At 59.1% G+C, this 55,934-nt stretch carries 55 protein-coding genes and 1 tRNA gene (2 of these 56 only partly in view); 15 read left to right on the forward strand and 41 right to left on the reverse strand.

Annotated features, from left to right (window positions below; all coding sequences use genetic code 11):
* From CHEJ32_RS0111840 to CHEJ32_RS0111865, 6 genes are all read left to right on the forward strand, one after another.
* Positions 1-541, forward strand: partial view of an ABC transporter substrate-binding protein gene (locus tag CHEJ32_RS0111840; RefSeq protein ID WP_028034067.1) — the final stretch only. The gene continues 977 nt to the left of window position 1, outside the view; 541 of the gene's 1,518 nt are visible here — the last part of the coding sequence; its start codon lies beyond the left edge, outside the window; it ends in the stop codon at positions 539-541.
* Between the two features lie 44 nt (positions 542-585).
* On the forward strand, positions 586-1,539 hold the full coding sequence (locus CHEJ32_RS0111845) for an ABC transporter permease (RefSeq protein WP_028034068.1): 954 nt from the start codon (positions 586-588) through the stop codon (positions 1,537-1,539).
* Positions 1,536-2,393 (forward strand): ABC transporter permease, encoded by an 858-nt coding sequence (locus tag CHEJ32_RS0111850; RefSeq protein WP_028034069.1) that lies wholly within the window; start codon positions 1,536-1,538, stop codon positions 2,391-2,393. Before CHEJ32_RS0111845 ends, CHEJ32_RS0111850 begins: the two co-directional genes overlap by 4 nt.
* Entirely contained in the window at positions 2,390-3,196 is an 807-nt protein-coding gene (locus CHEJ32_RS0111855; RefSeq protein ID WP_028034070.1) for an ABC transporter ATP-binding protein, read from the forward strand. The genes CHEJ32_RS0111850 and CHEJ32_RS0111855 overlap by 4 nt, the downstream gene beginning before the upstream one ends.
* Entirely contained in the window at positions 3,193-3,939 is a 747-nt protein-coding gene (locus tag CHEJ32_RS0111860) for an ABC transporter ATP-binding protein (RefSeq protein WP_028034071.1), read from the forward strand. The genes CHEJ32_RS0111855 and CHEJ32_RS0111860 overlap by 4 nt, the downstream gene beginning before the upstream one ends.
* A gap of 166 nt (positions 3,940-4,105) precedes the next feature.
* Positions 4,106-5,206 (forward strand): glycosyltransferase, encoded by a 1,101-nt coding sequence (locus CHEJ32_RS0111865; RefSeq protein ID WP_028034072.1) that lies wholly within the window; start codon positions 4,106-4,108, stop codon positions 5,204-5,206.
* 120 nt (positions 5,207-5,326) lie between these two features.
* Here the strand turns inward: CHEJ32_RS0111865 and CHEJ32_RS26735 are convergent, their stop codons facing one another.
* From CHEJ32_RS26735 to mtnK, 10 genes are all read right to left on the reverse strand, one after another.
* Positions 5,327-6,541, reverse strand: a complete 1,215-nt coding sequence (locus CHEJ32_RS26735) for a glycosyltransferase family 4 protein (RefSeq protein ID WP_084032781.1) — start codon at positions 6,539-6,541, stop codon at positions 5,327-5,329.
* Positions 6,542-6,546: 5 nt separating this feature from the next.
* Positions 6,547-8,028 (reverse strand): glycosyltransferase family 1 protein, encoded by a 1,482-nt coding sequence (locus CHEJ32_RS26740; RefSeq protein ID WP_198023854.1) that lies wholly within the window; start codon positions 8,026-8,028, stop codon positions 6,547-6,549.
* The gene (locus CHEJ32_RS27130) at positions 8,025-9,260 is read right to left on the reverse strand and encodes a hypothetical protein (RefSeq protein ID WP_156936681.1); all 1,236 of its coding nucleotides are present in this window, start codon (positions 9,258-9,260) and stop codon (positions 8,025-8,027) included. Before CHEJ32_RS27130 ends, CHEJ32_RS26740 begins: the two co-directional genes overlap by 4 nt.
* Positions 9,260-10,291 carry a bifunctional 2-polyprenyl-6-hydroxyphenol methylase/3-demethylubiquinol 3-O-methyltransferase UbiG gene (locus CHEJ32_RS24560; RefSeq protein ID WP_051469621.1) on the reverse strand — a complete coding sequence of 344 codons (1,032 nt, stop codon included), beginning with the start codon at positions 10,289-10,291 and terminating at the stop codon, positions 9,260-9,262. Before CHEJ32_RS24560 ends, CHEJ32_RS27130 begins: the two co-directional genes overlap by 1 nt.
* On the reverse strand, positions 10,291-11,529 hold the full coding sequence (locus CHEJ32_RS0111890) for an ABC transporter ATP-binding protein (protein WP_028034075.1): 1,239 nt from the start codon (positions 11,527-11,529) through the stop codon (positions 10,291-10,293). The genes CHEJ32_RS24560 and CHEJ32_RS0111890 overlap by 1 nt, the downstream gene beginning before the upstream one ends.
* Complete coding sequence (locus CHEJ32_RS0111895) at positions 11,526-12,311, reverse strand: ABC transporter permease (RefSeq protein WP_198023855.1); 786 nt, start codon at positions 12,309-12,311, stop codon at positions 11,526-11,528. The genes CHEJ32_RS0111890 and CHEJ32_RS0111895 overlap by 4 nt, the downstream gene beginning before the upstream one ends.
* A gap of 15 nt (positions 12,312-12,326) precedes the next feature.
* Positions 12,327-13,286 (reverse strand): GDP-mannose 4,6-dehydratase, encoded by a 960-nt coding sequence (locus tag CHEJ32_RS0111900; RefSeq protein ID WP_028034077.1) that lies wholly within the window; start codon positions 13,284-13,286, stop codon positions 12,327-12,329.
* A 15-nt stretch (positions 13,287-13,301) separates the two neighbouring features.
* A complete protein-coding gene (gene gmd / locus CHEJ32_RS0111905) occupies positions 13,302-14,291 on the reverse strand; it encodes a GDP-mannose 4,6-dehydratase (RefSeq protein WP_028034078.1) in 990 nt (329 codons plus the stop codon).
* A gap of 589 nt (positions 14,292-14,880) precedes the next feature.
* Positions 14,881-15,987, reverse strand: coding sequence for an S-methyl-5-thioribose-1-phosphate isomerase (mtnA, locus tag CHEJ32_RS0111910; RefSeq protein ID WP_028034079.1), 1,107 nt, complete (start codon positions 15,985-15,987; stop codon positions 14,881-14,883).
* A 16-nt stretch (positions 15,988-16,003) separates the two neighbouring features.
* Positions 16,004-17,263, reverse strand: coding sequence for an S-methyl-5-thioribose kinase (gene mtnK / locus CHEJ32_RS0111915; protein WP_028034080.1), 1,260 nt, complete (start codon positions 17,261-17,263; stop codon positions 16,004-16,006).
* Positions 17,264-17,377: 114 nt separating this feature from the next.
* Between mtnK and CHEJ32_RS0111920 the strand changes: the two genes are divergently transcribed.
* The 3 genes from CHEJ32_RS0111920 to CHEJ32_RS0111930 all read left to right on the forward strand — a co-directional run bounded on the left by CHEJ32_RS0111920 (position 17,378) and on the right by CHEJ32_RS0111930 (position 21,093).
* The gene (locus CHEJ32_RS0111920) at positions 17,378-18,889 is read left to right on the forward strand and encodes a sugar ABC transporter ATP-binding protein (protein WP_028034081.1); all 1,512 of its coding nucleotides are present in this window, start codon (positions 17,378-17,380) and stop codon (positions 18,887-18,889) included.
* Between the two features lie 62 nt (positions 18,890-18,951).
* The gene (locus CHEJ32_RS0111925; protein ID WP_051469622.1) at positions 18,952-20,007 is read left to right on the forward strand and encodes an ABC transporter permease; all 1,056 of its coding nucleotides are present in this window, start codon (positions 18,952-18,954) and stop codon (positions 20,005-20,007) included.
* Positions 20,008-20,037: 30 nt separating this feature from the next.
* Entirely contained in the window at positions 20,038-21,093 is a 1,056-nt protein-coding gene (locus CHEJ32_RS0111930) for a substrate-binding domain-containing protein (protein WP_028034083.1), read from the forward strand.
* Between the two features lie 241 nt (positions 21,094-21,334).
* Here CHEJ32_RS0111930 and CHEJ32_RS0111935 read toward each other — a convergent pair whose 3' ends face one another.
* The 6 genes from CHEJ32_RS0111935 to katA all read right to left on the reverse strand — a co-directional run bounded on the left by CHEJ32_RS0111935 (position 21,335) and on the right by katA (position 29,277).
* On the reverse strand, positions 21,335-23,389 hold the full coding sequence (locus tag CHEJ32_RS0111935) for a bifunctional aldolase/short-chain dehydrogenase (RefSeq protein ID WP_028034084.1): 2,055 nt from the start codon (positions 23,387-23,389) through the stop codon (positions 21,335-21,337).
* Between the two features lie 30 nt (positions 23,390-23,419).
* Positions 23,420-24,403 (reverse strand): sugar-binding transcriptional regulator, encoded by a 984-nt coding sequence (locus tag CHEJ32_RS0111940; RefSeq protein ID WP_028034085.1) that lies wholly within the window; start codon positions 24,401-24,403, stop codon positions 23,420-23,422.
* 177 nt (positions 24,404-24,580) lie between these two features.
* Positions 24,581-25,867 carry an RsmB/NOP family class I SAM-dependent RNA methyltransferase gene (locus CHEJ32_RS0111945; RefSeq protein ID WP_028034086.1) on the reverse strand — a complete coding sequence of 429 codons (1,287 nt, stop codon included), beginning with the start codon at positions 25,865-25,867 and terminating at the stop codon, positions 24,581-24,583.
* 163 nt (positions 25,868-26,030) lie between these two features.
* A complete protein-coding gene (locus CHEJ32_RS0111950; RefSeq protein WP_028034087.1) occupies positions 26,031-26,669 on the reverse strand; it encodes an acyl-homoserine-lactone synthase in 639 nt (212 codons plus the stop codon).
* Positions 26,670-26,758: 89 nt separating this feature from the next.
* On the reverse strand, positions 26,759-27,493 hold the full coding sequence (locus CHEJ32_RS0111955) for a LuxR family transcriptional regulator (protein ID WP_028034088.1): 735 nt from the start codon (positions 27,491-27,493) through the stop codon (positions 26,759-26,761).
* Between the two features lie 278 nt (positions 27,494-27,771).
* Entirely contained in the window at positions 27,772-29,277 is a 1,506-nt protein-coding gene (gene katA / locus CHEJ32_RS0111960) for a catalase KatA (RefSeq protein WP_028034089.1), read from the reverse strand.
* Between the two features lie 130 nt (positions 29,278-29,407).
* Between katA and CHEJ32_RS0111965 the strand changes: the two genes are divergently transcribed.
* Both CHEJ32_RS0111965 and CHEJ32_RS0111970 read left to right on the forward strand, forming a co-directional pair.
* Positions 29,408-30,328 carry a hydrogen peroxide-inducible genes activator gene (locus CHEJ32_RS0111965; protein WP_028034090.1) on the forward strand — a complete coding sequence of 307 codons (921 nt, stop codon included), beginning with the start codon at positions 29,408-29,410 and terminating at the stop codon, positions 30,326-30,328.
* A 75-nt stretch (positions 30,329-30,403) separates the two neighbouring features.
* Complete coding sequence (locus CHEJ32_RS0111970; RefSeq protein ID WP_028034091.1) at positions 30,404-31,108, forward strand: MIP family channel protein; 705 nt, start codon at positions 30,404-30,406, stop codon at positions 31,106-31,108.
* 177 nt (positions 31,109-31,285) lie between these two features.
* Here the strand turns inward: CHEJ32_RS0111970 and guaB are convergent, their stop codons facing one another.
* On the reverse strand, positions 31,286-32,788 hold the full coding sequence (guaB, locus tag CHEJ32_RS0111975; protein ID WP_028034092.1) for an IMP dehydrogenase: 1,503 nt from the start codon (positions 32,786-32,788) through the stop codon (positions 31,286-31,288).
* Between the two features lie 163 nt (positions 32,789-32,951).
* A complete protein-coding gene (locus tag CHEJ32_RS0111980) occupies positions 32,952-33,767 on the reverse strand; it encodes a DUF2243 domain-containing protein (protein WP_028034093.1) in 816 nt (271 codons plus the stop codon).
* A gap of 180 nt (positions 33,768-33,947) precedes the next feature.
* Here CHEJ32_RS0111980 and CHEJ32_RS0111985 point away from each other — a divergent pair, with 180 nt between their 5' ends.
* Positions 33,948-35,387, forward strand: coding sequence for a DHA2 family efflux MFS transporter permease subunit (locus CHEJ32_RS0111985; protein WP_028034094.1), 1,440 nt, complete (start codon positions 33,948-33,950; stop codon positions 35,385-35,387).
* Here the strand turns inward: CHEJ32_RS0111985 and CHEJ32_RS0111990 are convergent.
* Together CHEJ32_RS0111990 and CHEJ32_RS24565 are read right to left on the reverse strand one after the other, a co-directional pair.
* The gene (locus CHEJ32_RS0111990) at positions 35,369-36,076 is read right to left on the reverse strand and encodes an RlmE family RNA methyltransferase (protein ID WP_028034095.1); all 708 of its coding nucleotides are present in this window, start codon (positions 36,074-36,076) and stop codon (positions 35,369-35,371) included. The genes CHEJ32_RS0111985 and CHEJ32_RS0111990 overlap by 19 nt on opposite strands.
* On the reverse strand, positions 36,073-37,386 hold the full coding sequence (locus tag CHEJ32_RS24565; protein WP_034658293.1) for a Ppx/GppA phosphatase family protein: 1,314 nt from the start codon (positions 37,384-37,386) through the stop codon (positions 36,073-36,075). The genes CHEJ32_RS0111990 and CHEJ32_RS24565 overlap by 4 nt, the downstream gene beginning before the upstream one ends.
* Before the next feature lie 286 nt (positions 37,387-37,672).
* On the opposite strand from CHEJ32_RS24565, the gene CHEJ32_RS0112000 reads away from it, so the two are divergent.
* Both CHEJ32_RS0112000 and CHEJ32_RS0112005 read left to right on the forward strand, forming a co-directional pair.
* A tRNA-Gln gene (locus tag CHEJ32_RS0112000) sits at positions 37,673-37,746 on the forward strand.
* 205 nt (positions 37,747-37,951) lie between these two features.
* The gene (locus CHEJ32_RS0112005; RefSeq protein ID WP_028034096.1) at positions 37,952-38,713 is read left to right on the forward strand and encodes a DUF4145 domain-containing protein; all 762 of its coding nucleotides are present in this window, start codon (positions 37,952-37,954) and stop codon (positions 38,711-38,713) included.
* A gap of 192 nt (positions 38,714-38,905) precedes the next feature.
* Here CHEJ32_RS0112005 and CHEJ32_RS24570 read toward each other — a convergent pair whose 3' ends face one another.
* From CHEJ32_RS24570 to CHEJ32_RS0112030, 5 genes are all read right to left on the reverse strand, one after another.
* Complete coding sequence (locus tag CHEJ32_RS24570; RefSeq protein WP_051469623.1) at positions 38,906-39,517, reverse strand: DUF3800 domain-containing protein; 612 nt, start codon at positions 39,515-39,517, stop codon at positions 38,906-38,908.
* 252 nt (positions 39,518-39,769) lie between these two features.
* Positions 39,770-40,126 (reverse strand): hypothetical protein, encoded by a 357-nt coding sequence (locus tag CHEJ32_RS0112015; protein ID WP_245261072.1) that lies wholly within the window; start codon positions 40,124-40,126, stop codon positions 39,770-39,772.
* 295 nt (positions 40,127-40,421) lie between these two features.
* Positions 40,422-40,670: a hypothetical protein gene (locus tag CHEJ32_RS27135; protein ID WP_034658294.1), complete on the reverse strand. Its 249-nt coding sequence runs from the start codon at positions 40,668-40,670 to the stop codon at positions 40,422-40,424.
* Positions 40,670-40,879, reverse strand: coding sequence for a hypothetical protein (locus CHEJ32_RS0112025; RefSeq protein ID WP_028034098.1), 210 nt, complete (start codon positions 40,877-40,879; stop codon positions 40,670-40,672). Before CHEJ32_RS0112025 ends, CHEJ32_RS27135 begins: the two co-directional genes overlap by 1 nt.
* Positions 40,880-40,881: 2 nt before the next feature.
* Positions 40,882-41,565 (reverse strand): glycoside hydrolase family 108 protein, encoded by a 684-nt coding sequence (locus tag CHEJ32_RS0112030; RefSeq protein WP_028034099.1) that lies wholly within the window; start codon positions 41,563-41,565, stop codon positions 40,882-40,884.
* A 224-nt stretch (positions 41,566-41,789) separates the two neighbouring features.
* On the opposite strand from CHEJ32_RS0112030, the gene CHEJ32_RS26245 reads away from it, so the two are divergent.
* The gene (locus CHEJ32_RS26245; protein ID WP_051469624.1) at positions 41,790-42,575 is read left to right on the forward strand and encodes a methyltransferase domain-containing protein; all 786 of its coding nucleotides are present in this window, start codon (positions 41,790-41,792) and stop codon (positions 42,573-42,575) included.
* A 3-nt stretch (positions 42,576-42,578) separates the two neighbouring features.
* Here CHEJ32_RS26245 and CHEJ32_RS0112040 read toward each other — a convergent pair whose 3' ends face one another.
* The 16 genes from CHEJ32_RS0112040 to CHEJ32_RS0112120 form a co-directional block, all read right to left on the reverse strand.
* Positions 42,579-45,266, reverse strand: a complete 2,688-nt coding sequence (locus CHEJ32_RS0112040; RefSeq protein ID WP_028034100.1) for a hypothetical protein — start codon at positions 45,264-45,266, stop codon at positions 42,579-42,581.
* Between the two features lie 70 nt (positions 45,267-45,336).
* Entirely contained in the window at positions 45,337-47,094 is a 1,758-nt protein-coding gene (locus tag CHEJ32_RS27140) for a fibronectin type III domain-containing protein (RefSeq protein ID WP_156936682.1), read from the reverse strand.
* Positions 47,094-47,474 carry a hypothetical protein gene (locus CHEJ32_RS0112050; protein WP_028034101.1) on the reverse strand — a complete coding sequence of 127 codons (381 nt, stop codon included), beginning with the start codon at positions 47,472-47,474 and terminating at the stop codon, positions 47,094-47,096. The genes CHEJ32_RS27140 and CHEJ32_RS0112050 overlap by 1 nt, the downstream gene beginning before the upstream one ends.
* Positions 47,475-47,477: 3 nt before the next feature.
* Positions 47,478-48,068, reverse strand: coding sequence for a hypothetical protein (locus CHEJ32_RS0112055; RefSeq protein ID WP_245261073.1), 591 nt, complete (start codon positions 48,066-48,068; stop codon positions 47,478-47,480).
* Positions 48,068-48,748, reverse strand: a complete 681-nt coding sequence (locus CHEJ32_RS0112060; RefSeq protein WP_028034103.1) for a hypothetical protein — start codon at positions 48,746-48,748, stop codon at positions 48,068-48,070. The genes CHEJ32_RS0112055 and CHEJ32_RS0112060 overlap by 1 nt, the downstream gene beginning before the upstream one ends.
* Entirely contained in the window at positions 48,748-50,931 is a 2,184-nt protein-coding gene (locus CHEJ32_RS0112065; protein ID WP_028034104.1) for a phage tail tape measure protein, read from the reverse strand. The genes CHEJ32_RS0112060 and CHEJ32_RS0112065 overlap by 1 nt, the downstream gene beginning before the upstream one ends.
* 299 nt (positions 50,932-51,230) lie before the next feature.
* Positions 51,231-51,581 carry a GTA-gp10 family protein gene (locus CHEJ32_RS24590; RefSeq protein WP_051469625.1) on the reverse strand — a complete coding sequence of 117 codons (351 nt, stop codon included), beginning with the start codon at positions 51,579-51,581 and terminating at the stop codon, positions 51,231-51,233.
* A 2-nt stretch (positions 51,582-51,583) separates the two neighbouring features.
* The gene (locus tag CHEJ32_RS0112080; protein WP_028034106.1) at positions 51,584-52,015 is read right to left on the reverse strand and encodes a phage tail tube protein; all 432 of its coding nucleotides are present in this window, start codon (positions 52,013-52,015) and stop codon (positions 51,584-51,586) included.
* 14 nt (positions 52,016-52,029) lie between these two features.
* Entirely contained in the window at positions 52,030-52,425 is a 396-nt protein-coding gene (locus CHEJ32_RS0112085) for a DUF3168 domain-containing protein (protein WP_028034107.1), read from the reverse strand.
* A 3-nt stretch (positions 52,426-52,428) separates the two neighbouring features.
* Complete coding sequence (locus CHEJ32_RS0112090; protein WP_034658295.1) at positions 52,429-52,887, reverse strand: HK97-gp10 family putative phage morphogenesis protein; 459 nt, start codon at positions 52,885-52,887, stop codon at positions 52,429-52,431.
* Positions 52,887-53,132 (reverse strand): hypothetical protein, encoded by a 246-nt coding sequence (locus CHEJ32_RS0112095; RefSeq protein WP_028034109.1) that lies wholly within the window; start codon positions 53,130-53,132, stop codon positions 52,887-52,889. The genes CHEJ32_RS0112090 and CHEJ32_RS0112095 overlap by 1 nt, the downstream gene beginning before the upstream one ends.
* Positions 53,132-53,467: a phage head closure protein gene (locus tag CHEJ32_RS0112100; protein ID WP_051469635.1), complete on the reverse strand. Its 336-nt coding sequence runs from the start codon at positions 53,465-53,467 to the stop codon at positions 53,132-53,134. The genes CHEJ32_RS0112095 and CHEJ32_RS0112100 overlap by 1 nt, the downstream gene beginning before the upstream one ends.
* A complete protein-coding gene (locus CHEJ32_RS24595; RefSeq protein WP_051469626.1) occupies positions 53,467-53,775 on the reverse strand; it encodes a head-tail connector protein in 309 nt (102 codons plus the stop codon). Before CHEJ32_RS24595 ends, CHEJ32_RS0112100 begins: the two co-directional genes overlap by 1 nt.
* Positions 53,776-53,777: 2 nt before the next feature.
* Complete coding sequence (locus CHEJ32_RS27400; protein ID WP_051469627.1) at positions 53,778-54,377, reverse strand: hypothetical protein; 600 nt, start codon at positions 54,375-54,377, stop codon at positions 53,778-53,780.
* Positions 54,378-54,391: 14 nt separating this feature from the next.
* Positions 54,392-55,735, reverse strand: coding sequence for a phage portal protein (locus CHEJ32_RS0112115; RefSeq protein WP_028034111.1), 1,344 nt, complete (start codon positions 55,733-55,735; stop codon positions 54,392-54,394).
* 2 nt (positions 55,736-55,737) lie between these two features.
* On the reverse strand, positions 55,738-55,934 hold the 3' portion of the coding sequence (locus tag CHEJ32_RS0112120; RefSeq protein WP_028034112.1) for a hypothetical protein. The gene runs 40 nt beyond the window's last position; the window shows 197 of its 237 coding nt (coding positions 41-237); its start codon lies beyond the right edge, outside the window; its stop codon occupies positions 55,738-55,740.

A 55,934-nucleotide genomic window follows, 5' to 3' on the forward strand; every position in this document is an offset into this window, starting at 1 on the left:
GTATGTCGACCTCACCAATGTCGACCCCTATGATCCGGAAAGCGCGAAGCAGCTCCTCGCGGAAGCCGGCTATGCCGACGGTTTCACCTTCACCCTCGAAACGCCGAACTATGATCCCCACCCGATCGTCGCGCAATTCGTACAGAGCGAGCTTGCGAAGGTGGGCATCAAAGTGAACATCAACATCATCACCGCCAATGAATGGTACACGAAGATCTATCAGGCACACGACTTCCAGGCGACGCTGCAGGAGCATGTGAACCATCGCGACATCGTGTTCTATGGCAATCCGGACTTCTACTGGGGCTATAACAATCCAAAGGTCGTGGAGCTGATCGCCTCGTCTGAAACCAGTGCCAGCGAGGCCGAACAGGTCGAAAAACTCAAGGAGGCGAACCGCATTATTGCGGAGGATGCCGCCAGTGGCTGGCTTTATCTCTATCCGCAGATCGTGGTATCGAGCGCGGGAGTGAGCGGTTATCCCGTGAATGGGCTAAACTCGCAGTTCTTCGCATACGGCATCACCAAGCGCGCGGAGTAGTCGTTCGAGGCGAGCCGCGGAAGGAGGGGCCAATCCTCGCTTATATAGTCCGCCGGCTCGCCATTCTCGTCTTCTCGCTCTTTGTGGCGAGCGTCGTCCTTTTCGTCCTTCTGCGGCTCTTGCCGGGGGATCCCGCGAATGCTCTCGTCTCGGTCGGCGCCGACCAGGCACAGATCGAGGCGGCGCGCCGTGAGGTGGGGTCGGACCTGCCGTTGCCGCAGCAATTCGCTCATTTCATCTCCAGCCTCGCGCGCTTCGACCTAGGCACCTCCTTCGTCAGCCGAACGCCGGTTCTGGACGACATCATCGCGCGTCTTTCGGTCACTGTCCCGCTCACCCTGCTTTCCTTCCTTCTCGCAGTCGTGATCGCAGTCCCCTTCGGCATCCTCTCCGCGGTGAAGGCCGATCGCTGGTATGGCGGTGCGATCTCCGTCGTCTCCCAGCTCGGCATCGCCATTCCCGTCTTCTGGGTGGGAATCCTCCTGGTGACGCTCTTTGCGGTCAATCTGCGCCTCTTCCCATCGGGCGGCTTTCCTCCTCGCGGATGGGGAGCGCCATTCGAAGCGCTTCGCGCGCTCTTTCTTCCGATCATAACCATCGCCCTCGTCATGTCCGCGTCGCTGTTGCGTTATGTCCGGTCGGCGACGCAGGACGTGCTGGGCAGCGATTACCTGCGCACGGCGCGGGCACTCGGCTCCGGCTTCTCGGAGGCGCTCGTTCGGCACGGCATCCGCAACGGCGCGGTGCCGGTCGTTTCCATTCTGGGCATCGAGCTTGCGACGACGCTCCTGGGCGCGGTGGTGGTGGAGCGTGTGTTCACGTTGCCTGGCCTGGGCTCTATGCTGCTTCTGGCGATTGAACAGCGCGATTATCCCAACATTCAGGGTGTGCTCTTCATTTCCACCCTGCTCGTCCTCCTGATCGGCTTCTTTGCCGATCTTGCCCAACGGTGGATTGACCCGCGCCTGCGCGAAAAAGCGGGGAGCGTAAGGCGATGACCGTCCTCGCCGAACAACAAGAGGATTCTGCGCGTCGCACCCGGCGGTCACTCACCTTGAGCATCGGCCTCCTGCTGGTTGGCCTTCATCTGGCGGTGGCTCTGCTGACCCTTGTCTGGATCCCCTATGACCCGACCGGCATGACGGGCGGGCGGCTGGAGGCTCCTTCCTGGGCCCACTGGGCGGGAACCGACCGGCTCGGCCGCGATCTCTTCACGCAAATCATGATCGGCTCGCGCATCGCGCTTATCGTCGGGGCCGGCGCAGTGGCGATCGCTGCCGCGATCGGCGTGACGCTTGGCGTTCTTGCGGCCTTTGCTACCCGCTATCTCGATGATGCGCTGGCGGCCACTTTCGACATCCTCATCGCCTTTCCCACCCTCCTCCTTGCCATGCTTGTCGTGGCGGCCACCGGAACCGCAAGCCTCCTTTCCGCTATCCTGGCGCTCGGCATCGCGATCTCGGCCATCGTTGCGCGGCTCACGCGAATCCTCGCCAAGCGGGTGCTCGCAATGGACTATATTACCGCCGCTCGCACCGCGGGCTCATCCTGGCCGAGCATCGTCTTCAGACATCTCCTGCCAAATATCTGGCCGACGCTTTCGGTCAATTTCGCGCTTCAGTTCGGCTTGGCGGTGATCGCGGAAGCTTCGCTCTCCTATCTAGGTCTCGGTGCGCCGCCACCCAATGCCTCCTGGGGGCGCCTGCTCCAGGAAGCGCAGGGCACGGTCTACACGGCGCCCTTCGGCGCTGTCGCGCCCGGACTTGCGCTGGTTTCGCTGGTCATCGGTATGAACCTGCTTGCCGACGGACTGCGCGACATCGGCGATCCTACGCGGAGGCGTTCGCGATGACCCTGCTTGCCATCGACGGCCTGACGCTGAGCATTGGTGACCAGGCGCTGGTGCGCGATCTTTCGCTTTCCATCGCGGGGGGCGAACGTCTCGGGCTGATCGGCGAATCCGGCTCCGGCAAATCGCTGACGGCACTTGCAGCGATCGGCCTTCTGCCGCCCGATATTCGCGCCGAAGGCTCCATTCTGCTCGACGGCAGACAGGTGATCGGCGCGCGCGAGGAGGATCTTCTGCCGCTGCGTGGTGCAGCTGTCGCAACCGTGTTTCAGGAGCCGCTCACGGCACTCGACCCGCTGATGAAGGTGGGACGACAGGTTGCCGAGCCGCTCGCCCGCCGCTATCGCCGGGAGGGAAAAAAACTAGACCGGAAAGCGCTCGCGCGCGAAGTTCGGGATCTTCTCGAGCGTGTCTCGCTGCCGGACATCGACCGTATCGTGAATGCCTATCCCTATGAGATTTCGGGTGGCCAGCGGCAGCGCATTGCTATCGCAATGGCGCTTGCCTGCCGGCCCAAGCTTCTTATTGCCGACGAACCGACCACCGCGCTCGACGTCACCACCCAAGCCGAAATCCTCGACCTCCTGTCTGATCTCGTGCGCGAGAACGGTATGGCTCTCCTCTTCATCAGTCACGATCTTCCGGTCGTGGCCCGCGTGGCCGAGAAAGTGGCGGTGCTGCGCCGGGGAGAAGTGGTCGAGCAGGGCCCGGTGACATCCGTCTTCGGCGCGCCGGCGCATGAATATACCCGCACCCTGGTTTCTGCTGCCGCCGCATTCGACAAAGCGTTGGAGCCCGCGCAATGAGCATGATCGCGGTAGAAGAGGTCTCCTTCGGCTATTCGCGCGAGCAGCGGGTGCTGCACGATGTCTCGTTCGCGATCAGGAGCGGCGTGAATGTCGGGCTGGTTGGTGAATCAGGCTCGGGCAAGTCGACGATCCTGAAACTTCTACTCGGTCTTGCGCGGCCCAGTGCGGGGAAGATCCGCTTCAACGGGGAGGCTCTGGAACCCGGCGACCGTGCGTTCATGCGCCGCTACCGGCGTGCCGTCCAGGCGGTTTTTCAGGATCCTTATTCCTCTCTCGATCCCCGACAGAAGGTGGAGGGTATCGTTGCAGAGCCGCTTCGTGCTCTCGGGATTCCCGGGCCGCATCGTCCGGCGATCGAGGCCGCACTGCACGACGTCGGCCTTCCTATGGACTCCATCTCCCGCTATCCGCACGAATTTTCCGGCGGCCAGCGTCAGCGCATAGCGATTGCCCGGGCGATCGTCGCGCGTCCCCAACTCATCCTTGCGGACGAGGCGGTGAGCGCTCTCGACCTCTCCACCCGGATTCGCATCGTCGAGCTGTTGAGAGCACTGTCGAAAACCATGGCCATCCTGTTCGTGTCGCACGATCTCGGCGTCGTGGCATCGCTTTGCGAGGAGATCATCATTCTCGAACGAGGGCGGATCGTGGAAAGCGGCAAGACAGCGGACATCCTCGCCCACCCGCAGCACCCTTATACGCAAAAACTCCTCGCCAGCGTGCCACGCATGCCCGTGTGAGGATGAAGCAATTCCTGGACGCCACTTCCAAAGCGCGTAAAGACGATTTAATTCGTGGCGCATCGATTGCATGTCTGCGCTGAATGCTCATCTACGCTACTCCATGTCTCCATCGCAATCTCGATAGTCGCCGGAACAGGAGGAACGCCTAAATGGGACGATCTAAGTGAAAGTTCTTCATGTTTTTAAGACCTATCTGCCGGACAGCTTTACGGGCATCGAGCGCGTAATCTGGCAGATCGCAGAAGGGTTAGCGCCTCTCGGTGTCGAAACCACTGTGCTTTCGGTAAGCGATAAGCCGGTAGCGGGCCCTTACCGCGTGGGCCGACACAGTGCTTATCAGGCAAAACGTGATTTCTATGTAGCCTCCACCGGCCTATCTGTGTCTGCATTCAAAGTTTTCCGAGAGCTCTCGGCGCGGGCAGATATCGTCCATTATCATTTTCCGTGGCCGTTAATGGATTTAATGCACTTAATGGTGCGGCCAAAATGCCCTTCAATCGTGACCTATCATTCCGATATAGTTCGCCAGCGATTGCTAAACTATTTTTATCGTCCCTTGATGTTCCGATTTCTCAATCGGGTGGACCGCATCATTGCAACTTCGCCAAATTACGCCGCCAGCAGCACCGTGCTGAAGCACTATAAACGAAAGACCTCGATCATTTCCATTGGTCTGGTGGATCAGGTGGCGCCACCGGAAGCATTAGTGGCCCGATGGCGGCAGCAGGTAGGAGAAGGTTTTTTCCTCTTCATCGGGGCCCTGCGATACTACAAAGGGCTTCCTTTTCTGTTAGAGGCTGCAAAGAAAACTGGTTTACCTGTTGTGATCGCCGGAAGTGGCGAAATGGCAGCGGACATTGAGGCTTACCGCTTCCCTCACATCAAACTTGTCCAACATTTTTCCGAGCTTGATAAAGCTGCTCTTCTATCACTTTGCCGGGCCTTCGTCTTTCCGTCTCATCTGCGCTCGGAAGCATTCGGTGTGGCGCTCCTAGAAGCGGCCCGTGCTGCTAAACCTATGATTACCTGCGAAATCGGCACGGGGACAACTTATGTCAATGTACACGGCGAGACAGGTTTAGCGATAAACCCTAGAGATGTAGACGCGCTGGCTAAAGCTATGCAAAGTCTCGCCGGACAGCCAGATGTCGCCTCCGCAATGGGCTTGGCAGCCCGTGCACGTTACGAGCATTTATTTAGGGGCGAAGTCATGTGTGAGCGGTATCTGAGCCTGTATCGTGACCTTTCTTCAGCGAGGCTCTGACGATATCGCGCATTTGCCAGCTTCTTGTAGACGCGGAACACTGGGCGCGGGGCGGAGGTAGTACATATTGCGGCGCGGCTAGGATATCACGTCATGATAAGCTAAACTGGCACTACCCAGCTATTTGTGCAGAAGCTCAGCAATGGCACCGACGTAGCGACCGGGATTATACATCTCAAAAACACGTTTAGACGCAGCTTTGCCAAGTTCGGCCCGAAGCCGATTGTTGGATCTCAATATACGCAAGGCGCAAGCGGCATCATCAATTTTCGGTTCAGCCCAAACGACTTCCTTTTCACGGTAGAAGCCTTGAGGATCTTCGACCGCCACGAGGTCGAAGCCGACCGGTACGCCAACACCTGAGTCAAAAAAATCAGTATTTCCGGACCAGTTGGTGGCAATTACAGGAATCCCGCGCTGCATCGCTTCCGCTATGACAAGCCCGAAACCTTCGGACCGATGAAGCGACATAATAACATCTGCTTGGTCATAAAGGCTGGACATCCCCTCATCGCCCAGCGTATCGCCGATCAGCGTGACATTTCGAGCGCCGGCGGCTGCCGCTTCCATATATCGAAGTGAAGCGGGCCAAACGTCTGCATTCGCATATTTTACAATAAGTCTCGCATCAGGGTCATCTCCAAAAGCTCGCCTAAAAGCCGTTATTGCGGCGCAGGGATTCTTCCGCGTGAAGTTTGATGCAACGTTAAAAACAAGAAGTACTGTGAAGAATCGATCGGACTTCTTAGCGCTCTCATTTCTCCTCTCTTGAAGCGGTTTGAGAGGATATGGGACGACACGCACCGGCTTATTGGAAACTGTGCGAACTGCGTCTGCTACAAAATGACTATTTACCCATATCTCATGCACGAAGCGGGCTGCCAAATTCCAATTCTTAGGTACTTTTGGCAGTTCCCAGAACCAATGGGCGATGATTCGTTTTCTATGCACGACGCGCTGGCCCAACACACTCATGGCTATTGGAACGTGAAGGCCGCTGGCATGTAAGAGAATTGTTCCCTTCCCGGTGATCCTCCCACTCTTGAAGGCAAAATCCGTGTAGGTCTTGTCGCCGTGCGTGATCTCAGTGAGATCAATTCCGTAAACCTCCAGGCCACCTTCCAGCAGCGCATCGTGGCATGCACGGGCGGCCGCCCCAACTCCGGAGGCGGCACGCAACATGCCTACCACTATGATTGGCTCTTCCATCACAGCATCGGGAGATAGCCGAGGGCCAAACCAGAGCGCCAGCCGGTAGATGAGCACATCCCGAAACTCTCTTGGGAGCCGTCGCCAAATTTGGCGGCGCAAAAAGTCGAAATGAAGCTTGGACATCTCTCTTACTGAATGCGCAGTTGCTCTTGCAGATCAGACGCATTCGCGCCAATGTTCTTCTTTGTTAACTCGACGTTATCAATGTCACCATTGCGGGACCTTGATGGTGTAAGTAACGCTTCGGCCGTTCCGAAGATAGCTTTGGCCGTATCCTGCCACGCTTTGGGGGCGTACTCGACCTTTATACGTTCCTCTGCCTGCTTCAATTCCTCCGGGTGATCGAAGTACCACTTAAGCCGCTCAGCCCACTTTGGTACGTCCCAGGGGTCCAGGTACTCTATTAGATCCCCCCCTACCTCTGGTATAGATGCTGCATTTGACGCCAGACAAAATTTGCCGCTCGCCAAGCTCTCCGCAACAGCTAGTCCCCACCCTTCATAAAGCGACGGGAACACAGTGAAGAGCGCATTCTTATAGAGCCACGTGAGGTCCGCGTCACTGACGTTGGTCAGGACCTCGACCAAACCGGAAATACGGGGATCAAAACGCAAGTCGGCAAGAAAATCCGATACGCCCCACCCGACCATTCCTACGAATACAAGCTTAGGAAGATCTCGCTCCCCCTGATCGACCAACCTTGTATAGGCTCTATATAAAGTTTCGTGGTTCTTTCGTCTTTCGATAGTAGAAACGAAGAGAATAAACCTCTTCCCAGCTGCCGTCATTATCTCACTGGTTTCATTTTTCGGAGCCGGGATTTCGCTCCCGAGTTGTACCACCGTGCAACTAGGAATCCTTGTTCCCAACTCTTCCAGAAGCTCTATAAGATCCCGGCGGCTGCATTCCGATATGCACAGTATTTCATCTGCACACCAGGAGATATCGGCGAAATATCTCGCAAATTTTGCACTTACATCGCCAACGCATAAATGAGGAAATTTTACGGGTATTACATCATAGCAAATTAGAACACATTTAAGAGATAATTCTTCTCTGACTTGCGCCAGAAAAGATTGATCTTTCTGATCCCAATCGAGTCCAAGAGAAATATACGCATCTCCCTGTGAAAAAGGTGCGGCGAAACTATGAGGGAAACAAGGGTCGGCTTTGGAAACTTCGGGTAATGAAGTCGTGCGCCATATGCGAATAGCTCTCCGCAATTCACGCAGCGCGCCAACTAAAGCTTTGACACTCTCACGTCGTTTCAGAAGATAATGAGATAGAGGCGCGCGAACTCTTGGAGGTATTTTCTGCAGTGCTGCTCGCGCAGTGTATTCAACTCTTTCTTCCAGGGTTCTTGGGGAAACTAAGGCTTTCTCCGCTTCTGAACTCTGCCGCTCCGTGCGGTCAATTCTGTAAAGCGCGCTCTCCACGTCGTCTGGATCAACGCGCAGGAAACCTTGGTGTCTATCAAAGCGGCAGAATTCCACATCGGAGCCGAGATGCTGAAGCGCGAATCTGGCGCATTCACTCTCTACCCTCACGACGCCCACGGATGGTCTAGACCAGCCTAGTATTGAGGTCACATCAAGCCAGATTTTACTCATACGCATTCCTTGTTCGCCAGCGTGTTGACCAGCAGCGGCAGCGAACTTAGGCACTCATCCCAACGCAGTTTCTGACGGCGAATATAACCAACTGATCCAACTTCGTAGGTATGCCGTGAGCGTCCCAGGATGTCTCGAATCGAATTCTGAAACTTCTTTGGATTATCTGCTACTCTCACTTCTGGGAGGTCTGCAAAATCTTCATATCCTCTGAAGGCAGCAGGGGTCCCAACTACGAAAGCTCCAGAATAGAGCGCCTCGGCTGTTTTAATATTCGATCCCCCTCCGAACGGAATGGGCAGAATAAAGCCATGCGCAAGTGATTTAACTGCCGCGAGATCCGCATCGGAAAGCGTGAACAATAATTTCAGTCGAGATAAATTTAAATGCGACCATTTTGTTTGACACATTACCCGGTGTATATGCTCAGACACACTTCCTGCAACAACGAGACGACTTGTTGGTGGAAAACAGGCAAGTGACTCTCCAAGCAGCTCAGAAAACCTTGAGAAATTCGGAGGATGGGCGCTAGCCACATATAAGAGCCAGGGTCGGCGAGGGAGTTTCTCTCTCCATTTGGAAATGCCGTCTTCGGTTGCATTCCATGGTTCAATGCCATTAGGTAGCAGCTCGGCTCTCTTCGCGCCCCATTTTCGGATAGACTTCAAATCTTCTTCCGTCACTCCCAACACTAGATCAGCAGTCGACGCTGCGCACCGCTCAAGCTCCTCAATCGCAACAATAGCATCGTCTGCTCCCCGGACGCCAACATCCTCAAATATGGACCGCTTCAGCGGTGCTTCGATATTCTGGGATCCGTAGATCAAAACAACTGATGAATACTCAGGGCGCTTACGAAGCTCCACCGCGAGTGGCCACAACCAGGGCTGCTCGACATGAATAACGTCGATTTTCTTGGGAATGCGGGCAAGTATAGAAGGTAGGCCGCCGTCTTTAGCAGCGGCAAAGCGACCCGCTAGTAGATCGTCTATAAACGGTATGCTTTTCCCCTGCAAAAGTTTGTGCGGGCCAGTTTCAGGGAGAGTAAGGTCCAGAGGTCCCCTTTCAGTCTTGGGATAGTGCCCGTTGGGGTAAACCGATATAGGAATAGACTCCCATCCGGCGGCCTCATAAGCGTGCTTTATATTATAAAGTCTAACCTGCCCGCCATGCTTCGGCTTGACGGCTGGGTAAGTGCCAAGAATCAAAACTGTCCCGATACTACCTTTCATTAAACGAGGCCTCCCCAAAGCCGCTGAATTCTGCGGCCGATAAAACGCAACGGAGCTGTAACGCGCCAGGAGGTTGAGCAATATAGTGAAGAAAGTTTCTTTATAAGATCAGCGTTTATTTTGATTTCTTCTTTGATGCGCGCTTCCAGTTCATCGAGGCGTGCTTCCAATACAAGCCGGGCGTCGCGCTCTTCGACAAGGGCGTCCGCCAAGCGCAACATTTGCGTATTATGCGAGATCTGATGCGTATCATATGTTTTGACGAGCTCACTCATCCGAACGCCCAGTTCCACGTCAAAGCACTCACCAAATAGCTGCTCGGAAAATTCATCGGTGCTCTTCCGCGCAATGATTGCATAATCGGGACTTGCACCATACAAAACATGCTCAATTGAAGGAGTAGGAGAGCTTAGAAGGTCCCGATCTTCTTGTAGCCGCAAGATCTTTGTGCGCGGGAAACCATAGTAATCCAGCAAAAAAGTTAAAAGCGCGGGAGGGAGGGGGTGACGATGCGTGGGATCAAGATAGAAGGTCAGTGTCGAAACCTGAATGTTTTCCGGATTGGGCGTCTCCAGGATCAGCAAACCGTGAGGCTTGAGGACGCGAAATGCTTCATAGACCAACGTCTGCAGTTGCTGAAAGCTAAGGTGCTCAGCAATGTGAAAGCCCGAGATGATCGACTTACTTTCGTCGGGAAGCTGTTCAAGGAAGGAGCTTGCATCTCCGCGTATGGCATCCAGGCCCTGTTCTTTGCAGGCCGAAAGCATGCGCTCATCCAGATCGACGCCTTGAACGTTAAAACCATTCTCGGAAAGTAGCGCCAGCCATTCTCCTCTACCGCAACCTAGGTCCAGAGCAGCGGGTCTCTTTTCGATCTGCTTCAAAGGCAGTATAAAAGGGAGATAGATTTCAAGCCGGCTGCGGATCAGCTCCTGTGAACCCCGGAATCTATCTTCGAATGCACGATAAAAGCCATCGTCTAGGGTTTTGCGAGAACCGCGACCCGTGAGCGAGGCACCTTCTTTGGGCATCAGGCCAGCCTCCGTATAGAAAATTCTGCCGGGAGGTGCGACGTTCCTATGAAAAAAGTCCTATCGGCATTCACCACGTTAAAGACGATGGCGTTGTCCTGCCACTCGTAATTGTCAGTGAGATGAGTATCTGTGCTCGTGAGCGCCGGCGAAAAGGAGTAGGATCCCGGGCCGAGATTGCAGGTAAAACTCAAGACGAATTCTATCTCGTCATTCTTCCTGATCTCCCTTTGCACTTGCTCCGTGTGCCATGTATTCGTGCCCCATACCACATGCCCTGTGCGATCGCGCAGCATAAAGCCGAGCACAAGCTGTGGTATGTTGGCTTCAGCCTTTGCTACTAACCGAAGGAGCAACTTTTGGCCGACGCGAGCCGTGGCAACAGGCTCCTGAGTCTCCGCGTCGACTAGTTCGATCCTCCTCGCAGCGATCTCCAAAGTGCCCGACCGCGTGTATTGCCAGCCGCTTTCACCCCGCTTCTGCTCAATCAACATGCGCGCATTGTCCTTCTCGGCAATCAGCGCGTTATAATAATCGACGATCTCGTCGGGCGAGCCGTCTTTCTGGACCGAGCCATGGTCCAGCAGGATAACGCGGTCGCAGAGCGCGCGGACATCGTTCATACTGTGGGAGACGAACAGAATAGCGACGCCCTCTTCCTTGAAGCGCCGGATCTTATCGAAGCTCTTATGCTGGAAATAGCTATCGCCTACCGATAGTACCTCATCTACGATCAGCACATCCGGCCGCGCGGCGGTGGCCAGCGAAAAGGCGAGCCGCGCATGCATGCCTGAGGAATAGACGCGCAGCGGCTTGTCGAAGAACTCACCTAGTTCTGCGAAATCCTCGATTTCGGGCATCATCTTCGTCAACTGCTCGCGCGAGAAACCCATGAGGCCGCCTGCCTGATAAACATTTTGCCTACCAGTGAATTCAGGATTGAAGCCAAGCCCCAATTCAAGAATTGCGCTAATGCGGCCCTGAACCGCAATGCTTCCTGTCGTCGGGCGTACTGTTCCGGTGATCAGCTTTAAAAGCGTGCTCTTGCCGGCTCCGTTCTGCCCAATGAGCGCTAGCGCCTCTCCCTTACCTAAGCTGAAGCTTATGTCGCGGACAGCCCAGAACTCGCTCAGGGGTGAGATCTTTGCGCCAAACCAGGTGGCGAACCGGGCCAAATTCGAAGGGTAGGTGGCGTAACGCTTGCCAACCTGATCGATGCGTAGAACTTCGTGGATCATAGCACATCCACGAGCTCGGGGCTTGCCCGCTTGAATAGCAGGAAGGAAAGCGAAAATAATCCGAGCGCAATCACCGTTGGTAGAAGGAGAGGCGCGAGGTCAGGCATACGGTTGAAGACTAGCGCGTCCTGGTAGATGCCGACGAGCGACACCATGGGATTAAGATGCAGCAGCCAGCGTAGATGTTCCGGAACAACCGTTTGAGGATAAACAATGGGCGTAACCCAGAACCAAAGCTGCAGGGCGACTGTAAGTATTTGACCTATATCCCTCGAAAAAACGTTGAATATGCCTAGCATCACACCCAGGCCGAACGCAAACAAGGATATAAGTACAATACCCAGCGGCAGCACCAGCCAAGCCGCTCCGGGGATATACCCGAAGAACAGAAAAACCACCACTATGGCCGCCAGCAGAAAGACATGATTGAGCAGTGCGCTTCCCCAGACAATGACGGGCAGGCAGATGCGCGGAAAGGCAATCTTCTTTAGCGTGCCGGAATATTCGATGAAAACCGATAGACAGCGGTTCAGGATTTCACTGAAGAGCGTCCAAGCAGCCATGCCGGCTAACAGATACACAGGATAGGCGGTCTTGTCCTCAACCCCTCCCAACTTAGCGCCGAGCACTTCTGCGAGTACAAGAGCGAAAATGGCAGCTTGCGCCAGTGGGTGTAGGATCGACCAAAGGAGGCCCAATCGCGACCGGGCGAACCTACCGCGAAGCTCGCCGGCAATCGAAGCCAGGACGAAATACCGATAACGCCAGAGCGCTTCAAACATGCTTTGCATCTCGTTTTATTCCGCACCGGTGCCAGTGCGTGCCCTGCAATCTGCCAGGACATCGGCCAAAGTTTGTTCAAAAAGGTAATGTGGCTTCCAACCTAGCAGTTGCTGAGCCCGCTCAGCGTTCCCCACGATCCGTGGAAGATCGCTTGCCCGCATGCGTGCTGGGTCCTGCTCGACTTTGATCGATACCTTGCTCAAATGAAGCAGGCCTTCCAGCACATCTGAGATGGGACGCGCTTTACCGGAGGCGATGTTCAAGATGGTACCCGTCTCCAAAAGGCCAGCTTTTTGTGCGACCAGAGCGTAGGAAATAGCGACGTCGCGCACGTCCAGAAAATCCCGCTCGGCCTCTAGGTTACCAACCCGGATAACAGGCTCGGCGAGTCCTGCTTCAATTCTGGCGACTTGCATTGCAAATGCCGAAACCACAAACGCTTCAGTCTGGCCAGGGCCGGCGTGATTGAAAGGGCGCAGCCGAACGCATTTCAGCCCTCGACGGGCCATCGCGCCAAGAGCAAGGTCGGCTGAGGCCTTGGTGACACCATAGTCATCGACAGGGGAGAGCACCGTCGTTTCGTCGAGTGGATGACCACCTTTTGCGCTGTCACCATAGACCAGACCCGAACCGGCATGAATAAGCCAACAATCGGGGGCCGATTTCATAATGGCAGATGCGACATTGAGGCTGCCTTGGACATTCACGCGCCAGGCGATCTCCGGCTGGCGTGCTGCAAGGGCGGGAGCAGCAACGCCTGCAAGATGGACAACGCAATCCGGTCGATGGCGCCGGATCGCCCTTTCGACCGCATCGCGGTCAGTTATGTCGAGTGCCTCGAGACCATTGGATGGGCCCCGATCTGGGCGTCTCGAGGTGGAAATGATGTGCAGATCGCCGTCGCAAACCTGCTTCAGAGCGGTGACCACATGAGGGCCGACAAACCCGCCCGCGCCGGTGATCAACACGCGCATCGACAATCCAGACCCTCACAGATGTTCTTGGCTGGTTAGCCGCTGCAGGTCAGCTTCCACCATTTCCGCAACCAATTCTTCCAGCGTGGTTTCCGCAGCCCAGCCGAGCTTTGCCTTGGCTTTTTCGGCATTCCCCAAAAGGATATCAACCTCTGCCGGCCTTAGGAAGCGTTCATCAACGACAACATGATCCTCCATGTTCAGTCCAACATGGTTGAAGGCAAATTGGCAAAACTCTCGAACGGAAGCAGTCCTGCCAGTAGCGATTACATAGTCGTCCGGCACTTCCTGTTGCAGCATGAGCCACATGGCTTTGACATAGTCCCGTGCGTGCCCCCAGTCGCGCTTTGCATCCAGATTCCCAAGCGACAACTTTTCCTGGAGACCTAGCTTTATACGCGCTACGCCGTCCGTGATTTTGCGAGTGACGAATTCAATCCCACGCAGTGGCGATTCATGGTTGAAAAGAATGCCGTTCGAGGCATGCATGTCAAAACTTTCGCGGTAATTCACGGTCATCCAGTGAGCATAAAGCTTCGCGGCCGCATAAGGAGAACGTGGATAGAATGGTGTCTTTTCAGACTGGATCGGTTCCTGAATTAAGCCAAACATCTCAGATGAAGATGCCTGATAGAAGCGGGCTTCTGGATTTGCCAGCCGAACGGCCTCAAGTATATTAACCGCACCGAGGCCCGTCACGGTCCCCGTGAGCAGCGGCTGCTGCCAAGATGATTTCACAAAAGACTGCGCGGCAAGGTTATAAACTTCCTGCGGCTGCACATCCTTCATAACACGAATCAGCCCGGAGAGATCTGTCAAATTGCCATCGTGAAGGATGATCCTGCCGTCGATCTTAAGCCACTTTAGGCGGGCCCCGATCACGTCGGCAGATGCGCTTCGACGCAGCAGACCATGGACCTCATAGCCTTGGCCCAACAGAAACTGCGCCAAGTATGCGCCATCTTGTCCGGTGATGCCCGTAATCAGCGCGCGTTTTCCGCTCATATTCTTAATTCTCCGTAAGGATCAGGTTTCCGTTGCCGCCCGCCCCAACTCCTGGTCCGAGTTATACCGTGTATCGCAACAGCGCAATCTGATCCGCGCTCCATCCACGGTTCCAGCAGAGCAACCTACACTGCCAATCGATAATGGCGTCATTTAGGGAGAGTTTGATGTGACGGTGAGACGGTCGATTAGAAGCGATGACAAATACCGCCTGGCAACGTCGCGCGTGTGACACCCTTTCTGCCTTGAGCGGCCGGTCCAAGCTATAGGTTCATCCCTCGGCGGCACCCTAGGCGCCCAACGCTCTGCCGTGGAGCATTGATACTGAACCCTTTAAGTTCAGCCGAGGAGCGCCGTTTGGCTTCGCACTCGTTAGAAGCCACATTGTTAGACATAGCTTTCCGGGGGGCACACCGGGGTCCATGACAGCCAAGGACGTTCTTGCGCCGCATTGACGTCGGCGAAGCCAGAGCAGCTTATGCTCCCGAGTACGCTCTGCCGTCGATCACCATGCCGCTGCAGCCGAAATTCATCTACGGCGTCGCGGTGTCTCGATCTGCACTAGATGGCGGAAATCCTCGCTACAACGCTATGCTGCGGCCCTTCCGCGTTCCGGAAAGAGCTTTAAAAGCCCTTCGGCGGAGGCCTCTGCCACGCCCCGTTCCGTAATGAGCCCGGTCACGAGTCGCGCGGGCGTCACGTCGAAGGCAGGATTGGCAGCAGGAGTCGCATCAGGCGAGATCCGCACCTGCGTGATCTCGCCTGATGCGGTCTTCCCCCAAACGAGCGAGACCTCCTCCGCCGAGCGTTCCTCGATTGGGATCTCTTTCACCCCGTCGCGCACAGTCCAGTCGATCGTAGGGGAGGGGAGGCCGACATAGAAAGGCACGCCATTGTCCTTGGCGGCAAGCGCCTTCAGATAGGTGCCGATCTTGTTGCAGACATCGCCATTCGCCGTGGTACGGTCGGTGCCGACAATCACCATGTCGACCAAGCCGTGCTGCATCAGGTGCCCGCCGGCATTGTCGACGATCAGCGTGTGCGGCACGCCGTGGCCTGCCATTTCCCACGCCGTGAGATGCGCGCCCTGATTGCGCGGTCGGGTCTCGTCCACATACACATGGACCGGGATTTTCTCTTCAGTCGCAAGATAGATCGGCGCGGTGGCGGTGCCGTAATCGACGGTGGCGAGCCAACCCGCATTGCAGTGGGTGAGGATGTTCACCGGCTCACCGGGTTTCTTGCGCTTGGCGATCTCCTTGATGATCGAAAGCCCGTGCTTGCCGATCGCGCGGTTCAGTTCCACGTCCTCGTCGGCGATCTCTGCCGCCCGCACATAGGCTGCTGCGGCACGTTCGCCCTCGGGAAGCGGGCGCAGCGTCTCGCGCATCGCGTCGAGCGCCCAGCGCAGATTGATCGCGGTGGGCCGGGTCGCATGCAGTTCTTGCCAAACGGCATCCAGAGCCGCATCGGATGGGTCTTCCCGCATGCGGATCGCCACGCCATAGGCAGCCGTCACACCGATCAGAGGCGCTCCGCGGACCCACATATCGCGGATGGCTGTCGCGATCCCAGCCACCGTGCGGACATTCTCGATGCGGAATTGATGCGGCAGCCAGCGCTGGTCGATGAGAACCACCGACCAGCCGTCTTCGTTCAGCCAGATGGTGCGGTAATGCTTGTCTCCGACCTTCATCCTGTTTCTCCTTGGCTCATAGCCCTTGGTCGAGCGACTTCGCCAGCCGGTCGAGCTCCGCCAGTGAACTGATGTGCTTGCGATTCACGGCGATATGCCGCCCAAAGCGGAGCGCAGCGGCCTCGCAGGAGGCCCTGAGTTTGGTATCCTCTATGCTCTCGAAATCGGCATTGTGGGCGAGCCCCAGGATCCGCCGGTGGATTTCGATGCCCGCAAAGCCCAGCATATCCGTCCAGATGTCATGGATCACATGGTTCAGCGCCTGTTCGGCGCCCAAGGCATCTCCTTGGTCTTCATAGAGGCTCCGGTGGTAGAGCATGCCCCTGCGCTCGGTACGCCAGAGCCTGGCGAACTCCTCGCGGAAGATGGCCCAGGTCTCCTCGATCACACGCACTAGATAGGCGCGCATGTCCTCGCGGGAACCCTCCGCTTCATGCCCACGCTGGGAGAAAAAAGCCATCCAGTAATTGGAGAGCAGCATGCCCACATCGAACGCCATTGGCCCATAGAAGGCGAATTCAGGATCGATGATGCGCGTGTCGCTTTCCGTCACCATGACCGAGCCCGTGTGCAGGTCTCCATGCACTAGGGTTTCCGCCTTGGCGGCGAAAAGATGCTTCAGCTTCTGGGCTTCGACTTTCAGGTCACGGTCGGCCCTGAGCTCCGCGACCACCGGACCGAGTTCCGGCGTGTGCCGGTTCATGGGGGCGGAGAAATAAGGGTCGGTGAAGACGAGATTCTCGGTGATGTCGCAGAGCTCCACATTCTCGGCGAAGAGCGCTAGATCCGCCTTGCGGTCGCGCGTTTCCATGTGAAGGTCGGAGCCGCGGAAGAGCGTGCGCGCCATGAAGAGGCCGAGATCCTCTGCGATGCGCGGAAGCTGCCGTCCTTGGATCAGTGCCCGCCGCAGAATGATATGCGGCGACAGGTATTCCATTACGATCAGCGCCTGCTGCTCGTCGAAATGGTAAATGGCCGGCACCTGGCCTGGCGCTCGCTTCTCCTGGCGCGTCAGCGCGTGATATTCGAAGAAGGAACGCTTCAGCGGCAGCGGCCAGCTATCGCCGACGAGGCGCACGTAGGGAAGCGCCTGCTTGACAACGACCGCGCCCCTGTCTCCCTCGACGATGAAGACGAGGTTGAGGTTACCATCGCCTACCTCGCGCACCCTCCAGCTCGATCCTGTGCCGCCGACATGCTCCGCGACCGCGGTCACCCTTACGAGGCGTTCAGGCAAGGTCTCCACCGTCAGGGGCTGAAACGCGCTGCCATGCATGGGTCTCCTCCATCCTCCTCCGCATCACCCTCTCACGCTAGCAAGTGGTTTGTCATTTTTCAATGGTGTTGACAAATGCTCGGCACCTGATAGCGTCCGAGGTGGGAGGAAATCATGGCAGAGGGCGCCATCTTCCGCATTGCGGGTCTCGGAAAATCATTCGGCCCCAACGATGTCTTGCGCGGCGTCGCGATGGAGCTTCGCGCCGGCGAGGTCACCGTTCTTATGGGCGCCAATGGCGCCGGTAAGTCGACGCTTGTGAAGATCATGAGCGGCATTCATCAGGCTGATCGAGGCGTGATGATGTTGGCAGACGCGCCTTTCCTGCCCGCCACCCCCGCAGAAGCGATGCGCGCCGGCGTGGTTACCGTGCATCAGAACATCAATGACGGGGTGGTCGGTGCACTCGACGTCGCCACAAACCTGGTGCTTGATCGGCTGAATGATACGGGCCGCGGAATCTTCTTCAATCCGCGTCGCGTGCGCCGCGAGGCAGCGGACGTGGCGGCCCGCATGGGCCTGCGCCTCGATCTTTCCGCCGATGTGACCGAACTGCCGCTCGCCGACCGGCAGATGGTCGCCATCGCCCGAGCGATGGCGCACGAGCCGAAGGTCATGATCCTGGACGAGCCGACCTCTTCGCTTTCGGCCAATGAGGCCGCGCGTCTGTTTGACCTGATCGACCGGCTGCGCGCGCGCGGTGTCGCCATCCTCTATATTTCCCATCGCATGTCCGACATCCGGAGGCTTGCGGACCGCATCTTCAGCTTGCGCGATGGCCAGATCGTTGGCCGTTTCGAGGAGAAGCCGCTCGATTATGAGGGTGCGGTGAACGCAATGCTCGGGCGCAATCTCGGCCGGAGCGGCATAGCCTCCCGTGCTGCTTCACGCCCGATCTTTTCTGCCGAAGGGCTACTGATATCACCGGCTGGCCGACCGTTTTCGCTTACGCTCGGAGCGGGTGAAGTGGTGGCAGTGACGGGGCTCGTCGGCGTCGGCAAGACACGGCTCGCCGAGACCCTATATGGCATTCACGCCCCGCTTGGGGGGACGATGCAGCTCGACGGCAGCGTTTACCGGCCGAAAGCGCCGGCGGAAGCCATTGCCCGCGGCGTCTTTCTCGTCGCGAAGGATCGCGCGCAGACGGGCATCGTGCCGGATTTCAACATCTACGAGAATATGAGCCTGCCGTTTCTGCCTCGTTTCTCGCATTTCGGCGTGGCGCGGCGCCGTGCGGAGCGGGCAAAGGCACGGGAACAGATCAAGGATCTGAAGATCGTCTGCCGCTCCGAGCGCGACGATCTTGCAACGCTGTCGGGCGGCAACCAGCAGAAGGTGACCGTCGCGCGCTGGCTTTCACAACCCTCCCGGCTCCTGATCCTGGATGAGCCCTTCCAGGGCGTGGACATCGCCGCTCGGCACGATATCGCCGCCAAGCTGCGCGAGAGCGCGGCGGATCGCGCCACGCTCCTTTTCCTCACGGAATTGGACGAGGCGCTGGAAACGGCGGACCGCATCCTCGTGATGTCTGAGCACACGATCGTCGGGGAGCACCGCAGCGCGGAAGTCGACATGGAGCGCCTGCTGGCCGATGTGGCGGGGAGGGGCATCGGCGATGCTGCATGAGATATCCGGAAATGCGGGCGTCTCTTCGCGCCCCCGAGCACCGAGGATCATGAGAGGTGACCATGAGTAGCGATCTCGTCGGAAAGCCTGTCACGGAAGCCCAGCCATCCGGCGGCGCCCGCCTTTCCCTGCGCGAACTCGCCATCCGCTATGGTTTCCTGCTTCTGCTGGCTGGTCTCATCGTTTTCTTCTCGCTCGCCACGCGCGGCTTCGCCTCGCCGCAAGCAGCCGTTTTCATCCTCCAGTCGGTCTCCATAACGGGAATCCTGGCGCTCGGCGTGACCGCCACCATGGTGGTGGGCGGCTTCGACCTCTCCATCGGCTCGATCGCCACAAGCGCAATGATGGCCGCGGCCTATGTGATGGTGGTCATGGAGCAGAACGCATTGGTGGCGGTGCTCGTCTGCCTGGCCATCGGTGCGCTGGTCGGCCTGATCAACGGGCTGATCATCTGCTATATGCGCGTGCCGGATCTGCTCGCCACGCTCGGCATGATGTTCCTGCTGATCGGCCTCCAGCGCATCCCGACCGAGGGCCGCTCCATCGCCGCCGGCATGACCATGCCCGACGGCTCGACCGCTGCCGGCACCTTCAGCGCTAATTTCCTGGCGCTGGGCCGGCATCGCTTCGATTTCTTCATTCCCGATCTCGTGCCAGCCTCGGTGGTCGTGCTCATCGTGCTTGCGGTGCTTATCTGGTTTTTCCTGGAATACACGCGCTTCGGCCGCATGATGTATGCCGTAGGTTCCAATGCGCGGGCGGCGGAGTTCGCCGGCGCGCCGGTCAAGGCATACAAGATCTGGGCCTATGTCATCTCCGGCATCTTTTCTTCCATCGGTGGTATCCTTTTGGCCGCTCGTCTCGGGCGCGGCGATATCGCCTCGGGGAACAATCTTCTGCTCGATGCGGTGGCCGCAGCATTGATTGGCTTTGCCGTGCTCGGCGCGGCGAAGCCGAATGCTTTCGGCACCGCTATCGGCGCGCTATTCGTGGGTGTGCTGCTGCAGGGCCTCACGATGATGAACGTGCCCTATTACACGCAGGATTTCGTCAAGGGAGCGGTGCTCGTCATCGCGCTCGTCTTCACTTTCTCGCTGCTCGGCCGCAATGCCCGGTAGCGCTGAAAATTCGGTTCAATGGAGGAGAAAATGATTTTCACAAGAAGAGTTCTGGGCAAGGTTGGGCTTGCCCTTCTGGGGGCGAGTTTCCTGGCACCCGTGGCGGCGATCGCGCAGGACAAACCCGCGCCGTTCGACAACCCCGGCGAGGTCGACATCGCGCTGGTGCGCTATCTTTCGACCGGTGACTTCTTCCAGGCCTATCTTTCGGGGGTAGAGGCTCAGGCCAAGGCGCTCGGCGTCAATCTGCGTGTTTTCGATAGCCGCCAGGATGCTGCGCTGCAGGCCGATATGGTCGACCAGGCGATCGCCCTCGGCGTCGACGGCATCATCATCCAGCACGGCCTGACCGAATCCATGAAGGAAGCCGCCCAGCGCGCGGTCGATGCCGGCATCAAGGTTGTGGCCTTCGACGTGAATGTGGAAAACGAGGCCATCCCGCAGATCGAGCAGTCCGACCGCGACCTCGCCCGCCTCGCCCTGGAACAGGCCATCAAGGACAATGGCGAAAGCTGGAAGGCGGCTTACGTCTACGTCGCCGGCATTGCGCCTCTCGACCGCCGCGACGAGACCTGGCGCGAGTTCAAGGAAAAATATCCGGGCATCGAGGAAGTGGCGCAGTTCGGCACGCTCGACAACCCGATCGCCAATTCCGTGGCCAACCAGGCACGTTCCGTGCTCACCGCCAATCCGGACGTCCAGGTGGTCTTCGCCCCCTATGACGAATTCGCCAAGGGCGTCAAAATTGCCGTGGACGAGGCTGGCATGTCCGGCAACATCAAGATCTATTCCGCTGATATCTCGACGGCTGACATCTCGGCCATGCGCGAGCCGGGCAGTGCCTGGGCAGCCACGGCCGCGACCAATCCGGCGGTTGTCGGCGAGGTTTCGGTTCGCGCGCTCGCCATGCTGCTCGCCGGCGAGGATCCCGGCCAGAGCGTGATCGTGCCTCCGACGCTGATCACGCAGGCTCAGCTGAACGAACAGGATATCAAGAACATGGAAGAACTCTCGCAGAAGCTGCCGCAGTTCGCCCATGCGGATGTTGCCGTTCCGGCCTGGATGCCCCTCCCGCCGCGGGATTGAAGCTTTGCGCTGATCGAGAAGGGCGGCTCACGGCCGCCCTTTTCTTTATCCAGCTTCCCTGATTTCGGTTATCCTGGAAGCCGGAGCGCGCCGTAGGCTATCCTGAACCCCAGAGACCTCAGCGGTTCCGCAAAGCCACAAGCGATCCTGAAGAACGCCACGACGAGCGGCCCGTGCTCGACGTCCAGCGGTAAATGGGTCCGGCTCTCGCTTCGCTCAGGCGGGGATGACGAAGTGACGCCTATCTCAACGCGGCCGCGATATTGCCGCCGTCGACGGTTGTCACATTGCCGGTGGTGCGCTCGGCCAGCGCCTGATGCAGGAAGGCCTGCGCCACATCCTCGGCCCGCACTTCGAGGCCGAGCAGGTTCCCGCCCATATATTCCTTTTCCGAAACGCCGCGTGCCTTGGCCCGGTTGGCGATCATCTCGTCCGTCAAGAGCCCCGAGCGGATGCGGTCGGCGTTCACCGCGTTGGAGCGCACGCCGATCGCGCCATAATCAATCGCATACTGGCGGGAAAGGAAGAGGGTGGCCGCCTTTGGCAGGCCATAGGCGCCGAAATTCGGCCCCGGATTGACCGCCTGCTTGGAGGTGTTGAAGAGCAGAACGCCGCCTGTCTTCTGCATCTTGAAGATGCGCACCGCATTGCTTGCTACGCTCTGATGGGCGAAGAAATTGAGCTCGAAGCTTTTCCTGAGCAGAGCGTCGTCGACCTCGCCGATCCTGCCCTCCCAGGCCGCACCGGCATTCGAGATCACGATATCGACGCCGCCATAGGTATTCACCGCCTTGTCGAAGGCTCCACGCACGTCTGCCGGATTCGTTACGTCCGCACCGATCCCTATCGAGTTGTTGCCGGCGTCCTTGGCTGCGGCCTGGGCGTTCTCCCCGTCGAGATCGACCACGACCACATGCGCGCCATAGGAGGCGAACAGTTTTGCTGTGGCCGCGCCGATAGCGCCTGCGCCCCCTGTCACGAGCATGACTTGGCCGGAGAGCGGCTTCGGCTTGTTGGAGGCGAGTTTCGCCTGTTCCAGGGACCAGTATTCCAGCTCGAAAAGATCGGAGAGCGCCAGCGGGTGGAACGAGCCGATCGCTTCGGCTCCGGTCACTGCCTCGATCAGCATTTCACCCACATCGGCAGCGATCTTGGCCTCTTTGAGGCTGCGGCCGTGGCCGAAAAGCCCCAGACCGCGAACGAGCGTCAGCCGCGGCATGGGGTCGAGCATGGTGCGCGTCACGTCGTCCCGCGCGTCATTGGTTTCGAAATAATCCCGGTATCGGTTGGAGTACTCCGCCACCCGCTCACGGACGATGTTGGAATAGTCCTCCAGCTTGCCAGTTTCAGGCGCCGGCAGAACCATGGGACCCGTCTTGATGCGGATCGAGAGATCAGGCGTTGAGACGCCGCGCCTGGCGAGATCCTCCGCCGTATCGGCGTTCACATAATCCAGGATCTTGGGCGACGTACGGAAATCGCAGACCATGCGATCAAACCGGCCTTCGCCATGGTCGACTGCCACCGCACCGCGCAGATAGGGCGCGATCTCAGAAGGTGATGCGAGCGAGGAGGGCAGGGCGGCCGCGGAAAACGGCTTCCTGCCCTTTCTCGCCACGAATTCCTCCGCCAGCGTCACGAACTCGATCATGAGATCGTAGGCTTCCTTCGCCCCTTCGGCGAAGGTGAAGATGCCGTGCTTGTCCAGGATCAGGCCCTCGACGGAAGGATCCGACTCGTAGATCTCGGCCGCCGCCTTGGCGAGGTCAAAGCCCGGCTTGATATACGGCACGAAACCCAGGCGCTTGCCGAAGACCTCGCGGCAGAGCGGCTCGCTTTCCTTCTGGTCCACCAAAGCCAGAATGGCCGTCGAATGCGTATGATCGACGAATTTATGCGGAAGAAATGCGTGCAGAAGCGTTTCGATGGAAGGGTTGGGCGCATACGGGTCGATGAGATTCGCCCTCTGCATCGCCACCATGTCTTCATCCGACAGCTGGTCCAGCTTTCGCGCGGCGAGCAGCGCCTCCATCTTGACGGCCGGCAGGCCGGCCGGCTCGATCACCGCCATGTCCCAGCCGCTGCCCTTTACGCAGAGCACGTCCCATTCCTGGCCGAGCAGATCCCTGGTCTTGGTTTTCAGAGAGGTGTTACCGCCGCCATGGAGCACAAGCCTGGGCTCGCCGCCCAGAAGCCGCGTCGTATAGACCCGAAGCGCCAGATCGCGATCCACTCCCTTTGCGCCATAGGCGTTTACGAGCTTTTCGGCTTCGCTGTCGTTCCAGAGGTTCTGCATCGTCTTCCCGCCTGTCATCATTGAGGGGCTTCACGCGGTTGCGCGTGTGGCTTCGTCCTTGGATTGAGTTGCGTTTGCGTGGTCGAGCAGGCGTTTGGCCATGCGCGACGTTAGCACGAGATGTGTCGAAAACCGGCCTTTGAGCGCGGCCAGGAGCGGCTCGAACTTCTCGTCCTCCTGCACCACCATCAGCCGGCGTGGAATGGCGCGAATGGCGTCGAAATCAGCCGAGATCATGCGGCGATTGTAGTCGCAGTCGAGCAATGTGCCTTCCTCGGTGATCACCTGGCCTGCAATGACACCGACCCCGCCCTTCCGCTTGATGTCGGAAAATTCCTTCAGGCTCAGCGCGCCGCATTTGATCACATGGCTGTCTTCGTTGAGGGTGCCGACAGTGAAAAGCGCAAGGTCGCAGGAACTGACCCCTTCCAACTGCTCGCGAATGACCGGTTCTTCGCGCAATTGCCGCGCAAGCTCTTCGGTGCTCAGCACCAGCGGTGCATAGCAGTTCAAGCCTTTGGCGTTCAGCCTGCGCGCAATCTCCATGGTGCATTGGTCCGGCCGATAGGAATAGGGCGAGCCGAGATTGCCGCAGAGTTCCACGACCGTGACGTCCTGCCGGTCCGCATAGGACATGGCGTCCGCCATCGCGTATACCGTACGGCCCCAGGCGACGCCCACGCGATCGCCATTGTGCACCATTTCGAGAAAAACATTCGCCGCCAGCGTCGGAATTTCCGCGGCCGCATCGTGCGCCAACCCTTCCTCGCTCACCATCCAAACGGAGTCGAGCCCGTAAGCGTCCTCCAACTGGCGGGCCATCATGTCGTCGCGGAAGAGATCGGTGGAAGTGGAGATGGTGACGATCCCCATTTCTCGTGCGCGGCGCAGATAAAGCGCCACCGACGCGCGCGAAATATTGAGCCGCTGGGCTACCTCGTCCTGCCGCAGCCCGTGCGTGTAATAAAGCCAGGCGGCCTTGTGGACGATCTGTTCTGCAGAACGAAGCGCCATCTTTCCTCCTCGGATTAGACATTATTCATGGCCATTAACAAAAGTCAATCAGACCCCTCTCCCCCAGGTGAGATGCCGGCTTAAGGCCACGAAAATGCGCAGCCGACAACGATCGGCCGGCACGGCAAAGCCTGCAGCCGTGGGGCGGAGATTTAGAAATCGCGGCCTATCGCGACCTTACGCCGAGATCCGCTCGAAGCAGGCGAAGTAAAAACCGTCGGTATCGGTCGTGGCGGGTGTGAGCGTAATGCCATTGGCCAGGCGCGGCTTTGCCTTCGCTCCTGGAAGACGTTGATGCCAATACGCTTCGTAATCGACCGGGCGGAACTCGGGCGAGCGGGCCAGGAAGGCGGCAGCCTGATCCGCGTTCTCTTCCTGGAAGATCGAGCAGGTGATGTAGGCGAGCCGCCCTCCAGACCGAACATATCGGCTTGCGGCGTCGAGGATTGTGGACTGCTCCGTGCGCCGGGTCTCGAGCTGCTGGGCCGTAAGACGCCATTTCGCATCCGGGCGACGGCGCCACGTGCCGGAGCCGGTGCAGGGCGCGTCCACCACCACCAGATCCATTTGGCCCGCAAGGCGCTCCAGTTGCGGAGCTTCCGTGACCACCTGCACGTTTCGGCATCCTGCCCGCTTGAGCCGTTCAAAGATGGGCGCGAGCCGCTGCCGGTCCGCGTCATAGGCGTGGACCTGCCCGCGATTGTCCATCATCGCGGAGAAGGCCAGGGTCTTGCCGCCCGCACCTGCGCAGAAATCGAGCACCTGCTCGCCCTGAGCGGGTCCTGCCAGTTCTGCTACAATCTGCGAACCTTCGTCCTGCACCTCGAACCAGCCTTTCTGGAAAGCCGGCTCCGCCTGCACATTGGGATGGCGGCCATCGCCTGAAATCGGCGCTATGCGAAGGCCGTTCGGCGCCAGCGCCGCCGGGACTGCGCCGGTTCGCGACAGGGCCGAAAGCACCTTCTCCCGCGTCGCTTTCAGGCGATTCGCCCGCATGTCGAGAGGCGGCCGCGAGGCGAGGGCAGCGCCTTCCCCGGCCCACTCGGAGCCGAATGCCCTTTCCATCAGCGTCTCACACCAATCCGGCGCATTGGCGCGCACGGAGGCCGGCAGATCTTCCGAAAGCCTGGAACGGAGAGTCCCGAGCTCCTCCTCGATCAGCGAGGGTGGGCCAAAGCGGTCGTCTTGAAGAGAGCCGATGAGTTGTTCTGGTGAAACACCGTTCTCGATGAGGTAAGCGCCCAGAACCAGCGTGCGGGCCGTCTCTGCATCGAAGATCCAGGCTGCCTCACGCCGCCGGCGCAAAGCGTCGTAGACGAAATTGCCAATGGCCGCCCGATCGCCCGCTCCGGCGAAACGATGTGACAGCCCCCAGTCCCGCATCGCATCCGCCGCGGGACGGTGACGTGTTTCGATGTCCTCGAGAATCTCGATGGCCGCAGCAAGCCGCCCGCCAAGTCGCATGATGAGCCTTTCCGGTATACCCGTCTTGGGGCTCTGGCTAACCCGAGAGGCGTGGATGTACAAGTGGCAAAGAAAAGAAGAGGGCGCAGATTGCTCTGCGCCCCAAGTTGGGGGAGGAACATCGTAGGAGCTGATGAAAATCGGGCCCCGCAATCAGGATTGATCAGGCCGCAACAAGTTCCCTGGCCTGGCGGTGGTAAACCGGACCATTGCAAGCGAGCGCTGTCCGCATCCGCATTATCACCCGGTCGGATATTTCGAAAACGCCGCAGCACACGGGCTGGCGGCCAAATCCTTCGGCCCTGCCGACCTGTTTAGGAAACGCGCCCATCCTGTCATAGATGCGCTGCCAGGCCGGCTCGTAATTGGCCACCAATGCCCTGACGCCGTTAACCCGGCACCATTCTATGGCGGCCAATGCCAAAATGCCGAACGCCTTGCCGGCATCCATGCCTGGAAAGTCGCGTGCGAGATTTCCGGAATGGATGCATGCACGGGTCGCCTCCCAGATCCCGGGTGCTGCCAAGGAGGCGTCCGGCATGGTCTCGCGAAACACGTCGAAAAGTAGAGTTGGGCCGGTCGTCGGAAGCAGCCGCATGGATGCGTAAAGGGCAACCCGCTCCGGATCGTACCAGGCGAGATAAACCGGCCCCAGCGTGTCGTAGTGATCCCGTTCATAGTGCCCAACGAGCGAAACCTCCCATTTCAGAGCATCGTGGAAGACCTGCTTGCGCAGGCGAAACATCTGGTCGAGAACATCTGCATGCTCATCGATCTGGTCAGGCGCGATGGATATGAACATAGTTCCCTCCGCATCTTGGGCGAAGGGATTGTCCTATGGGGTCAGGCGGAGAAAAATCGCCCCAAATGATCGCCCCCATATGGGAGGGGTCACAAGGAGATGATCCTGAAGTGAACGGCCTTCGCAACCGCCTGTGAAAGCGTGCTGCAGTCAAGCTTGTTGCGCACCGATTTAAGGTAGGCGCGCACCGTGTTTGCCGACAGTTGAAGGATGATCGCAATAGCGCGATAGTCCTTCCCGCGGGCTGTCCATCGCAGGCACTCCACTTCCCGCGGACTCAGATGCGGGAAATGGTCCTCCTCGCCATAGATTTCGAGGATCGCCTGGCGATGTAGCCTTTGTCCGATCTCGGCGAGAGCGGCAGAATGGCCGTCGAGGAAGGCAGTCCATTCGTCCGGGCTTCTGGAAGACGTCACCGAAAGCAGCGAGCGCCGCCCCTCGCGATCGACAATGGGAATGGAATAACCGTTTGCGCCAAGCCCGAAGGCTTTTGCCTCCGCCATAAGCTGATGCTCGGCGGGAGAAAGCTCCAGGCTTTCCCAGCCGAAGGGCTCTTGCGCGGCGAAGCCGTGCCTGACTACCGGATCAACATTGACGTAGTTGCGCAGCAGATAGCGTTTGACCCACTCGGCGGGATAGGTGCTTTTGACATAGGGGGTGTCGAAAGTGCCGGCGATGCTCTTGGCCACCTGGAAGGTGGCATGGTCCAGGCCATAGGCGAGCCGCAAGACCTGCACGGCCGTTTCCACGGATGGTGAACGGGTGACGGCATCGATGGCCGCCGCCCACTGGGTCTCCTCATAAGCCTGTCTGATTGCGTTCATGGATTACCCCCCTGTTTCCGCCGCAGGCTTGAACATGAACATGATTATAAAAACACTTCAAGTACTTGATAATACATGCGCAGGTTGAGTGATGCCGAAACGCTAATCTTCTTTTTGTGGTAGACCGCCTCCCAAATCGTACCAACCGGTCACGGATATTTTACAAATAGCGCGGTGGTGGCTGGAAGTATGTGAGACGGCAGGCGAAGACTGCTCGTGGCAGCAAAAAAGGGCGCGGATTTCTCCACGCCCTTTTTCTGTTTCGAAAAGGTGGTCCGTTACTGAGCGGCAGCCTGCGGCGTGGCATTGGTGACGGGAATGGCGTTGGCGACATAACCATGCAATTCTTTCAGGGCGGCGCGAACGCCATCGCCGTAATCGGGATGGATGCGGTCGAAATGGACGAGCTGGCGCTCGATGATCTCGCCCGGAACCCCCGTCATGGCAGCGGCGATGTTCGAGAACAGCCTTGCTTTCTGCTCGGCGTCGAACAGGTTGAAGAGGGCGCGCGGCTGCGAATAATCGTCGTTGCCGACCCGGTGGTTATAGCGCTCCGCATCCCCCGAGATCCGCAGTGGCGGCTCCTTTGCCGAAGGCTGCTCGACGGCGGCGCCTGGAACGCTGTTCGGCTCGTAATACGCATCCACATTGCCGGTCTTCTGGCCGAAGAAGTTCATCTGGCCGTCCTTGTGGTAGTGGTGCACTGGGCAGCGCGGCGCGTTGACCGGCAGCGCTTCGTAGTGGGTGCCGAGGCGATAGCGGTGCGCGTCCGCATAGGAGAAGATGCGCGCCTGCAGCATCTTGTCCGGCGAGAAACCGATCCCGGGAACGATGTTCGACGGAGAAAATGCAGCCTGCTCGATCTCGGCAAAGTAGTTCTCGGGATTGCGGTTGAGCTCGAGAACGCCGATGTCGATCGGCGGATAATCCGCATGCGGCCAGACCTTCGTCAGATCGAACGGGTTGTAGGGCGTCTTCTCCGCGTCGAGTTCGGGCATGATCTGCACCTGCACCTTCCACTTCGGGAATTCGCCGCGCTCGATCGCGCCAAACAGCGCCTCCTGATAGCTCTCGCGGGTCTTGCCGATAACGCGCTCGGCCTCCTCATTGGTGTGGAATTTGTGGCCTTGCAGCGTCTTGAAGTGGAACTTCACCCAGTAGCGCTCGCCCGCGTCATTCCAGAACGAGTAGGTGTGCGAACCATAGCCGTTCATGTGCATCGGGCTGACGGGCAGACCCCGGTCCGACATCAGGATCGTGACCTGATGAAGCGATTCCGGCGACAGCGACCAGAAATCCCACATCGCCTTGGGCGAGCGCAGATTGGTCTTGGGATGTCGCTTCTGCGTGTGGATGAAGTCAGGGAACTTGTAGGGATCGCGCACGAAGAAGACGGGGGTGTTGTTGCCCACGAGATCCCAGTTGCCTTCCTCCGTATAGAACTTGACGGAGAAGCCGCGCACGTCACGCTCCGCGTCGGCCGCGCCGAGTTCACCTGCCACCGTGGAGAAGCGCAGGAGCAGCGGCGTTTCCTTGCCCGGCTGCAGCGCCTTTGCACGCGTATATTTGGAAATGTCGCCCGTGATCTTGAGCGTTCCATACGCGCCCCATCCCTTCGCGTGGACCACCCGCTCGGGAATGCGCTCACGGTTCTGGTGCGCAAGCTTTTCAATGAGCTGGTAATCCTGCAGCAGGACCGGACCACGCTCGCCGGCGGTCAATGAATTCTGGTTGTCGGCGATCGGCGCGCCTGCGGTGGTCGTCAGCGTCGGTTTCTCGGCCATGCAATTCTCCCTGCTATCGCGCGGAAAAAAGCTGCTCGCGCGTCGTGTCTAAATTGGAACAATTCCAAACTAGCCGCTGTTCGTGATAAAGGCCAATTGCCTTTGCTAGTTGCCTCGATAAGATATCCTTATGACGCGACTGACCCTTCGACAGATGCAGTATTTCCAGAAACTGGCCGACGTCCTCCATTTCGGACGCGCTGCCGCCGCCTGCGGGGTGACGCAGCCGGCCCTGTCGGCGCAGATCGCTGAAATGGAAGCGCAGCTTGGGTTCCAGCTCTTCGAGCGCGGTGGCGGCGTTGTCCGGCTCACCCAGGAGGCACGGGAACTGCGGCCACGCATCGAACGCATCCTTGCCGAGGTGGAGGATCTGGAGCAGATGGCCCGGCGTGACAGGAATGCGCTTGAAGACCGGTTCAGACTGGGGATCATCCCAACGGTCGCGCCGTTCCTGCTGCCGCGTCTCCTACCGCGGCTCAGGCAGGATTTTCCCGCCCTGAGGCTGGAATTGCGTGAAGCGGTGACGGACACGTTGATAGAAGAGACGAGCGGCGGAAGGCTTGACGGCATGATTGCCGGAGCGCCCATCGAATCCGCCCAGCTCAAATGCGAATTGCTGTTTGAGGATCGCTTCTATCTGGCTGTTCCCGAGGCGGAAGCGGAGAGGATAGCGCCGCCTGTCGCGCAGGAGAGCATGGCGCTGGAACGGCTGATGCTGTTGGAGGATGGTCATTGCATGCGTAACCAGGCGCTCGCGATATGCGGCATGGTCAAGCCGGTTACGATGGCAAGCTTTGGAGCGACAAGCCTCATGACGCTGGTCCAGCTTGTAGCGCATGGTTTCGGTGTCACCCTGATACCGGAAATGGCGCGGGCGTCTGCCGAGGCGCAACAAGGCGTCCGCATTCTCCCCTTTGCCGAGCCGGCACCCTCGCGCACCATCTGTCTCGCCTGGCGCAGGACCAACCCACGCGAAGCGGATTTTTCCGCGCTAAGTAAAACGGTCAAGGATTTGTTCGGTTATGGCGGAAGAACCGGACGCCCTAGTTAAATTAATCTGATTTATTGCGTTTATCCCCAAGTTGTAGGATGTTTCGGTATTTACAATTGTGGGGATGATTCGATCATGAGAGCCTACATAGCGGAAGTATTCGGCACATTCTGCCTGGTGTTTATCGGGTGCGGGAGTGTGGTGCTCGGCGGCTTCGGCCCGCTGATTCCGACGGGGGGCGCTTTGGGCATAGCGGTCGCCTTTGGTGTTGCCGTGGTGGCAATGGCTTATGCCGTTGGCCCGGTTTCAGGCGCCCACCTCAATCCAGCGGTTACGGTGGGGGCGTTCCTCGCGGGGCGTCTGCCAGCAAAGGACGTCGCGCCTTACATGATCTCGCAGGTTGTGGGCGGTGTTCTGGGCGCGCTGGTGCTCTGGATCATCGCGTCCGGTAAGACAGGCGGTGCACCCGCCAGCCTCGGCGCCAATGGTTGGAGCGACTATTCGACTGCCGCCGCGTTCATCGGCGAGGTCGTGGCCACCTTCATTTTCGTCATGGTGATCCTGGGTGTGACTTCCGAAAGGCACACGACGGTAATGGCGGGTCTCGTCATCGGCCTTACGCTGACCGCAATCCATATCTGCTTCATCGCGGTCACCGGCACCTCGGTCAATCCGGCTCGCTCCATCGGACCGGCGCTGTTCTCGGGTGGCGCGGCGATCTCGCAGCTCTGGCTGTTCATCATCGCTCCGCTGATCGGCGGCGCGCTGGCCGGGCTCGTCTACAAGTCTCGTGCGCTTGAGAACACACAGCCAGACCTTCTCAAGAAGGCCCAGGCCTGAGTTTTCTATAGCGCGGTGCGTCCATTCGGATGCACAAAAGCCGCTGTTGTTGAACCGACTGCATCGTGCTTTCCGAAACCGGTTCCGATTTTCGGTCCGATGCTGCAGAGAACCTCAAAGAAAAAGCGCCCGGTTATCCGGGCGCTTTTTTGTTGAGCGGGGCTGGCTGCCTTTTGCTCAGGAAGCACCCGGATAGTTCGGGCTCTCGCGCGTAATGGTCACGTCATGGGGGTGGCTTTCGCGAAGCCCGGCGCCGGAAATGCGCACGAAAGTCGCCTTCTCCTGAAACTCCTGGAGATTGTGCGCTCCGACATAGCCCATCGCTGCCCGCAAACCGCCTGTGAGTTGGTGAAGGACGCCGGCCGCAGGACCCTTGTAGGGCACTTGTCCCTCGATGCCCTCCGGCACCAGCTTCAGCGTATCGCGCACCTCCGCCTGGAAGTAGCGGTCGGCCGAGCCGCGTGCCATCGCGCCAACCGAGCCCATGCCGCGATAGGCTTTGAATGAGCGCCCCTGATAAAGGAACACCTCGCCCGGCGTTTCATCCGTGCCTGCGAGAAGGGAGCCGATCATGGCCGCGCTCGCACCGGCCGCGAGCGCCTTTGCGAGATCGCCGGAGAACTTGATGCCGCCGTCGGCGACGACCGAGACACCCTGTTTTTGAGCCGCCTCGACGGCAGACATGATTGCGGCGAGTTGCGGCACGCCGACGCCGGCCACCACACGGGTGGTGCAGATCGAGCCGGGCCCGATGCCGACCTTCACGCCATCCGCGCCCGCATCGATCAGCGCCTTCGTTCCATCCGCGGTGGCAACATTGCCGGCAATGATGCGGACCGCGTTGGAAAGCGTCTTCGCGCGCGTCACGGCATCGAGCACGCGTTGTGAGTGTCCATGAGCCGTATCGATGACCAGAAGGTCCACCCCGGCATCGATCAGTCGCTCCGCCCGCTCGAAACCGTCATCGCCGACGCTCGTCGCCGCGGCCACGCGCAGGCGCCCCTGCGCATCCTTGCAGGCATTCGGATTGAGCTGGGATTTTTCGATATCCTTGACGGTGATCAAGCCCACGCAATTGCCCGCATCGTCTACGACGAGCAGTTTTTCGATCCGATGCTGATGCAACAGGCGCTTTGCTTCTTCCTGGCTTACCCCCTCCTGCACGGTAATCAGCCGGTCATAGGTCATCAGTTCGCGCACGGGCTGCTTCGGGTTCGAAGCGAAGCGAACGTCGCGATTGGTGAGGATGCCAATCAGCTTGCCGACCGTATGGCCGCCCAGTCCACCATTTTCCACCACCGGGATTCCCGAAATACGGTGGGCGTTCATCAGGGAATGAGCGTCGGCGAGCGTTGCGTCCGGCCCGATGGTGACGGGATTTATCACCATGCCGGACTCGAATTTCTTCACCTGCCGCACTTCCTCAGCCTGTTCGGCAGGGGAAAGGTTTCGGTGGATCACCCCGATCCCGCCGGCCTGCGCCATGGCGATGGCGAGGCGCGCTTCCGTGACCGTGTCCATTGCTGCCGAAAGGATCGGGATATTGAGCTCGATGTCGCCCGCAATCCGCGTGCTCACATCGGTCTGGCCAGGCATGACTTCTGAATGACCGGGCTGAAGGAGCACGTCATCAAAGGTGAGCGCTTCCGCGCCGGTGGGAGTCTGGATGATTTTTGCCATGGCCGAATCCTGAAAAATAAAAACAACCGACGCTGGCCGTTGTTTCAAACAACACCGCGCCCGACTCTTTTAACCCTTTGCGGATTGGCAAGGGCTGGTAACACGTCTGTTGGCCGAAGGAAAGATGCAGGCTGGCCCCGCTCGAAATTATCTCACCAGGGATCTATGCCTCTGATGGCATCTCTGTTCTGCTGAACCAGTTGAGGCAGCCCGCGACCACGGGCGAGCCGCTTACGAGCAGTGCGCCGTTTCGGTAAAGCGGCCAGACGCTGGCATCCCGCGGCAACGCGATTGCCCAAAGCTGATCGGATTTGTCCGACCAGATCAACCGTCCGTCTATCTCGGTTACGGCGGAAAGCGCCTGCGCCGGAGACACGCCTGGCCGGAATACGACGAGCACGTTGCCATTGTCGGCCGGCGGCAGTGCCGCCGCCGCGCCGCTTACCAGGGCAAAGACGGAAAGAGCCGCCGAACTGAAGCTGGTGTTGCGTGCGCCAGAGCTTCCGCTGGACCTGAAAAACAAGCCCGCCAGAACGAACACGACGCCGAAAAGGAAGAACCAGAGCAGGTCCCAAAACAACGGAACGGCCGAATCCATTCGTATACGGTGGATCCCGAGCACCCAGTGAGAAAGAATTCCATCAAGAATATGCCAGGCGCCAAATCCTATCAGCGCGTTCCCAAGGATCAGGCGGTTGCCCGGCGGCAGCGAAAATGTGGCTCGGGCGCGCCATAGAAGCCATAGGCCCAGCAACAACAAGACATACATCATCAGATGGAACAGGCCATCGGCAAGGATCTGGAATCGCAGGTCACCAGGCCCGCCGTCGCCGAGCCCGGAAAGAAGATGATGCCACTGCAGGATCTGGTGGAGCAGGATGCCGTCGAAAAAACCGCCTATGGCAAAGCCAAGCAGATAACCCGCCCATCGATACTCGGCCGAAAATTCCCTTCGCCCACCCCCGACTGCGACGCTCATGTCAGCTCCTCTTCCGGTCCAGTGCCGAACAACAAGCGCCCGTCGCAGTTCCCGATTTTGTGAGCCGGGCGAGGAGGCCCCGCCGCTCTTCCCCCTGCACAAGCGGGGACGAAGATGCTAAGGGCACCCTACATATGAAACGGCCGCCGGCCGGGATGTTTCTAAGATTTAGAGATTGCCTTGAACCGCACGCTTCCGTTGGTCCTTGCCGTAGCTCTCTTCATGGAGAACATGGACTCCACCGTTATCGCCACCTCGTTGCCGGCGATTGCGGAGGATATCGGCACCAATCCGGTGACGCTGAAGCTGGCTTTGACCACCTACCTGGTGGCGCTTGCGGTCTTCATTCCGGTCAGCGGCTGGATGGCAGACCGCTTCGGCGCCAAGCGGGTCTTCCGGTTCGCGATCGGGGTTTTCGTGCTCGGCTCCCTGGCCTGCGCTTTTTCCAACTCGCTTCTGGCTTTCGTTCTGGCCCGCTTCCTGCAGGGAATGGGCGGAGCGATGATGACACCGGTTGCACGGCTGGTTTTGGTCCGGGCAACGCCCAGGAACCAACTCATTTCGGCGATGGCATGGTTGAGCGTGCCGGCCCTTGTCGGTCCTGTTTCCGGACCACCTCTTGGTGGCTTCATCACCACATATTTTTCTTGGCACTGGATCTTTCTCATCAATGTGCCGATCGGGCTGGCCGGCATCCTGCTGTCGGGCCGCATTTTGCCCGATTTCGAGCCGGAGCATACAAAGAAGCTTGATTTCACGGGGTTCTTGCTTTCGGGCCTCGCAGCATCGGGCATTGTTTTCGGCCTTTCGGTCATAAGCCTTCCAGCGCTTCCGCCTGTTGTCGGCGTCGTCACGGCGCTCTTCGGCTTCCTTATGGCTGCCCTTTACATTCTTCATGCACGGCGCGCGGCGAATCCGGTCTTGAACCTGCGGCTCTTTTCAAACCACGCTTTTCGCGCCGCCATTGTCGGCGGATCCCTTTTCCGGATCGGCGTCGGCGCAGTTCCCTTCCTGCTGCCGTTAATGTTCCAGCTGCAGTTCGGCTTGACGCCTTTTCAATCCGGCCTGCTCACCTTCGCCTCCGCCCTTGGGGCAATCTCGATGAAATTCGTCGCTACGACGGCTTTGCGGGCTGCCGGCTTCCGTCTCACCCTCATCTTCGCCGCTCTCGCCGGAAGCCTCCTGATCGCCGCCAACGCGCTTTTCGCGCCTTCCACGCCTCATGGCGCGATTTTTGCCGTGCTCCTGGCCGCGGGTTTCCTGCGCTCGCTGTTCTTCACCTCCAACAACGCGCTCGTTTTTGCCGAACTCAGCGATCGTGAAGCGGGGCAGGCGACAGCTATCGCTGCCGCAACGCAGCAGATCAGCATCGCTATGGGCGTAGCCATCGGTGGCGGAATCCTCGAGATCACGGGCTACATAACGGGAGAGCCGCTCGGTCCGCAGGCCTTCGTGAATGCCTATGTCATCGTGGCATTCCTGTCAGCACTGGCTGCCTTCTCCTTCATTCGCCTCCCGGCCGATACCGGAAGCGCGGTATCCGGGCATGGGACAAAGCGAACGGCAGAACAGGAGCAGGCACTTGCGGCGGAGCGGAGCGCTCAGCCTTCTTCCGCCTGACGTCCCTTGAAGCCCTTGGCCAGGATGTAAAGTTCCACCGACTCGTCGCGCGAAGCAGGCGGCTTGACGTGATGCACGGAGCGGAAATTCCGCTTGAGCAGCGACAGGAGCTCGCCTTCCGTACCCCCCTGGAAGGTCTTGGAAAGGAAGTGGCCGCCGGGCTTCAGCACCGAAATGGCGAAATCGGCCGCGGTTTCGCAGAGCTGCATGGTGCGGAGGTGATCCGTCCTGCGGTGTCCTGTCGTGGGCGCGGCCATATCCGACAGCACGACGTCCGGAGGGCCGCCGAGCATCTCGATAAGCCGATCCGGTGCATCGTTGTCGAGGAAGTCCATCTGCAGGAAGGACGCACCCGGAACCGGGTCCATTGGAAGATAATCGATGCCGACGACGGAAGGGTGCGCGGGGTCTGATTTCACCCGCTCGGCGGCGATCTGGCACCATCCGCCGGGAGCGGCGCCGAGATCGATCACCCTCATGGCCGGGGTCAGAATGTGATGCTTATCGTCGATCTCGATCAGCTTATAGGCGGCGCGCGAGCGCATTCCTTCGGCGTTCGCGCGGCGCACATAGGGATCGTTCAGATGTCGTTCGAGCCACCGGCGGGACGAGCTCTTCAAGCCCCGCTTCTTCTTAACCCGCGTCTTCAGGACGCGGGTGCCGGCACCCGCTTTCCGCTCCTTCGTCACGCCGGGTGTTCTCCATTGTTTCGCCGGCGCCGCCACACCCCGTCGCGCGCCATCATTTCGTTGAGCATGCCTTCCCGCAAGCCCCGGTCGGCCACTCGCAGGCGCTCGGCCGGCCAATGGCGGCGGATCGCCTCGAGAATAGCGCAACCGGCAAGGACGAGGTCCGCCCGCTCCGAACCGATACACGGGTTTGCCTTTCGCTCGTCGAAGCTCCAACCCAGGATCGTCTCGATGATGCGGTCGACGCTGGAACGCTCCATCCAGAGCCCGTCCACCTGCCGGCGATCGTAGCGCTTGAGGCCCAGATAGACGCCGGCAAGGGTCGTCACCGTGCCGGATGTGCCCAGGAGATGGAACCGGCCGCTGCCCGCGATATGGGCAAGCCTGCCGCCGCCGTCGAACCGGGCGAGCATCTCCGAGACATGGCAGACCATGGCTTCGAAGATCTCCGGCGTGACGTGGCGGCCGCCGAAACCTTCAGCCAGCGACACAACGCCCGTGGGCAGGGATGTCCAGGACACGATGTGATCAGCCAGTCGGGGGGTGCGATGCCGCGACAGGTCGATCAGCGCGATCTCCGACGAACCGCCGCCGATATCGAACAGGACGACGCCGTCCGTCTCGCGCGAGATGAGCGAGCCGCAGCCGGAGACGGCCAGTCGCGCCTCGGTTCGTCGGTCGATGATCTCCAGTTCCAGGCCCGTCGCCCGGCGGACACGCTCGACGAAATCAGGCCCGTTCTCGGCAGAGCGGCAGGCCTCCGTGGCGATCATGCGCACACCGCGCAATCGCCTTCCGTCGAGCTTCTGCGCGCAGACGGCGAGCGCCTCCACGGCACGCTCCATCGCCGCCTCGCTCAGGCGCCCGTTTGCCGCAAGCCCTTCGCCCAAGCGTACGATGCGGGAGAACGCATCGACGACGCGGAAGCGGCCGGGTCTGCCCGGGGTGGCAATCAGCAGTCGGCAATTATTGGTGCCCAGATCGAGGGCCGCGTAAAGCGATTCGCCCTCACGCGCCCGGGACAGCCGGGCCGTGTAAGCCTTACCGCGGCGGACAAAGTCGGTGGATGCAGGTGGAATATTGGTCGGAAGCTTCGGCGGAAGAGCTCGCTTTTCGGCGCAGGGCTCGGCTTGCCGCACGAACACGCCGCGCTTTCGTCTTCTTCTGCGCCTTCGCTTTGGCTGCGTGAAACCGGCCGGCGCAGAAACCGTAGCCGGCTCCCGTCCGTTGTCCACGCCGCCCCCGGCTGACGCGTGATCGCGAATACGCTCCGCGACCGGTGGCGCGTCACCTTTTCCGTGGTCGTCCACCGTCTATCCTTCCGCGCCGCGCAGCACCGTTGGGCGCGCAGCAGGCGCTCTATATCTTCATGTTGAGAACAGATTAGCAGCCAAGCGACCATCCACCAAGAGCAGACGGAAGCAAATTATTTCGCCCGTGGTGGCCGTGGAAACAGATTCATGTTCGAACGCGCAGGCGAGGGGGGACGAACGGCCAGGAAAAATATGCGCGAGGGGATTTGAAAGCGTTGCCGGGGTTGACTATTAAAAGCGCATGGCTAAATAGCTGTGCTGCTCGGCCTTGCGAGGCCGCTGCTGGGGAATAGGTTAACGGTAGACCCGCGGACTCTGACTCCGTTAGTCCTGGTTCGAATCCAGGTTCCCCAGCCACCCACTTTCCTTAATAAAATCAGCGCATTATCCGGGTTCAAGCGGCAGATTTTCCGCTCTTTCATGTCGCGTTTGTGTTGCAAACCAGTTCCCTTGATTTTCAAGGGTTTTCATCCACACTCGGCAAATCCACGCGACATGGATGCGACATGAGTTGACGCGATTTTACCTCCTGGTGCACTCTGCCGGCGGCCGGGAGGGCAGCATGGCAAACGAAACTAAGATCGGCACGAAACTGAGGGCGTTCTGCGCTAATTGCAAAGGTGAGCGGAATTGCGAGGTAAAAGGTCATCACCGCGAAAGCGGCTCTGACGGCATTTTTGACTGGTGGCGAAATTGGTATCTTCTCGTGTGTTGCGGTTGCGACCACGTGTTTGCTCAGTCGGTGTACTGTGATTCCGAATCGTGCTACCCGGTCGCCGAAGATCAAGACGGCAATATCGAATATCAAGAAGACGAGCTGATTAGGAGTTGGCCGGCTCGCTTCAAGCGAGATCGGCCTGTATGGCTGAACTCGATTGACTATGATGTGGAGCACGAAAGGTCCTCCGACCTTTCTGCATGCCTGCTTCAGGTCTATGAAGCCCTAGACCACGATCTCAACATCTTGGCCGCTATCGGTATAAGGACCGCGTTCGACGTGGCCTCAGAGATACTCGGGGTTGACCCTAACGATCGATTTGAAGCCAAGCTTAAGGAGATGGAGGCGAAAAGCCTGATCAGTCCTTCCCAGAGAGACAATTTCGAGGTTCTCGTCAACGCCGGAAATGCCTCCGCTCACCGCGGGTGGAATCCTACATTCCAAGATCTCGATCCTCTGGTCACTACACTAGAGCACTTCATCAACGACACTTTCGTGGTACCACAGTTGCGGAAAAGGGCGGATGATGCAGTGGCAAAGGTAAAATCGAAAGTGCCGGCCAGGGCGAAAAAGGCACCTTCAAAATTGCCGAAGGTCGTCGCCTAAACCCGATGGCCTGCCTCGGCGCCGTGAAGCTGATAGAGCCGGAGGGATATGCGAAGTCGCATATTCTTCACTTGACATTAACACACACTGCACGACATTAGAGTGTGAAAAGTCGCCCTGCCTGGCCGAACTGTCACCGTATGGTGTGCGTGCTTGGCATTCGTCAAGATAGGCAGGCAGGGCGCATCTAGCTCACTTGAAATCCCAAATATCTTCGATCTTTGGCTCTAGCATCTTGCGCCAGCGGTCAGTGTCATCCCTATTTTCTCGGTATGATCTGGCAATTGCCCCAGTACACATATCGGCAAGCTGTACGAGTCTGTCGCTGCGCGAGTCTGAGAATTTCACAGAGCGGATTGCACCCTTCTCGGTATGCCTGCGCAAGTAGCTTGACAGCTCCTTTTTGAAGATGCGCTCGCCAGAACCGTCTATGATCACCCGGGCATTTTTCAGGAGGCCATTGTCGAACTTCAGCATCGACTTCACAAAGAAGCTGTAGAATGCCTCCTTGTGAGAACGGAGATATCCGCTGTGGATTTTCTCCTTCTCTACAACAATTGCCCTAATGCAAAAATCAAATGGCAATACCGCGTAAAAAAAGGCATCTCGAATATCAGGTCGACATTTACTGAACTTGAATTCGGGTTTAACGCCATAAGTTGCCGCGACAGTATCGATAGCTGACTGTGTCTTAATGGAAACATCAGCATCGCTGAACGCAACCAGAGCAACCACAAATGCCGGCGATGAACCTTTTGAGACTTTGAAACCGGGATCTCCCGACTCATCGATAAATACGAGCATAAGCTGCTAATACCGACGAGGCCTCCCGCGGTCTATCCTGCAGGCATTGCACGCCCGTTATCCACACCAGGCGAGCGAATCGCCATCGTCGCGTGCAATGACAGATTAGCCCCATTTCCTTTTGTTCAGCGGCACGATCCGTTGGCTCAAATTCCAAACACAAATAAGCCCCGCCGGCCGGAGCCAGCGGGGCCTTCATGCAGTTGATGACGGGTCAACTGGACCGCAAACTAGGCGGCTTCAGGAATGTTCCTACGGAGGGACTGGGCGGCTCTGGGCCGCTTCTATTCGCTGTAGGATTTCCCGGGTGACCTTCATATCGGCGGCGAGACCGTTCAACGCTGCCTCTACGGCTCGCATGGCGGTCGCCGCATCAGTAGCTTGCTTCTCAACATTGCTGATGCGCAGCTCGTGATTGTCCAAGGTGCGGGATGCCGTCTCGAGAGCCGTGACGCGCTTGTCCAGCCGCTCGATATCCATGGCATGGTCGCCCTGCCTTGAGGTGATGCGCTCCCAGGCGGCGCCATAGGCGGCAATCGTGCCGATGAACCCGAGCAGGATCACCACGGTATTGAGGTTCCATTCCCATTTCCACGCTGGAGTGCGCATCTGCCGTTCCTCGTGCAAGCCCGCCATCTCATCCCCATTCAAATGTCTTTTGATTGTAAGGTTCCGAGCCGATAGAGTTCGGCCAGCCGTCTCGATCCACCCACTACCAATCGAGATGGTCAGGGCTGGCGCGAAGGTAGCCCCCTCTCGCGCTGGCCCGCTATCTCAGCCCCAGCATCCGCGGCTGGCCCCGAAGGTGTTGTGAGCCGCGACCTGCTCGGCAAAGGGCCGGTCATTCCGGATGATGAAGTCTCGGGTCTGTGCGGCCGGCGAAAGCTGTCGCCAACCGTCGCATTCACTCACAGGTGCCGGCGTCTGACATCCGGCCGCCAAGAGCGGCGCAAAGAGCGACATCGTCCATATTGCGGATCGTCTCATCGGTGGCGTTCCTTTCACGGAGAAGATCGATCGAGCGTTCCAGAGCTTCCCGGCGCTCGGATTGCGCGCCGGCCCGGTAGGCGGCGGTATGGCTCCAGATGAGTGCAGCGGCGATCGCCACGCCGATGCCGACGCGGATCCATGTGCTGAAGGTGAGGCCGAGCATCACAGATCATCCGCCCTTCGTCGGCGCAGGTATTCCGTCGCCAACCCGTTCAGGAACAGAAACCAGGGTGCATAATCCCCAAGTAGAGGAGCAATGAGCGTCGGCTCGACATAGGTGAGCAGGAGGGCAAGAAGGCCGAGAACGGCTTGAATGCGAGCCCATGCGATCGTCTCACTGTCCTTGAAGAAATCTTTCACGCGCTGCCACATGGTCAGCCTCCACAGAAGAAGCCGAAGAGATTGCAGGGAAAGTTCGCGAGCCAAGCGCCGACAGCGGCGAGCGCTGCGAACAGGGCTGCAATCGCCCCTCCCTTGCCCACTGGCGCGGGTTTTGGTTCGGCGGGCGTCTGAGGCTCTGGATAGGGCGACGGCGCTGTGTGCCCTTCCATGGCCATCGCAAGCGCATGAATGCGAACGTCAGAGACACGCCGCGTCCATCCCTTGCCGAAGGTCTCCCAAGTCTCGAGGGCCTCCAGAAACGCCAGCCGCTTGTCGCACAGGGCATTGATCAGTTGGCCTGCATCTGCCCTCTTTGCTGCCGCGATTGTCTGCGGGCCGATGATGCCATCCACCTTCACCAGCAAAAGCGATTGCAGGTATTCTGCTGCCCTCTTCGGGCCGCTGTTCACCGCGAAATCGAACACGGCATAATCAACGCCGGCCGGCAGATCGTCGCCCTTCACCTTGTTCCAGTAGTGGAGCTTGTAGACGGTGGCGACCTGGGCATCCGTGATGCGCTTCAGATCTGCGACCGTGCCGTTGTGCTTCACATATTGCCGGAAGGTCTTGAGTGTGATGCCCTTATTCGTGGCCCCGCCAGGGTCGGACGGATGGTCGGCAAAACCGCCCTCATGCTTCAGGGTGAGCGCAAGTGCCCTCTGGAAGTTGGCTTCCATCGGCTTTCCTTTCAGTTGGCTATCAGTTCAGAAGTCGAGCAGGATCGCCGCGCCGGCGGGCACGGTACGGTCCATGTCAGGTCCTTTTCAGGGGATGGTTTAGATCAGTGTGGATCGGCCCAGACACTTGTTACGGGTGGTGAATGCGAGTAGCAATCAGGACGGCAGTTGATATGCAAACCTTAGAACGTTACGGATAGCCTTATCCGATTGGGGGGAATGACATGCTCGATGCGAAAACCCTGCCCCGTAAGGCCAATTTGGGCTGCGGCTATGACATTCGCCCTGGCTACTTAAATGTGGATCTTTATGAGCGTCACGGTCCCGACCTGGTAGCTGACGTCACCGATCTCCCCATGCTGCCCAGCGGACATTTCGAAGAAATAATCGCCCAAGACGTGTTGGAGCACCTTGAAAGGCACAAGACCGTTCCAACTTTGCAGGAGTGGTCGCGGCTGTTAGCTCCCGAGGGAGTTATTCATATTCGCGTCCCGAGCCTGTTCGATCTCTTCGAGATGTTAGCTTCACCTGATTGGCGTTCGATAGAGCGAACGGAAGAGGTTATTCATCTTCTCTACGGCACACAGGCCTACACCGGAGACTATCATCTGGCGGGCTTTACGCCCGCCATCTTGGTCGAATACCTCCAGCGCGCGGGGCTGCAGCTATGCAGAGGGTCTCTGCTACACGGATGGTTGTACGAGGTGAGCGCGAGAAAGACCAACCAGCTCAGTGACCCCGAGGAGATTGTGCACAATGCTTACTTTCGTGTTCTCCAAAGACCCGCCGACGAAGGCGGCCTCAATCACCTGAGCCTCCAATTGAAACAAGGGAGGATGACCGCGAACGCGGTCGAAGAGGCTCTGAGACAGAGCGACGAGGGCCGCTTTCTGGAGACCCATCCATACTATCTGCGGCGGTATATGCATTCCATACAAAATGAGAAGCCATCACCCGCGTCACAAGATGTAGTCACCAGAATTAAAAGCCGCATAGGCCGCTTCATCTAGGTGTCAAAAGTTCCCATCTACGATCTTTTGGGCTGCCGCCGCCGCATCGTTAACTACCTGGGTAGCGATGCCACCTGCCATATTGTTTCGGATGGCGTAGAAATTCGCGCCTGAGATTGTGGCAGCAAGTGCAGCGATCGAGTTTGACGTACTCATCCTCTGAGCGGTGTTGCCTGTGACTATGGCGTTTTGAACTCCACTTCCGACAGTCACCATGTTTCCACCGTTGCAGTCGGTGAAAAAGTTGTCTGTCACGATATAGCCGACAACATTGCCATTTGCGTAGATGACGTCGCCTACGTTGTTGATGAAATAGTTGCCTCTGATAAAAACCCCGCGAACTATTCCGCTGTTCGAAGTAGCGATATTCACGGCCTTAACCGTGCCTATAATTCCGCTAGCAACATACCCGTTGCTGATGTTGACATTGTAGAGGTGCGATCCTGTCCCGTCAGACAGAAGAATGAAGCCCTCAGTCAGAAAAACATCAAGCTGCCAACCACTATCAAACCAGATGTCACATACGCGGGCGCCGGCCGAGGCGGAAATAACAACGCCTCCTTGATACATGATAGCGGCGTGGTGCCGAATACCGGAAAGAGTTGCAGTCGAGCCGCTTGCTGACATGAAAATAGTGCGGCCGTTTGTTCCCTTTGACACAAATTGGCAGCTGTAGGTATCGAAGTCTCCCGTGAACTCGCCATTCGCAGCCACAACACGAAACGCACTCGCTCCAGCAAGAGTCTCAGACCACCCACCGCAGCGGCTCCACTGCACCAATCGTGCATTCTGCACGTACCAACATTCGTTGAATTGGTAGACATTAATGTCTTCGAAAAGCGCACTTTCTTGAACGCCCCCGTGGAGAGTTGTAGCCCCTGCTCCAATGATGATGCCAACAGCGGAGCCAGTGCCGGCCGTCTCAGGAATGACCCTGAACCCACAGAAATGCCATTCGGAATAGGTCTGATTTGACGGGGCGGCTGCAAACTTGATGACCCCATTGGGCCCCGACCAAGAGGCAAGCGCAACGATGAATGTTCCGCCAGAGCCGCCCTGTCCGCGCCATTTCAGACAGATATCTTGACGTGGCGTAACGACCACCTGGGCCGCGAAAGCGTATGACCCGCCACCGAGAATGACGACGGCCTCATCGCCATCGGATTGGGCCGATGCTTCAATACAGTTCTGCGCTGCTTGGAACTGTGCGTGAACGGGCGTGGTACCATCCTTTACGGCGCCCCACCACTCGGGATGCACCTTCCGGATGCCAACTACTGCCCCTGTGCCGGTGCAGTTGAAAATCTTGTTCGGTTCGGGGTTGGCCTTCGCCAGCTTTCGCCAAATACCAGCGATGACCTGTCCTCGAATCGTGAGTGTTACTCCATTGGCGACATCCAGCTGCCCACCGTTGACGAAAAAGTAGCGCTTCCCGTTCGGCCAAGTCGCCGTCGAGGTGATCGCAACCGGCCGGTCTATGATGATGTCGTCGGCCAGCGCATGGGCCGTATCAAGGGCTGCTTGCGTGTCACCGATTACACTGAGGTGGAGTGGACCAGCGGCCTTAGGCAGAGCAAGCGCCCGATCGCCGATAGAGATCCAATCGATTTCGAGGGTATCGCCGGAAGACTGAGAAAGGTCGATGCGCAGCCGCGTTATGGTGCTGGTGATCCAATCATTCCCGCCCTGAGTCAGATCGGCCATGTCCCATTCAAGCACCTGCCACTCGTTAAAGTTGGAGGGTGCAGCAATGCGCTTCAGATAGGATCCAGAAATTCCGTGGTTGGTGGTGGTGTAATAGATGCTGCCGTCCCAGGTTCCGTTACCCGAAATTCGGCGAACGCGCATCCGGATCTTGCTGAAGAGGGCGCCGGGAATGGCAATTATGGGTGAGCTCAGTTGCGGATCGGCGGCGGTCGATACAAACGTAAGGACCCCGTTCTGGGCTGACAAAGTTCCATTGAGTGCCGTCCACCCCTCGACGGATGTCTCGAATCCCCACTGACGGAATGAACTGAAGGAAATGTCCCCCAATTTCGGCAAGGTGATCGCCCGGTCGGCTACAACGGCGGCAAATGCCTGCCAGGCTGACCCATTCCAAATGCGCATCTCGCTGCTGGTTGTGTTCCAATACAGCTGCCCACTCGATGGGGTTCCTCCGGCGGCCGCAGTAGCGGCGGCATTGTCCGCGAAGGAGCCGAGATATCGCCTCTTCATGTCGTTGAGCAGCGTCTCCATCTGCGCAACGAGGGCGGCGCTCGCTTGGTCGGTGAGCAGCCGGAAACTCGACCCATTATCGAGGAAGAGATACATCCCCCCTGCAACAAGACCGCCAGCCGTAAGTTGATTGCCCGAGCTCGTCAGCAGCGGCTTGCCGTTGATCGTGACCGGTCCTGTATTGGTCTGCTGGATCTGTATCGAAAACAGCGCAAGCCCCGGACCGCTCGGTACGGGAAGGTTCGGAGTGGCGGTGATCGCGTTCGGAGTGCCCCCGGTGACCGTATAGCGGATCAGCAGGTTCGGAAGGTCGATGTCCCCGCCAGCACCGGCGATCAGCGCTATCAGGACCTGCCACCATTCCGAAAGCAGCTGGCGGATCTCAGGCTTGCGCGGGTCCCATTTGCCGGAGGCGGGAATGCCATCGGTCACGAAATCGCGGAACACGTAGTTGGGATCGCGATCAAGGGCCATGCCAAGTTCTCCAAGTGAGATTGCGCCGGCGAGCCGCCAGCGGGATGAGGTTTCGGATTCGTGAGGTTCGTCAGGGTGTGGTGGCGGTGGCGCTCGGGCCCCAGGTGCCCACACGGCCCTTTTCAGTGCGCAGGGCCATCTGGAATTCGTATTGTGTGGTCGCCGCCAGTGTTGGCGTCGTGTAGGTTTCCGCGTCCTGACTGAGCGGGCCGACCGTTGTCCATTCCGTGTCGGCTGTCTTCTTGTAGCGGACCAGGTAGCGGAGCAGGATCGAGGGCGACGGCGAGAACGTCAGTTCGGCAACCGGCCCCGGCAGCAGGTTCACATCCGGCGCGGCGGGAACGGGGATGCTGTCGTCAACCTCGCTTTCGTCCGATTCTGGCGCATCGCCCTCTTCCTGTGCCGGGTCCCACGAATAGGCCGCCTGCGGCATTGATTGGACCTGGATGGTGACCCCTTGGAGGATGTTCCCATCGCCGATTACAAACCGGAAGTCCTGCACCTCGAAGACGCTGTTGATGCCGAATGCAGGATATTGGATGCGGACAAAGCGCTCTCCGAATGCCGCGAGGCCGCGGAGATTGCACTGGAAGTTTGCCACCCAGCTGGGGTTCGCCCGATAAGCCTCCAGCTTCATCAGCCGCCTCGCTTGGCTGTGCGACGGCGCCATGTTGAACTGGACATCCTTCGATATTTCCCCACGATCCAAAACATCGTCGGCGTCGACCCATGGGTCCGCGTCCGTGGCCTGGAAATCCTGCGTTGGATCGAGGAAGGTCGCGCGAATCGTGTTCGCCGTTTCCATGATGTTGCGGCCGCGCCCCAGATCGGAAAAGCCGGTGATAGCGTCGGGCCCGATGATGACGGTCGGCTCCTGCCACTTTCCGATATCAAGCGTCAGGCCTCCATCCGGCGTGGGAACGAGGCGACCATCGCAGGCCGCGAGCATGCGCCCGAGGACATCAGCCGGGCGCTCGTCAAGCTGGTAGGAGCCCCAGAGCCGATAGCGCGGCTCTGTCCCGCCTCCCTTCAATCCTATGGGTTCGTTCGACCTGATATAAGCCTGCTCCCACCCGGCCTGGGCTAGAGGCGTCGTGAAGATGCTATGGGGCAGCCGCATGCCATCGGCATGGCTCATGTAGTCTCGTATGACGGACGCCGCTCGATCGTCCCAGGCGACAACGCCGGTCAAAGGGTTCTGGATAATGGCACCGCGCAGGATAACCCGGTAATTCGTGTTGATGCCGTTCGGAAAGCGCGAGAGATATACGCTATCCTCTGAAGCGAACTGCTTGGCATAGAGGCTGGCAACGCCGTCCCCTCGGTGGGCTGCTGTCCATTCCGGAAATGTCGCTGTGAGCGATCCATAGGCCGTTTCAATCGGCAGCCCACGCCGCGTTTGGATAATGACCTTGTAATCGCCGCCGTCATACCAGGGTTCCTGTTGCACCCCGCCACCGGGTGCCAACGTCACCTGATGGTCATCGATCCAGTATTCTTCGATGCCATCGATTGGGCCTTGGCCAAGCGCCAAGACCTTATGAAAATTGCCGCTTTCTGCCTCCGCGAAAACCCAAGGACCGGAGGTCTTTACCCGCCCGTAGTGCCGCACGCGTGGCGCCGTGGCCTGACGATAGGATTGCTGCACGTCTTCCGGCTTCGGCTGCTTCGGCCTGTACAGCGAGGATGCCAGAGCCGACAGGCCAACCGACAAACCAAGCTGGACAGCGGCACCGAGAAACCCGAGCGCACCGATGCCAACGAGACCGTTGGTGATGATGGCTGGAGCGCCGGCGTAGAAAAGCAGGAGCGCGAGAGACTGAGGCATTAGCGCAGGCTCCAGGCTTTCCACATTGCATCGACCGGCGCGGAGAACATGCCCCGCTCGTCTCGGCCGACCCACATTGCCCCCGAATGGATGGCGGCGCAGAGACGCCCATCATGGATGATCAGGCCAACATCCCCGGCCTGCGGCGTCTTGGTCTTCGGGACGCCGGCGGCGCTCGCCACCCGGTTCACCGCAACAGCCATGCCGCCGGGCTCCGAAAGCCACTGGCGCACATCGCTGTCAGTGAGGAAATCGCGCCCGTAGCGGGACAGGGCGGAATAGCCCTTCACTTGCTGAAACCAGCGATCGACCATGCGGCAGCACGCGCCGGGGTACGCCGGAAGCGCAGCCTCGGCGGCAAGGAATTCCTCGACGGTCACGGTTCAATAATCCGGGTATTTGAAGGATTTGAAGAGAAGGCTTCCGACGAAGGTGAAGAACTTATCGCCGGGCGAGCGCCGCTGCTGGTCGCGATCGGTGTAGCGGCCATAGGGTGGCCGGGACCGGTTGAAGAACGCGTTCTCGGCCTGCATGGAGATGGACTGCACCGCGCCCTCGGTCCCCTGCATTTCCGTACGCGTGATCCGCGGTGGCTGCATGAAGCCCCACCAGATACCGATGGGAGCACCGACCGGCTGCCAGTCATCGGCAAACAGATGGAGGAAGACAGTGACGAGTTGCTGCGTAATGTCGGGCGTTTCCTCAAGGGCCTTGGCGAGGAAATCTGTCGCCTGTCCAGGGAGACCGTTTAGCTGAAATGTCACCGTCTCGGATGTCGTGCCGGGCGAAATGGAAAGCCCGTCGATAGAGGCCGCGCCATAGGCCGGTTTCCAGGTCTGCCCACCGGTCACAAGGTCTGTGTTGCCGTTCCAGATATAGATCGTTTCCGACTTAAACTCGAACTTGGCGAGCAGGTCGATACGGACCTCGCGCTCGGACAAGACCGCGATCTGCTCTGGCGTGAAGAAGGACATCACACGTCCTCAATGAAGTTCACGGTCGGAAACGACCAGCGCCCATAGTCGAGCGGAAGATCCATCTCCCCGTCGCTGGCGAGGCGCATGCGGCATACGGGGAAATCGAATTCCAGCCGTGTCCCGACACTGGCGGCCTCCCGCGCCGGCGGCCGGAAGGTGATTGCGGCAGTGGTTTCGGAGGTGTAGTTCACCGTCCTCACGCGATACAGCCGCCCCTCGATGCTGAAATGCTGCCCCGGCTGGATCATGTCTGCCGACTTGATGGAGATGTTCGCTGTCACGCCGCGCAGAGGAATGGCAGAGGCCAATGTGACATCGATCACGCCGCCCTGATACATCGACCCGTCGCTAAACGGGCTTTGATCCGAGTGGGGCACGGGGTCGTATAGCGCGAGCTCGTCTGCCTCTGCCGGGACCGGCTGATACCAGCGCCAAATTGGAACGAGGATTGAGATCAGCCGTCCTTCAAGCAGGTTGTTGATCGCCCTCCACGCGAGCACCTTCTGATCGTCTACAACGGGGATACCGGCATAGGTCGCCTTCCAAATGCCGGCATCGGACGCCACCACCTGAGATACACCCGAAACGCTCGATGGACCCGCCAACGAACGCGGTGCAATATCGATCATCAATTCGCGCGGGGGGAGCACCCCTAGCGGCCAGAGAAGTGTCGCCATTACAAGCTCCGGGATTGCGCCTGGGCGATCATGTTCGGCATGGACTGCTGGACCTGCTTCACAGCCAATGCCGCGCCCGCCTGGCTGGCTTGGGCACCCATGTCCGTGATCTGGCCTTTGATGATGCCATTATCGTCAACAAACACACCGCGCACGATGACTTCGGCTATGCCGCCGCCCAAATCCTGCCCGGGCTTTGTGATGCTGACCGTTTCATCAGGGGAGGCTCGGAAGGCAACGATCTGACTGTCAATCCCGCCGGCTCCACCTACCTGAAATTGCCCCCCATTGGCAAAGCCAAGGAGGCCGCCGAGGCTGCTGAAAAGGCCGCCCCAAAAGCCGCCTCCTCCGCCTAGACCACGGCCACCGAATAGGGATTGAAACGCCTGGTTCGCAAGCATGTCGGCGAGCTTCGAGAGAACTTCAGAAAGCGCTTGCTTCACACTCTTCGACCCATCGATGACGCCCTTGAAGGCGCTCCCTATCGACTGGCCTATTTCTTGCCCGACATCGCCGAGCTCTCCCATTTTTGCACTAACCTGATCGACAGATTCCGCCGCAGGCTGAACCATATTCGCGTCAAGCAGCCCCATCCATTGGCCGATCTCCGTCACCATGTCGGGGATGAAGGAGTGCCCGACGACCGCGTCATAGAGGTCATAGAACTTGTTCTTGACGGCTTCGACCTTGGAGGTGACGCCATCCCAGATTGAATTCAACCGGCCCGTGATCCATTCCTGAATGCCGGTGACCATGGCTGATACGGCCTCGATCGCTTGATCCTTCATCTGCACGACAGTCGTGCCGAAGGCCTGGATCTTCGCCTTGGCCTCCTCGCCGACCGAGATCAGGAACTCGTTTACCGCTTTCCCCGCAGCCGAGATTTCAGGCCAGAAGGCGATAATCGCGGTGGTGAGCGCAGTTATGCCGGCCACCACCAGAGCGACAGGTGCTCCAACCGCAGCAATGCCGGTCGCGAGAAGGCCGACAGAGAAGACCACCGGTCCAAGGGCCGCAGCCAGCCCCCCGATTATCGTTCCCCACTTCAGAAGCTCTGGGTTCGTCTCAGCGAGAGCATCAACCCATTCGGCCACCTTCGACACGAAGTCGGTAACCATCGTCAGGAGGCCGCTGTCGGCAATGGCTATCTGAAGCGTCTCGAAGGCGCCTGAAAGCTTCTCCAGTTCACCGTTGAAGCCCTTGAGGCGAGCAGCCGCCTGCTCCTCGGCGGACGCCTCGGCGATCTTTGCGCGCATCGCATCGAGACCATCCGCGCCCTGCTGCATCAGCATGATGGCCGTGCGCATCGCATCCACGCCGAAGATGTCCTTCATGGCTGTATTCAAGTCCTGATCGGACAGGCCAGACATCTTTGTGCGCAGTTCATCCGCGATAGCGGCCATACTCTTCATCGAGCCGTCGGCGTTGAAGAACTCGAGTCCAAGCTCGTCCATTGCCGCGGCGGCCGTTTTCGAAGCGGGGACAAGCCGGGTCAGGAAGTTCTTGAAGGACGTGCCGGCATCCGAACCGCTGGCGAACGCGCTCGACGTTGCTGCGATAACGGTGTTGAAGTCCTCGAAGGTCACGCCGAGATTCCCGGCCACGCCGCCAGCCTGGCCGATGGCAAGCCGGTAATCGTCAAAGCCAAACTTCGACTGAAGCAGGACGCCGGTGATGCCGTCGACAAGACCGCCGAGTTCCTTTGCCTCCTTGCCGAAGTTCATCATCACGTCTGTTGCGACATCGGCTGCTGCCGACAGATCGGAACCGCTCGCGGCTGCAAGAGACATGCTGGCGGAAACTGCCCCATCGAGGATCTGGCTTGCTGCGAGGCCGTTCTTCGCCAGCATCTCCATGGCGTCAGCGGATTCGGAAGCCGAGAAGCTGGTATCGGCCCCGAGCTGCACTGCCATGTCGCGCATGGCCTTGATCTCATCGGCCGTCGCCCCGGTCGCTGCCTGCACGCGGTTCATGCTGGCTTCGAAGTTGCCCGCCGTCTTAATCGTGAGGGCACCGAACGCGGTCAACGGGGCCGTGATGGAGGCTGACATGGTTGTGCCGATGCTCTGCATCGACTTGCCGAGCCCCTTCAGCCCTTTCTGCAGGCCGGAAATGCCCTCCCAGAACTGCGCGCTGTCGATCCCGAGATCGACCCTCAGGGCGCCGATAACCGCACTTGCCATGGATTACCTCTTTCGGGAAAGAGCCGCCGTCCATTGCATGGCAATGGCGATTTGCTCTTCAATCGTCTGCCGGCGCTTTGGCTTGTCGGCGCCGTGCAGCATCTCTTTCAATTTCGGTGGTTTCCTCACGCGCCCGATCATCGCAGTATGCCATGCGAGCCACGCCCGCTCGTTGTGCTCGCGCTTCAGGCGGGCTGCTACCCCGGCGAGAATGACGGCGATTTCGCGATAGGTGAGCCGCCAGAAATGCGAAGGCTCTTGCCCTGCTTCGACCCATGACTTCAGGAGGTCGAGCGGCTTTAAGCCTTCGCCTTCGGAGGGCGGCCGGCTTCCTTCCCCTCCGCTTCAGGAAAGGCGAGTTTGAAGGCTTTGCCGATCGCTTCCATACAGGCCGGAACCCCGGCTTCAGTCGCGATCTGTCCGGCCTCTTTCAGGGCGGTCTCATCGTGGTGATCGCGCAGCGCGGCCCACACCAGAGCGCGCACCGTGCTCATGCGCACATTGCCTGGATCATTGAGAGACAGGGCTATCTGCGCCACTGGCTGCCCAAGTAGATCTTCAAGCTCGCACAGTGCATTGACGGAGAACGAAAGAGTATACGCCCGGTCGCCGACCTGAAGAGCGACCGAGCCGCGATGTGGGTTCGCCATGATCAGGTAGCCATCCCCGTGACATAGGAGCCGGTGACCTTGATGGTGACGGTCGCCGTCATCTTGTCATCGGTCGGGGCGGCTGGCTCATAACCGGTCAGCAGGCCCGAGAACGTCCAGGTGACGTTGTTCGGGAATGTGATCCGGCATGTCCGCCTCTCCCGCGCGGTGCGCCAGTCCTGAATGGCAGTGTCACCTGCACCACCTGGGATGAAGTTCATTTCGAAGGAACACTCGCCTGGGTCACGCAGGCCGAGAATGAATTCTCGTGTGGCATCGGGCGATTGCATATGGGTGGCATCGATCACGTCCATCGTGTCGGATGGCGGCGTGATGTCGTAGACCTCCGCGATGTCGGTAAAGACCTCAGGGTCTGCGCCATCGCCTACGGCAAATTTACTGCCATAGCCAATCATGGCTTCGGTTTCGGCCATTTCAGTTCTCCTGTTCAGGCGTGGTGGATGATGAAGTCGAGGGAAGTGCGGAAGCGGTTGTAAACGTCATCATCCTCATCGGTGGTCGGCAGGTCGCGCTCGCCATCGAGGAAGATGCCTTGGATATTGATTGCGCCCTGCTTTCCCCGGCGTCCGGAGAGAGCATTGACGATCGCGCGTGCTGTCCGTTTCGCTTTCGTGTAGGTCAGCGCGTACACATCAATCTGGATCCGCCGCTCCTCATAACCAGAGGGCCCGGCCATTGTGTAATCCGGCAAGCGCGTCACGCTACGCACCAATGCGTATTCGGTAGACACACCTTGTGGCGCACGGCCGGGATAGACCTGCGTGCCGATCTGGCCCGCTACGCCGGCGTCGGCGAGCAGGATTGCAATGATTGCTTCTTCCATGGACTATTTGCCGGCCTTTGCCGCCTTGCGTGCCTGACGCTGTGCCGCCTTGTCGATCTCGGTCCAAAGCAGGTGCTCGATGATGTGGAGCGCCTGCCTTTTTGTCGCGTCCCAGGCCGGTCGCATAAAGGGCTGAGGCGGGTGGCGTTCGTTGCCGAACTCCTGCTGCACGCCGGCGGGATCTGCTGCCCCCACGAAAACCTCTGCACTCGCCCGGTCATCAGCAAAGGTCTTGCGGTGAAGGGCAGCTTGCCGGCGCGTCAGCTTCGTGCCCACATCGATATTTTCCACCAGATGCAACTCGAGCTTCGGCGCTCGGTCGCGTGCGGCCCTTGCGATTGGCTCGCCTGCCTCCTTCAGCACGCGACGCAGAACGCTCTTGCCCGTTGCTTTTGGAAGCTGGCCGAGCGCTCGATCGAGTTCACGCAAGCCCTCGATCTTCACCTTCATCCCGCGCGCCATCAGACAACCTCGAATGTGACCTTGCCGCGCAAGGTCTCCAGAAGAATCTCGCCAGAGTGAGGGTTGATCGAGATATTCCCTTCCGCAGTTCTCCGCGGGTGGATTACGATGCCTTCGACATCATCGGCGGTGATAGCATCTTTCAACAATGCGCCATCTAGATAGACGAGAACCTTGCGGCCATCGCTTGCCAAATCGCACCATGCTTTGTAGCCGGCATCGTCTTTGTCGCAGGAATAGCGCATCAGTCACTGTCCTTCACGGCCGTGATTTCGATGAAGCGGAAGCGACCTTCATTGGCCTCCTTAACGCCGAGGATGTTGAACGTCGCCCCTTCATGGACGAGGCGGTCCTTCGTGGTGACAGTCCGCGTCTCCGTCGAGGAGCGAATAACGAAGCGCGTGGTGAGCGAGGACCCGATTTGACCGGCGGCGAACTTCTCGCCGTCACTCACATCCCTGCGCTTGGCGCGGCATGTAAAGAAATCCGCCCAGGTTTCGATGGGCTCGTTAAACTCATTTGGAACGGAGGTGTACCGCTGGATGGTGATCTTGCGGTCGAGGTCTTGTGCCGTGGTCATCATCGCACCGTCGGGCGCCGCATCATGCAGAGCATGGCGACTATGGGGTTTTTCGGATCGGAAGAGGCGAGGCCGGCGATCAGATCGAGGCGATCCGGATCATAGACTGATTGGACGCCCATGATGATCGCCAGCCGTACCGCTTTCGGCACAGTCTCTTCGGTCCAGTCGTTTTCTCCGAGCACCCGTAAGTAGCGCAGGACAGCTTCTTGAACGCTCTCGATATAGTCCTGAAGCAAGGTGTCGTCGTCACCGCTGTCGATATGCAGCGCTGCTTTGACACTCTCAAGCGAAACAAGACTGGCCATGGTCAATCCGCCTTTGCCGGCACGCCGACGCGTATCGGTTCTTTCAGCCGTGCGGGTGCCTCCAGCGCGTTCTTGCCGTCCCGGCCCCTCTTCACCGCCAGACGCCAGCCTTTGCCGCTGTCGGGCTTCTCTGCCGTCTCCTCCTGCGCAATCCAGAAAGACCCACCGTAGGTGACCCCATCGCCGGCCTGATAGGTGCTGCCGGCCTTGTAGACGCCGCGGTCGAGCACGACAGCCATGGTGTGCCGAAATTCCTTCACCTGATCGCCACGCTGATAGCGCCGAACGATCGTGCGCCCGTCGTCGGCAAGCTCCTCGGTCATGTCATCGAAGCCAAGGCCATCGACACCCGGTTCGCCATCCTTCCCGACCACCTGTCCGATGTCCTTGGTAGAACCGTCTGACATAGTGAGTATCAGGGAACCGTTCCGGTCGATCACTGCGCTCGTGACGCTTACGGCGTCCTTCTGAGCGGGAGCTTCGGCAAGTCTCTTCTCAACCGCTTCGATGCGATTCATTGCCCTGGCGACTGCGGCCTCGGTGAACTCACGGATGACCGGCGCAAGCTCCGCCATCATCGCCTTGATCTCGCGACTGTTCATGCTGTCATCCTGTTTCAGGCCGCCAGGCCGAGTTCCTTGCGGAGGGCCGCCCGCATGAGGAGGCCCTTGTCCTCTTCCTCGATCTCGGGCTCGGGTGGCGGTGCCGGCGGATTGTTCGCGTCCGAAATGAGCTGCTGGTCGCGGGCTGCTATCGCTGCGAGGCTATGGTCCTGCTGCTGCATGTAGATGGTGCTGCCGCCGTCGACCGTTCCCACGCCGATCATGCGGCGCTGCTCATTCAGGGTCTTGATGCCCTTTGCCTTGGCGGCGACCTCGTACTGAGTGGCCGTGTCCATGCGCAGGAGGGCATCGGTGTCGAACTCGGTCCCGATCGTCACGCCGTCCATGCCAAGGCCCTCGTCAAGGCAAAGCTCGATCGCTTCGATGAGCGATTGCAAGCAGCTGCTGTAATACTCGATGTTGAGCGCCTGCACGTTCGTATGCGTCGGGATAGAGCCGAGGCCGATCTTGTACGGCGGCACGTGGTAAACCGAGCAGACGACCTCAGCAGACCATTTCAGCTGATCGATGAGCTGCGAATCGACCGCCTTTGCCATGATCGGATGATAGGAAAGACCACCGCCCACAACCGCGATTTTGCCGCGGTTCTTGCCGCCGAACTGCTCATTGAAGTATGCCTTCAGTTCCTCCGCGTCCTTGTCATCAAGCTCAAGTTCCGACGAGAGCACGCCGCCCGGTTGCGCACCGTTCTGGAAGAAGATCGTGGAGCTGTCCTGAATGGCGAGGCCTTGCATTGCGGCAAGACCGCCCGCGAAAATGGGAGACAGCCCGACAAGCGGATGGAAGAAGCAATTAAACCGGTCGTGGATGATCTCTCGCGCAGGAACGATGATCTGCTCGGGCAGACCTGAGAGACTATCGGTGTTCAGTTGGTAGAACACCTCACCGTTGCTGGCGACGAGCGGGGTAACGAGATCCGGGTCGAGGACGTACAGCCGTTTGACAACGCCCCGGCCGTCGCGCTGCTTCAGAACGTAAGTGTTCCCCTTCTGCAGCTTTGACAGGACCCAGGCCTCGAAGAACTGGATGCGGTTCTGGAAATGGTTCGGCTTGCGCAGGACTGGCGAATAGGCGGGATTCGTCGTCTCCTCCCAAACGTCATTGCCGATGTGCTTCACAAGCTTCGGGCGAAGCTTTGAGATGTCGGAGGCAATGAGTGTCCTGCACGCGAAATCGGCGTGATTGGAGAGAACGCTGTCGTATTTGACCTCGACATTGCGTTGCCACGCTCCGGCGAAACTCTCCAAGATCGTCCAGCCACCGCGCCGCGGGGCGACAGGCGAAAGCGACTTCTCCGCAGTCGGGCGGCGGATTTCGAGACCAAATGGCAGGCGCATAATCAGCCCTTAGCCTTCGCTTCGGCGATTTTCGCCTTCAGGGTTCCCACGTCCCACTTATGAAATGGGCGCTTGCCGACGACCTTCTGGTATTCGGCGCGCAGTGCCGTGATGTCTTCGGTTGGCTCCTGGGGGCGGGCCTGCATGTCGCGGCTCCCATAGCCCAGCTTACCCAAGATACGCGCGAAGCGGGGATCTC

This window comes from Chelativorans sp. J32, from assembly GCF_000518985.1.
Lineage (GTDB): Bacteria > Pseudomonadota > Alphaproteobacteria > Rhizobiales > Rhizobiaceae > Chelativorans.

Coding starts and splice junctions, on each gene's coding strand:
- CHEJ32_RS0111850 (WP_028034069.1), top strand. CDS start 1,536: ATGACCGTCCTCGCCGAACAACAAGAGGATTCTGCGCGTCGCACCCGG.
- CHEJ32_RS0111855 (WP_028034070.1), top strand. CDS start 2,390: ATGACCCTGCTTGCCATCGACGGCCTGACGCTGAGCATTGGTGACCAG.
- CHEJ32_RS0111860 (WP_028034071.1), top strand. CDS start 3,193: ATGAGCATGATCGCGGTAGAAGAGGTCTCCTTCGGCTATTCGCGCGAG.
- CHEJ32_RS26735 (WP_084032781.1), bottom strand. CDS start 6,541: ATGTCCAAGCTTCATTTCGACTTTTTGCGCCGCCAAATTTGGCGACGG.
- CHEJ32_RS26740 (WP_198023854.1), bottom strand. CDS start 8,028: ATGAGTAAAATCTGGCTTGATGTGACCTCAATACTAGGCTGGTCTAGA.
- CHEJ32_RS27130 (WP_156936681.1), bottom strand. CDS start 9,260: ATGAAAGGTAGTATCGGGACAGTTTTGATTCTTGGCACTTACCCAGCC.
- CHEJ32_RS24560 (WP_051469621.1), bottom strand. CDS start 10,291: ATGCCCAAAGAAGGTGCCTCGCTCACGGGTCGCGGTTCTCGCAAAACC.
- CHEJ32_RS0111890 (WP_028034075.1), bottom strand. CDS start 11,529: ATGATCCACGAAGTTCTACGCATCGATCAGGTTGGCAAGCGTTACGCC.
- CHEJ32_RS0111895 (WP_198023855.1), bottom strand. CDS start 12,311: ATGTTTGAAGCGCTCTGGCGTTATCGGTATTTCGTCCTGGCTTCGATT.
- CHEJ32_RS0111900 (WP_028034077.1), bottom strand. CDS start 13,286: ATGCGCGTGTTGATCACCGGCGCGGGCGGGTTTGTCGGCCCTCATGTG.
- gmd (WP_028034078.1), bottom strand. CDS start 14,291: ATGAGCGGAAAACGCGCGCTGATTACGGGCATCACCGGACAAGATGGC.
- mtnA (WP_028034079.1), bottom strand. CDS start 15,987: ATGAAGGTCGGAGACAAGCATTACCGCACCATCTGGCTGAACGAAGAC.
- mtnK (WP_028034080.1), bottom strand. CDS start 17,263: ATGCATGGCAGCGCGTTTCAGCCCCTGACGGTGGAGACCTTGCCTGAA.
- CHEJ32_RS0111920 (WP_028034081.1), top strand. CDS start 17,378: ATGGCAGAGGGCGCCATCTTCCGCATTGCGGGTCTCGGAAAATCATTC.
- CHEJ32_RS0111925 (WP_051469622.1), top strand. CDS start 18,952: ATGAGTAGCGATCTCGTCGGAAAGCCTGTCACGGAAGCCCAGCCATCC.
- CHEJ32_RS0111930 (WP_028034083.1), top strand. CDS start 20,038: ATGATTTTCACAAGAAGAGTTCTGGGCAAGGTTGGGCTTGCCCTTCTG.
- CHEJ32_RS0111935 (WP_028034084.1), bottom strand. CDS start 23,389: ATGCAGAACCTCTGGAACGACAGCGAAGCCGAAAAGCTCGTAAACGCC.
- CHEJ32_RS0111940 (WP_028034085.1), bottom strand. CDS start 24,403: ATGGCGCTTCGTTCTGCAGAACAGATCGTCCACAAGGCCGCCTGGCTT.
- CHEJ32_RS0111945 (WP_028034086.1), bottom strand. CDS start 25,867: ATGCGACTTGGCGGGCGGCTTGCTGCGGCCATCGAGATTCTCGAGGAC.
- CHEJ32_RS0111950 (WP_028034087.1), bottom strand. CDS start 26,669: ATGTTCATATCCATCGCGCCTGACCAGATCGATGAGCATGCAGATGTT.
- CHEJ32_RS0111955 (WP_028034088.1), bottom strand. CDS start 27,493: ATGAACGCAATCAGACAGGCTTATGAGGAGACCCAGTGGGCGGCGGCC.
- katA (WP_028034089.1), bottom strand. CDS start 29,277: ATGGCCGAGAAACCGACGCTGACGACCACCGCAGGCGCGCCGATCGCC.
- CHEJ32_RS0111965 (WP_028034090.1), top strand. CDS start 29,408: ATGACGCGACTGACCCTTCGACAGATGCAGTATTTCCAGAAACTGGCC.
- CHEJ32_RS0111970 (WP_028034091.1), top strand. CDS start 30,404: ATGAGAGCCTACATAGCGGAAGTATTCGGCACATTCTGCCTGGTGTTT.
- guaB (WP_028034092.1), bottom strand. CDS start 32,788: ATGGCAAAAATCATCCAGACTCCCACCGGCGCGGAAGCGCTCACCTTT.
- CHEJ32_RS0111980 (WP_028034093.1), bottom strand. CDS start 33,767: ATGAGCGTCGCAGTCGGGGGTGGGCGAAGGGAATTTTCGGCCGAGTAT.
- CHEJ32_RS0112005 (WP_028034096.1), top strand. CDS start 37,952: ATGGCAAACGAAACTAAGATCGGCACGAAACTGAGGGCGTTCTGCGCT.
- CHEJ32_RS24570 (WP_051469623.1), bottom strand. CDS start 39,517: ATGCTCGTATTTATCGATGAGTCGGGAGATCCCGGTTTCAAAGTCTCA.
- CHEJ32_RS0112015 (WP_245261072.1), bottom strand. CDS start 40,126: ATGCGCACTCCAGCGTGGAAATGGGAATGGAACCTCAATACCGTGGTG.
- CHEJ32_RS27135 (WP_034658294.1), bottom strand. CDS start 40,670: ATGCTCGGCCTCACCTTCAGCACATGGATCCGCGTCGGCATCGGCGTG.
- CHEJ32_RS0112025 (WP_028034098.1), bottom strand. CDS start 40,879: ATGTGGCAGCGCGTGAAAGATTTCTTCAAGGACAGTGAGACGATCGCA.
- CHEJ32_RS0112030 (WP_028034099.1), bottom strand. CDS start 41,565: ATGGAAGCCAACTTCCAGAGGGCACTTGCGCTCACCCTGAAGCATGAG.
- CHEJ32_RS26245 (WP_051469624.1), top strand. CDS start 41,790: ATGCTCGATGCGAAAACCCTGCCCCGTAAGGCCAATTTGGGCTGCGGC.
- CHEJ32_RS0112040 (WP_028034100.1), bottom strand. CDS start 45,266: ATGGCCCTTGATCGCGATCCCAACTACGTGTTCCGCGATTTCGTGACC.
- CHEJ32_RS27140 (WP_156936682.1), bottom strand. CDS start 47,094: ATGCCTCAGTCTCTCGCGCTCCTGCTTTTCTACGCCGGCGCTCCAGCC.
- CHEJ32_RS0112055 (WP_245261073.1), bottom strand. CDS start 48,068: ATGTCCTTCTTCACGCCAGAGCAGATCGCGGTCTTGTCCGAGCGCGAG.
- CHEJ32_RS0112060 (WP_028034103.1), bottom strand. CDS start 48,748: ATGGCGACACTTCTCTGGCCGCTAGGGGTGCTCCCCCCGCGCGAATTG.
- CHEJ32_RS0112065 (WP_028034104.1), bottom strand. CDS start 50,931: ATGGCAAGTGCGGTTATCGGCGCCCTGAGGGTCGATCTCGGGATCGAC.
- CHEJ32_RS24590 (WP_051469625.1), bottom strand. CDS start 51,581: ATGGCGAACCCACATCGCGGCTCGGTCGCTCTTCAGGTCGGCGACCGG.
- CHEJ32_RS0112080 (WP_028034106.1), bottom strand. CDS start 52,015: ATGGCCGAAACCGAAGCCATGATTGGCTATGGCAGTAAATTTGCCGTA.
- CHEJ32_RS0112085 (WP_028034107.1), bottom strand. CDS start 52,425: ATGGAAGAAGCAATCATTGCAATCCTGCTCGCCGACGCCGGCGTAGCG.
- CHEJ32_RS0112090 (WP_034658295.1), bottom strand. CDS start 52,887: ATGGCGCGCGGGATGAAGGTGAAGATCGAGGGCTTGCGTGAACTCGAT.
- CHEJ32_RS0112095 (WP_028034109.1), bottom strand. CDS start 53,132: ATGCGCTATTCCTGCGACAAAGACGATGCCGGCTACAAAGCATGGTGC.
- CHEJ32_RS0112100 (WP_051469635.1), bottom strand. CDS start 53,467: ATGACCACGGCACAAGACCTCGACCGCAAGATCACCATCCAGCGGTAC.
- CHEJ32_RS24595 (WP_051469626.1), bottom strand. CDS start 53,775: ATGGCCAGTCTTGTTTCGCTTGAGAGTGTCAAAGCAGCGCTGCATATC.
- CHEJ32_RS27400 (WP_051469627.1), bottom strand. CDS start 54,377: ATGAACAGTCGCGAGATCAAGGCGATGATGGCGGAGCTTGCGCCGGTC.
- CHEJ32_RS0112115 (WP_028034111.1), bottom strand. CDS start 55,735: ATGCGCCTGCCATTTGGTCTCGAAATCCGCCGCCCGACTGCGGAGAAG.